The sequence below is a fragment of the Streptomyces xylophagus genome, from assembly GCF_000716435.1.
GTDB lineage: Bacteria > Actinomycetota > Actinomycetes > Streptomycetales > Streptomycetaceae > Streptomyces > Streptomyces xylophagus.
Genome location: NZ_JNWO01000003.1, coordinates 453,669 through 509,583, shown reverse-complemented (window position 1 = coordinate 509,583; position 55,915 = coordinate 453,669). Strand labels below are relative to the sequence as shown.

Genomic DNA, 55,915 nt, shown 5'->3' with positions numbered 1-55,915 from the left:
GGCCAGGTCGCGGTGCCGGGTCTCCTTGGCCGTGCCCACCGCGATCAGGGTTAGGACGACGGCCGCGATCACGTACAGGGCGATCGGGGTCGAGCTGTCGTAGTCGGCCAGCAGGGCGGTGGCGATCAACGGGGCCGGGGCGCCCGCCGCGACCGAGGCGAACTGGGCGCCGATCGAGGCGCCGGAGTAGCGCATCCGGGTCGCGAACATCTCGGAGAAGAAGGCTGCTTGGGGTGCGTACATCGCGCCGTGCAGCACCAGGCCGACGGTCACGGCGAGGACCAGGTTGCCGAAGTCCCCGGTGTCGATCAGGGAGAAGAACGGGAATATCCACAGCCCGACACCTGCCGCGCCCAGCAGATAGACGGGGCGGCGGCCGATCCGGTCCGACAACGCGCCCCAGGCCGGGATGACGGCGAAGTGCACGGCGGAGGCGATCAGTACGGAGTTCAGCGCCGTCTGCCGGGAGACACCGGCCGAGGTGGTGGCGTAGACGAGGATGAACGCGGTGATCACGTAATAGCTGATGTTCTCCGCCATGCGGGCGCCCATCGCGACCAGGATGTCGCGCCAGTGGTGGCGCAGTACGGAGACGAGCGGGAGTTGCTCGGTGTCGGAGCTTGAGGCCGTTGCGCGAGCGGCCGCTTTGCGGGCCTCCGCCTGTGCCAACGCCTCCTGGAATATAGGGGATTCATCGACAGACAGACGAATCCACAAACCGACGGCGACCAGGACACCGGAGAGCAGGAACGGGATACGCCAGCCCCAGCTGCCGAACGCCTCGTCCGACAGGACGGCTGTGAGCAGGGACAGCACGCCCGTCGCGAGCAACTGGCCCGCGGGCGCGCCGGTTTGCGGCCACGACGCCCAGAACCCGCGCCGCCGCGCGTCCCCGTGCTCCGAGACCAGCAGTACGGCCCCGCCCCACTCACCGCCCAGCGCGAAACCCTGCACGAGACGCAGCGCGGTGAGCAGGACCGGTGCCGCCGCTCCCACCGTCGCGTGGGTCGGCAGCAGCCCGATCGCGAAGGTCGCCCCGCCCATCAGTAGCAGGCTCAGCACCAGCAGCTTCTTGCGGCCGATCCGGTCGCCGTAGTGCCCGAAGACCAGGGCGCCGAGCGGGCGGGCCGCGAAGCCCACAGCGTAGGTGAGGAAGGAGAGCAGGGTGCCGACGAGCGGGTCGGAGCCAGGGAAGAACAGCTTGTTGAAGACGAGCGCGGCCGCGGAGCCGTAGAGGAAGAAGTCGTACCACTCGATCGTCGTGCCGATGAGGCTGGCGGCGACTATGCGGGTGAGGTCGGTGCGGGGTGGGGGAGCGGTGGGTGTGGAGGCCATGTGCGCCACTTCCTGGTGTGCGGTGGGGACGGGTACGTGAGCGCACACGCTAGGAAGGGGCACGTCAGCGGCACATGTGGTGGGACACCATAGTTCTGGGGGGCGTAGTGCGTGGAGGCACCATGGGTGGGGCGGACCCGTCAGGAGGGGGAAGCCTTGTGGCTGCGGAGTGTGATCAGGGCCAGCAACGCGGAGAACAGCGCGGCCGAGCCGCAGACGACGAAGCCGATCGAGTAGCCGTGTCCGAGGGCTTCCATGGCGAGTGGGTGCAGGTCGGCCAGTTTCGGCGACGCCTCCGAGGCGCCGTTCACCGCGAGAGGACCGCCCTCTTCCAGTACGGCCGTGCCCGCGCCTTTCAGTGCCTGCGGCAGGGCCGAGTCGTGCAGGGAGGCGGAGAAGCTGCTGGCCGCGCGGCTCAGGGCGACTGCTCCGATGATCGCGGGGCCCAGGGTGAAACCGAAGTCGCGCAGCAGGTTGGTGGTGGCGCTGGCCATGCCGGCCAGGTGTGTCGACACGGTGTTGACCGCCGTCGCCGTGATCGACGAGACGGTGATCGCGAAGCCCAGTCCGACCAGGCCGAGCGGCAGGATGAGTGAGGTGAAGGCCGTGTCGGTGATCGGGAGAGTGGCGGCCCAGTAGTCGCCCGCCGCGATCAACAGCAGCCCCGCGCCCAGCAGTAGCCCCGGTGCGACGGTTCGCAGCAGCCGTTCCGTCAGCGGCAGCATCACCAGCGTGACGCCGTTGAGCAGGACGAAGGCCAGGCCCGTCCGCATCGGGGCCTGGTCCTGCACCGGGCCGAGCCGGATGCTGACGGAGTAGGCGGTGCCCAGGAAGGCGAACATGCCCACCACGGCCACGACCGAGGCGACGGCGAACGCGCGATTACGGAACAGATCCAGGCGCAGGAGCGGGGACTTGGCGTGCTTCTCCGCCAGCACGAAGGCGGCGAGGAACACGGCCGCCAGGACGAAGGCGATGACGATCGAGGGCGAGCCCCAACCGTCCGTAGGCCCCTGGATGATGGCGTAGAGGAGGGAGAACAGGCCGAGGCCGATGGTGAGTTGGCCCGCTATGTCGAGTGAACGACCCTCAGGGGCACTGGAGTTGACGGCGAACAGGGCGCTGACGGCGACGCTGACGACCGCGATGGCGGTGACCACGACGAAGGACCAGCGCCACGAGCCGTAGGTGGCGGTGACGCCACCGAGCAGCGGGGCGATGAATCCGCCGGTGGAGAGCAGGGCCGCCCACATGGCGATGACCCGGGCCCGTTGTGCGGGTGAGGTGGTGCCGGCGGCCAGGATGGCCAGCGAGGTCGGGAAGAGCGCGGCGGCGCCCAGGCCGGCCAGGGCCTGCCCGGTCCAGAGCTGGTGCACGCCGGTGGAGGTGGCGCTGACCAACTCGCCCACCGCCAGCAGCGAAGCGCCGCCGACCAGCAGCCGCTTGCGGCCGAAGAGGTCGCCCAACAGGCCGAAGGTCAGCTCCAGTACGGCGACCGGGAGCAGGAACGCGTCGGATATCCAGGTGAGTTGGGAGCCGACCGGATTCAGGTCGGACTGGAACAGCCCGTTGAGCGTGGCCGGTATGGCCAGGCCGATCTGGGCGAGGCAGACGGCGAGGAGACCGGCGACCAGGGTGCCGGTGCTCAGGCCGGGGCCGGTGGCGGTTCTGGCGGAGGATTCGGTCGTCATTGACACGGAGGGCTCCTGAGGCGCGCAGGATCGGGACGGGGAGAGGGCGGTTCGGGGTCAGCGGGCACCGGTCAGACGGCTCGGCCGGTAGTCGGTGAAGGCGGCGCCGTCGAGGCCCAACTCGTCGGCACCGCGCTGGAGTTCGGCGGCGGTGGTGGAGTCGCCCCAGTGCCCGGTGTCCAGCCGGTGTTCCACGGCGTGCAGACCGGCGACCACTTCGGCGGTGGTGAAGTTGCAGTGGCTCTGGCGCGCCACGTAGGCCTGGCGCAGCAGCGCGGAGTCACCGGCCCGGCGTACCCGCCCGGCGAAGGCCGACTCCTGTTCCACGGGCACCAGTTGGTCGGCGGTGGTGTGGATGTCCAGCAGCGGAACGGCCAGCCCCTGTCCGGCGGTCGAGGTCCGCCGCAGCTGAGCCACGGCCGTGGGGTCGGCTGTGATGTCCGCACCGCGGGTGAGCTGGTTCAGGTCGGTGCGCAGGTCGAGCCCGGCGTCGCGGTACAGCGACTCGACCTGCTTGGCGTGGGCCGATTCGCGCAGCAGGCCGGCGTAGTCGACGCCCTTGTTCCAGGACGTGTTGCCGCCGGCGGACTGCTCCACCGACCAGCGTGCCGGGACGATGAACTGGAGCAGGCCCTGCGCCAGCCATGCGTACTGTTGCTGCTCCTGACCCGCGAAGTCGTCGTCGGCGGGCGGCTGCTGGCCGGGAGCCCAGTCGGCGAGGTTGAGGTAGGCGGCGGCCAGAGCGATCCGGGCGCGTCCCGCCGGGGTCTGCTGTGCCGCTTCCACCGCCGTCGTGAGCCGGGCGGCGAGAGCGGCGCCGTCGGCCTGGTCGTCCAGGTTCACCAGGGCGTCGGCGTCGGCCGGGTCGAAGAACGTGGCCAGGGTGTACTCGGCGTCCAGCTGGTAGTTGTCCAGATCGACACCCCCCGCGACCAGGCCGCACAGGCCGAGCGCACCGTCGACGCGTCCCACGCCGTCCCGGGCGATCCGGGCGTTGACGAGGCCGCCCATCGACTGGCCCACCGAGATGACCCGGGTCGGCGCGCCGACCTGTCCGCGAAAGGCGGTGAGCGCGGCGAACTGGTCCCGCTCGGCCGAATCGAGCGCCCACATCGAGCCGTTCGGGTCGTAGGAGGAGCCGGCGAGGGCATAACCGGCGTCCAGGAGAGCCTGGCGCACCGCGGGCGACGGGGCGTCGGCAGCGGTCGTAGGTCCGAAGCCGTGGCTGAACAGCAACAGGGTGCCGTTCCACTGCGCGGGTGCCTCCGCGATCCAGGTCGCGCCGTCGGCGAGAGTGCCGGAGTACTGGGCGACGGTGGTGGCCGCGTGGGCGCCGGTCGCAGGACCGATCAGAGCGGTCGCGAGGGCGGTTGCGCAGGCTGCGGCGAGGGTCGAGAAACGGGGTCGGGGCATGGCGGCGGCTCCGCGGGTCGTGTGGGGACCGAGTGGGGGGAGCGAGCTGGAAGAGCGGCGAGGGGGAGCAATGAGCTGGAAGAGCGCTGCGAATGTAGGGCTCTTTTTTCACTGCCGTCAATAGATTGACCAATAATGAGGCAGGCGGATCCGCCGGTGGATGCGCGGGGTCCGAGGTGTGAGGGGTTCGAGGTGTGAGCGGTGTCCGGGGGGTCAGTCCAGCGTCACGGTGTCCAACAGGCGGGCAGCCGCGCGCGCCGCCGGACGCTCCCAGCGGCTGGCCAGGCCGCGGAAGACGGTCTCCGCCTGCGCGGCGGGCCAGTCCCCCGGAAGGTGCTCGGCGGGCAGATGCGGGTCGCGTCGCACCAGGTCCAACCAGTCGGTGTGCACCAGGAGTTGACCCGCGAGTTCGTCGCCGGAGGCTGCCGCGGGCAGCGGGTCGGTGCGGTCCCAGCGCTCCAGGAACGCCCGGTAGCGCGCGCCGATGGCCGGCACGTCGAACGCCTGCTCAAGCACCTCGCGGACGTCGGTCGGCGACTCGACCTCCGCCCGGAACACCCGCAGATACGGCTCCAGGCCGAGACCGGCCACCATCTCGCGGACGTCGACGCGCGCCGGGGCCACCCACAGGCCGTTCTGCAGCGGGCCGAAGCCCGCCCAGATCAGGCGGGAGCGCAGATCGTGCCGCTCGCGGCTCCATGCCTCGGGCAGCGAGAAGCCCACCATCGTCCAGCGGCCGTCCCAGTCGCGGTTCACCGCGCCGGTGCGCCAGATGCGGTCCTTGCCGTCCGTCAGTACCTGGACGGCGTGCGGTGTCAGCCCGAAGTACGTCTTCCGGCCCTGGCGCCGCCGCTCGAGCAGATCGCGTTTGACCATGCGGTTCAGGGTGGTCCGCACCGCCTCCTCGGTACTGCCCGACCTACCGAGAGCGGCGATCACACTGCCCGACGACACGGCGATGGGCCGCCCCAGCACATGAGCGCCGAAGAAGGTCAGCATCAGGGACTGGGTGCGCGGCTCGGGACCGCTCTCGGCGGCGGGTCGGGCGGCGACATCGACACTGGTCACCGGCACAGCGTAGGCCCGGGGCGGGCGTACGGTGCCACTGTGCCGTGAACTGTGTCATGTCTGTAACGGCGGTTGGTCACCTGCCGAATGATCGATCCATCGGCCCCGAGGCGCTCAGAAGGCGAATGCTTCGGTGAGGCGCAGTTTGTAGCCGTCCTCTTCCATCAGCACGACCGTGACGCCGAACGGGGAGGGATGGTCCAGTTCGAGGGGAGTGAAGGCATAGTCGACCGCGGCCTGCACAGGCGGCATCAGCTTGCCGTCGGGCTGGGGAGCCGGGACCGGCAGCCAATGAGGTTCGGCCGATACCGAGTCCTCGGTGTACGGGAACTGGTGGAGTGTGTGGCCGTCCTTCGAGGCGTGCACCATGTTGAGGCAGGGCGACGGCCCGTCGGAGGGCAGTTCGCAGGTGGTGGCGACGTCCTGGGTCTCCCAGGCGAGCACGATCTCGTCGGCGTTCGCCGCCGCGGCGATGTTCGACAGCGACGCGATCGCCGTGAGGGCGTCCTCGGCGGACTCGACCGGGCGCAGCCAGATCAGGCCGACCAACTCGCCGCGCACCAGCGGCATGATGACCGGGCGGGGCACGGCACCTTCGCTGAGACCCGCGACGTACGCGCTCTTCATCGACTCCGTCAGCGCGTCGAACGTACGCGTGTCCATGAACTCCCCATCCGCAGCGGCTGTGTGGCGTCCATTCTGCCCCTGTCGCGGAGTGCGGGAGGACGCCCCTGGGAGTGAAAGAGCCCCGGCTGGACGGGGGAGACCAGCCGGGACCGTACGTGGTGGCGTGCGGAGGGCGGTCGCCTCTCGGCGAGGGGCTCCATGGGGCTTCAGCCGGACGATCGTCCCCATGGGCTATAGGTGAGGCCCGGGGACACTGTCCCCTCCGCAGCCACATATGGATGAACGGGCCACCCGCCTCAGTTGTTCCCGCTCATGTCCTGCCGGCCACTGTGAGCTGCGGAACACCCTCCCCTCCGGAACACCTCATACGCGAAGCTTCAGTCGAGGTACTCCGCGATCAGTGTCGCGAACTCGTCCGGGGTGGCGAGACGGATGCCGAGCGTCTCGGCCTTGGCTCGCTTCGATCCCGCGTTCTCGCCGGCCACCACCAGGGTGGTCTTCTTGGAGACGCTGGAGGAGGAACGGCCACCGGCGCGCTCGACGAGTTCGTTCATCTGATTCCGGCTGAGCTTTTCCAGCGGGCCGGTCATCGCGCCGGTGACGACCACGGTCATCCCGGCCAGCGGCCCGTCGGCCGTATCTGCCGCATCCGTAGGGGCAGTTGCGGCATCGTCGGTCGTGGGCGCGGGCGGGGTCGCGCCGGGTTCGGTCATGTTGACCCCGGCTGCGGCGAGCTTGTCGATCAGCGGGGCCAGGTCCACGAGTTCGGCGACGATCGAGGGGGCCTTCTCGGTGCCGATCCCCTCGACCCGCTGCATGGCTTCCGCGTCGGCGGCCCGGATGGTGTCCATGGTGGCGAAGTAGCGGGCGATACGGCGGGACATGGAGCGGCCGGTGCCGCGCACTCCGAGCGCGCACAGCACCCGTGACAGAGGTTGGCCCTTGGCCGCGTCGATCGCCGCGAGGAGGTTGTCGGTGCTGGTCTCGCCCATCCGCTCCAGGCCCAGGAGTTGGTCGCGGGTGAGGGCGAACAGGTCGGCGAGATCGGCGACCAGGCCGGCGTCGACGAGCTGGACGACACGGGTGTGACCCAGGCCCTCGATGTCGAGCTGGTCGCGGCCGGTGGCGTACGACAGGGCGGCGACGAGGTGGCAGTTGCGGCCCTGTTCGCAGCGCCACCGCAGTTCGCTGGTGTCGATGGCGGAGCCGCAGCGCGGGCACACCTCGGGAAACACGATGGGCTGTTCGTCGCCGGTACGCAGATGCGCGACCGGCGCTTCGACGCGGGGGATGACGTCGCCGGCCCGGTGGACCATGACGTGGTCGCCCAGGCGCAGGTCGCGGCGGGTGATGTCGCCCGGGTTGTGGAGGGTGGCGTAGGTGATGGTGGCCCCGTCGATCTCGACCGGTTCCAGGACGGCGCGTGGGGCGATGATCCCGGTGCGGCCCACGTTCCACTCCACCTCCAGCAGCCGGGTGATCTTCTCCACGGCGGGCAGCTTGTACGCGATCGCCCAGCGCGGCGCCCGTGACCCCGACCCGGCGGCCCGCTGGTCGGCGGCCAGGTCGGCCTTGATGACGATCCCGTCGATCCCGAACGGCAATGCGGCTCGCAGCGCGGCGATCTCCTGTACCCGGGCCAGCACCTCCTCGACCGTGTCGGCGGTGATGCCGGGCACGGGAGTGGTGGCGGTGGTGTTGATCCCGTAGGTGGCGGCCTGGGTCATGAGGTCGCTGTGCGCGAGCTCGACCAGCCGTGCCGCGAGCCCGGCCTCCGTGTCGGGGAGGGGCAGCAGGCCGTAGCCGAAGAACGTCATCGGCACCGTATAGGCACGCTCCTTGGCGCGCAGGGTGCCCGCCGCGGCGCCGCGCGGGTTGGCGAACGGCTGCCCGCCGTGCGCGGTACGTACCTCGTTGCCGTGCTCGAACTGGGCGGTGGTCATGAGGACTTCGCCGCGCACCTCGACGGAGACCGGCTCGGCCAACTCCTGCGGCAGGCCCTCGATGGTGCCGATCGCGTGGGTGACGTCCTCGCCTGCCGTGCCGTCGCCGCGGGTGATGAGCCGGGTGAGCCGGCCGCGGTCGTAACGGGCCGCGATCGCCAGACCGTCCAGCTTCGGCTCCACACTGAACCGCGTGACCTCGTGGTCGATTCTTCGGGCCAGCGAGGCGGTCCAGGCGGTGAACTCCTCCGCGGAGAACACGTTGTCCAGGCTCAGCATCGCCACCGTGTGCGGGACATCGCCCTCGACCGCGCCGCCGGCGATCTTCCCGGTCGGGGAGTCGGGCAGTACCTGGTCGGGATTCTCGGCCTCCCATGCGGCGATGCCGCGCACCAGCCGGTCGTAGGAGTCGTCGTCCAGCGCGGAGGTGCCGGCGGCGTAGTAGGCGGCCGACGCCTTCACCGCGTCCTCGACCGCTTGCGCGTAGGCGGCGGCGTCCACGATCACAGCTGCAGGAGTTGTCATGACTCTCATCCTGCCTGCCACCACTGACAATGCCCCGGGCGCGAGGGCGAGGTGCCCGTCAGTCCTCCGGCTCGGACGTGCGCTGCAGGTCCGCCCGTCCCTCCGCCGCCCGGATGAAGCGGGTCATGCCGAACTGGCTTGTTCCAGGGGCGTCCTGAGGGGTACCGGCCGCGGATTCGGAGGAGCGGGGCGCGGTCGGCAGGACGTACGGGCGGCGGAGCACCTCGTCGAGGATGATGACCGTCTCCGTCGCGCGGACCGCGGGAATCGTGGAGAGCCGGTCGGTGACCAGGCGGTGCACGGCGGTGACGTCGGCCACCCGGATCTGGATCATGGCGTCGTGCTCGCCGGTGGTGACGGCGCAGTACTCCACCTCCGGCATCTGGGCGAGCGCGGAGCGGAACTGTTTCCACAGCTCCTGGCGGACCGTGACGAAGATCAGGGCGCAGATCTCGAGGCCGACCCGGTTGTGGTCGACCCGGGCGCTGAAGCCGTTGATCACGCCGTCGGCGCGGAGTGCTTCGAGGCGGGTATAGGCATTGGCGCGAGAGACGCCGACACGTTCCGCGAGAGCCGCGACGGAGATACGGCCCTGGGTGCGGAGGACATCGAGGATCTTGAAATGCACCGAATCCAGGCCAAGACCGATGCCGATCCGTCCAGAGCGGCGTTCGCCCGAGGGCTCCGGAGTCGACAGATCGTCCATGTTCGCGCCTCTCCGTTGATATTCGTCTCGCGGTGATCACCGCGGCCGAGAGTATTGGTTAGTTTCAGGCCACCCTAACGGCGAATCGTCCAGGTCCCCTCCCGGTGTCCGCCCGCTCTCGCCCGGCCTTCTTCCGCTCCGCCCTGCTCACGGAGGCACGCATGCCCAGATTCAGTGCCGGCTCGTACCCGGTGGCACTCCCGCTCGTCGCGGTCGCGGCGCTCGCCCTGAGCGCCTGCTCCGGCGGTACGAGCGCCTCCGGCTCCTCGGCCGGCAAGACCCTGGTCGTCGACACGTCGTTCAACCTGAAGACCGCCGACCCGGGCCGTGAGTTCGAGCCGACCGGGCAGATCGTGGACAAGGCGCTCTACGAGACGCTGCTGTCCTTCAAGGGCTCCGACGTCACCAAGCCGGTACCGGGCCTTGCCTCCTCCTACGAGCAGTCCGCTGACGGCAAGACGCTCACCCTGCATTTGCGTGCGGGCGCGAAGTTCGCCGACGGCAGCGCGGTCACCGCCGACGATGTCGTCTTCTCGCTGAACCGGGTGATCGCGCTCAAGGGCAACCCGTCGTTCCTGCTCGACGGCGTCACGGTCACCAAGACCGACGCCTCCACCGTCACCCTGGTCTCCAAGAAGGCCAACCCGGCGCTCCCGTTCATCCTCCCCAACCCCGCGCTCGGCATCCTCAGCGCGAAGACGGTCCAGGCGCACGGCGGCTCGGCGACCGCGACGGACGGGGCGGAGAAGTACCTCAACACCACGTCGGCCGGCTCCGGGCCGTACACGCTCACCTCGTTCAACACGAACACCCAGGTCGTCCTGACGAAGAACCCCAAGTACACCGGCTCGGACAAGCCCACGTACGACAAGATCGTCCTCCGCAACGTCCAGGCCCCCACCCAGAAGCTGAACGTCCAGCGCGGCGACAGCCAGATCGCCCTCGACCTCACCTCCGACCAGGTCACCGGGCTCAGCGGCGGGCTCAAGGTGGACAGTGGCGCGTCCTCGGACGTGATCTTCCTGCTGCTCAACCGGAACACCAAGGTCAGCAGTACGACGGCCAACGCGAAGTTCGCCGAGGCGGTGCGCAAGGGCATCGACTACAAGAGCCTGCTGTCACTCGCCGGCACCGGCTCCGTCCAGCCCGCCGGCGTCATCCCGTCGACCTTCCTCGGCGCGCTCCCCGCCTCCGAGGCCGCCGGCCGCGACCTCGCGGGAGCGAAGGCGGCCCTGACGGCGAGCGGGATCGCCAAGCCCTCCGTCACCCTCGGCTACGCCAGCGACCTGACCGTCGACGGCCTCTCCCTCCAGACCCTCGCCGAACGGGTCCAAGCACAGCTGAAGGAGGTCGGCATCACCGTCACGCTGGCTCCCGCGCCGACCACCACGGAACTCGACAACTACCGCAACGGAAAAGAGCAGTTGGGCCTCTGGTACTGGGGACCGGACTACCCGGACCCCAGCGACTACCTGACCTTCCTGCCCGGCAACCTCGTCGGCCTGCGCGCGGACTGGAAGGCCGGCGCCGACCCCACCCTCACCGCGCTCGGCGACAAGGCCGCCACCACGATCGGCGACGACACCCGCAAGACGCTGTACGAGCAGATCCAGACCCGCATGAACGCCTCCGGCCCCTTCATCCCCCTGATGCAGCCCAGCCGGAACACCGTCTCCGCCGCGTCCGTCACCGGCGTCGCCTACAACCCCGTATGGACGATCGATGTCGCCGCGCTGGGTGCCAAGTAAGGGAGCGGGCGGGAAGGGTGCGGGTAGCGAAGGCCGCGAGGGTGCGGGCAGCGGTGACGGCGACCGCCTCCTCGCCGCCAGCCCGACCGCCCGCCGTCTCCCCGGCCCCCGCCGCCGTCTCCTCGCCCGCCACCCCCTCGCCCGTTTCCTCCTCCGCCGTACCGCCACCGCCGTCCTGCTCGCTCTCGGCGTGACCCTGGTGACGTTCGTCCTCACCAACCTGGTCCCGGGCGACCCGGCGGCGGCCAACCTCGGCCAGCGCGCGATCGGCGATCCGGCTATCGTCGCCCAGTTCCGCCACCACTACGGCCTCGACAAGCCACTCCCGGTCCAGTACGTCACCTATCTCGGCAACCTCCTCCACGGCGACCTCGGCGAGTCCCAGCAGAGCCACCAGTCGGTCCTCACCGACCTGTCGACGGCCGTCCCCGCCACCCTGGAACTCGCCGGTGCCGCGATCGTGGTCTCGCTGATCGTGGGTGTCGCGTTCGGTGTCATCGCGGCGTTGCGCCGGGACCGCTTCACCGACCAACTCCTGCGCGTGGTCAGCCTGTTGGGGGTCTCCGTCCCGACCTTCTGGCTGGCACTGCTCGCCTTCTACGTCTTCTTCTACCGGCTCGGCTGGGCCCCGGGCAGCGGCCGCCTCGACCCCGGCATGACCGCCCCACCGCACGTCACGGGCCTCTACACGGTCGACGCGGCACTCGCCGGTCAGTGGCCGGTGTTCTGGAGCGCGGTGGGCCATCTCGCCCTCCCCGCACTGGTGTTGACGGCATACACCGTCGGCCTGCTCACCCGCTTCACCCGCTCCGCCGTCCTGGAGGTCCTGAACCAGGACTACGTCCGCGCGGCCCGCGCCAAGGGTCTGCCCGGCCGCACGGTCCTCTTCCAGTACGTCCTCCGGGCGGCCCTCGTCCCCGTCATCACGGTCGCCGGACTTGCCTTCGGCGCGCTGCTCTCCGGCACCGTCCTGGTCGAGTCGATCTTCGCCTGGCCGGGCCTCGGCGCCTACGCCTACCGCAGCGCGACCACCCTCGACCTGCCCGCCGTCATGGGCGTCGGACTGGTCGTAGGCCTGGTGTACCTGATCGTCAACCTCGCCGTGGACGTCCTGTACGGCGTGATCGACCCGAGGGTGAGGGTCCAGTGAAACGCAGTCCTGAGGGCGCGGCGAAACCCACGGTGGAACCCGGCCTCGAAGGCACGGTGAAACGCGGTCTCCTACGACGGCTGCCGCCCGCCTGGCGCCGGCCGCTCGCGGTGACGGGCGGACTGGTCGCCGCGTTCTGGCTGGTCATCGTGATCGCCGCCCCGCTGCTCGCCCCGCATGACCCCCTCGCGCAGGACCTGCCCCGGCTGACCGCCCCCGGCGCCGGGCACTGGTTCGGCACGGACGAGCTGGGCCGGGACGTGCTGAGCCGGGTGCTGTACGGCGCCCGGGTCTCCATCCCGCTGGCCCTGCTGCTGGTCGCCATGTCGCTGCTGGTCGGCGGGGTGCTCGGGGCCTGCGCCGGGTTCTTCGGGCGGTGGGTGGACGAGGTCGTGATGCGGATCGCGGACCTGGTGTTCGCCTTCCCCACCGTCATCCTCGCGATGGTGGTCGCCGCCGCGCTCGGCGCCAGCCTGCAGAACGCGGTACTGGCCGTCCTGGTGGTGTCCTGGCCGTCGTACGCCCGCGTCACCCGTGGCCTGGTGATGGGACTACGGAATCGTGAATTCGTGCTCAGCGGACGGCTGTTGGGCTTCTCAGCCTGGCGGTCCCTGCGCGTCGACATCCTGCCCAACGTGCTCGGGCCGCTGCTGGTCCTGGCCACCCTCGACATCGGCACCGCGACGCTGCTGCTGTCCGGGCTGTCCTTCCTCGGGCTCGGCGCGAAGCCGCCGACCGCCGAGTGGGGCGCGATGGTGGCGGACGGCACCCAGCAGTTCGACAAGTGGTGGATCGGGGTCTTCCCCGGGCTGGCCATCCTCACCGTCGTCCTCGCCTTCAACTTCCTCGGCGACACGCTCCGGGACGCCCTCGACCCCGGCACGGCCCGCACGATCGGCGCGGAGAAGGAGCGGGTCGCATGACCGACGGCAACGTGCTGGAGATCAGTGGTCTGACCCTCGACCTGGGTGGCCGTCGCATCCTCGGCGGAGTCGACCTCGCGGTGCGGCCCGGTCAGGTGCACGGGCTCGCGGGGGAGAGCGGTTCGGGCAAGACCATGACCGGTCTGGCGGCGCTGGGCCTGCTGCCGCCGGGCGCCCGCACGGGCGGTCGTATCGAGCTGGAGGGCACGGACCTGCTGACCCTGCCGACCCGTCAACTGGCCGCGCTGCGTGGGCGATCGGTGAGCATGGTGTTCCAGGACCCGTCCACCAGCCTGCACCCCATGCTCAGCATCGGCCACCAACTCACGGACCACCTGCGCCACCACCTGAAGCTGAACCGAAAGGCCGCGAGGGAGAAGGCAGTTGATCTGCTGACGCAGGTCCGCATCCCCAACCCCCGGGAGGCGCTGGGGCGTTACCCCCACCAGTTCTCCGGCGGAATGCGCCAGCGCATCGCGATCGCCATAGCCCTCGCCTGCGAACCGAAGGTGCTGATCGCCGACGAACCGACCACCGCCCTCGACGTGACCGTACAGGCCGGCGTACTGCGGCTGCTGCGCGGCCTCTGCGACGACCTGGGCCTCGCCGTCCTCCTGGTCACCCACGACCTGGGCGTGATGTCCGCGATCGCCGACGAAGTGAGCGTGATGCGCCACGGACTGGTCGTGGAGACGGGTGCGCGCGGCCAGGTACTCACCGAGCCGCGGCACGAGTACACCCGTACGCTCCTGGACGCGCTCCCCGGAAGGAGCACCGCATGACCCCCGACCCGACGGCCCCCCTCCTCTCGGTCGACGACCTCGTCGTCCAGTACCACCGGCCTGGCGCACTGCCCACCCGTGCCGTCGCCGGGGTCAGCCTCCAGGTGCGGGCCGGTGAAGTCGTCGGCCTGGTGGGCGAGTCGGGCTGCGGCAAGTCGACCCTGGCGCGGGCGGTCTGCGGACTCACCGCACCTGCGGAAGGCCGGATCACCTACGACGGCACACCGGTACGGCCGTTGCGGGTGCGGCGGCGCGATCCGGCCCTCACCGGCGTCCAGATGGTCTTCCAGGACCCGTACGGCTCCCTCAATCCGCGGCGCCGGGTGGGCGCGCAGATCGCCGACGGCATTCGTGCGGCGGCCGGACGCGGTGAGGGGGCCGAAGTCACCACCCCGGAGGAGCTGTTGACCCGGGTGGGGCTGTCGGCGAGCGCCGCCGAGCGCTATCCGCAGGAGTTCTCCGGCGGGCAACGGCAGCGCATCGCCATCGCACGGGCACTCGCCGCCCGGCCCCGACTGCTCGTGGGCGACGAACCGATCTCCGCCCTCGACGCCTCCGCCCAGCTCCAAGTTGCCACGCTGATGCGGTCGTTGGCCGTCGAGTCGGGCGCCGGGCTACTGTTCATCAGCCACGACCTGTCCGTCGTACGGCTCATCGCCGACCGGATCGCCGTGATGTACCTCGGGCGGATCGTGGAGACCGGCCCCACCGCCGAGGTCTGGGACGACCCGCGGCACCCCTACACCCGCGCGCTGCTGGCCGCCGTACCGAAGCCCGACGGGGCGGGAGTGCTGCCCGCCGAACTCCCCGGCGACGTACCCGATCCCGCCGATCCGCCGAGCGGTTGCCGCTTCCACCCCCGCTGCCCGCAGGCCTTCGACGGCTGCGACCGCGAGGAGCCGCAGTTGATCGCGGGGGGCGTGGCGTGCCGGTTGTACGCGGCCTGAGCGGGGCCGGACGGTCCACCTGAGAGGGGCGCCACCTTCCCGGCCGTCGATTCGCCCACGAGGTACGCGACCTACGCGCCTTTCCCGGCCGACGGGTTCGCGCAGGGGGCCACGCAACTCTCCCGATTTCAACGACACTTCACGGAGGACCCATGCCCTACGCGGCCATGCCCGACGACGGCCACTCCGGCCACCCAGCGGACCTGCTGTACCCGCCGGACCGCCTCCGCACCGCCCGCGATGCCACCGCCCGAGCCGGTCTGGACGCCCTGTTGATCTCGCCCGGTGCGGATCTGCGCTATCTCACCGGCTACGACGCCAAGCCCCTGGAGCGGCTGACCTGTCTGGTGCTGCCGGCCGACGGTGACCCCTTCCTGCTCGTGCCGGCCCTGGAGGAACTCGCCGCGAAGGCGTCCCCGGCCGTTGACCTGGGCATCGAGATCATCGGCTGGGGCGAGACCGACGACCCGTACGCCCTCGTCGCGGCCCGGCTGCCCGCGCGCACCGCCCGCATCGGCGTCGACAACCGCATGTGGGCGGAGAAGACCCTCGCCTTCCGGACCGTACTGCCGGACGCCCGCCAGGAGTTGGCCGGTGAGGTGCTGAACGCGCTGCGGATGCGCAAGACCCCGCGGGAGGCTGCCGCCCTGCGCCGGGCCGGTGCGGCCATCGACCGGGTGCACGCGCGCATGGGGGAGTGGCTGCGGGCCGGGCGTACCGAACGCGAGGTCGGCCGGGACATCGCGGACGCGATCGTCGCCGAGGGGCATGTCCGGGTCGACTTCGTCATCGTCGGCTCCGGCCCGAACAGTGCCAGCCCGCACCACGAACTGTCCGACCGCACCATCCGGCCCGGCGACCCCGTGGTGGTCGACATCGGCGGCACGACGCAGGACGGTTACTGCTCCGACTCGACCCGCGTGTACGCCGTGGGCGAGCCGCCCGCCGACTTCCGCCGGCTCCACGACGTGCTGCTGAGCGCCCAACGCGCGCAGACGGATGCCGTACGGCCGGGTATCACGGCCGGCCAACTCGACGCCGTCGGCCGGGACTTCATCGCCGACGCCGGATACGGGCCGCACTTCATCCACCGCACCGGACACGGCATCGGCCTGGAGAGCCACGAGGAGCCCTACATCGTCACCGGCAACCAACTCCCCCTCGCACCGGGCATGGCTTTCTCCGTCGAACCCGGCATCTACCTTCCCGGCCGGTACGGAGCACGGATCGAGGACATCGTGATCTGCACGGAGGAGGGCGGCGAGCGCCTCAACCGCACGCCCCGGGACCTGGTCGTCCTGTCCTGACCCGGGCCGCACCCGTTCCACCCCGCACCCCGCTCACCCACCCCACGCAAGGACTCCGCCATGCCGACTTCACAGTCCCGTTCCGCCCGCCCGGGTGGCGCGCCCGCCGACCTGGCCGAGGTGTGGTCGGTGATCACGGGCATGTACGAGGGCTACACCGCGGGCGACCGTGACCGCATCGACTCCTTCCTCGACCCCGAGGCCACCGTCTGGGACTCGGCGACCCCCGAACTCCTCTGCGGAAAAAGCGAGTTGGACCGCGTCCGGGACGGCCGCCCGACGGGTGACGGTGCCCCCACCGAGACGGGTCTCACGGCGTACGGTCAAGTCGTCGACATCTTCGGTGACTTGGCGGTGGCCCGCTACTGGCTGCGGGTCGACTACCGCGCCGCCCCGCCGGACCTGGCCCGCAACACCGCGGTGCTGCGCCGCGCGCATCCCGACGGCCACTGGCTCGTCGTGCACCTGCACGAGGACATCCAGCGCTGATCCGGATTCAGCGGACCCGCGCCACCGCCGCGTAGATCCCGCTGCCCTCCAGGGCCTCGCCCGGCGTCGGGGGCTGCCACTCCGTCGCCGTCACCAGGCCGGGTTCCACCAGGTCGAGATCGTCGAAGAAGCGTTCCACTTCCTTGCGGGTGCGGAAGCCGAGTGTGATGCCGCCCTTGGCGTACTGGGCGGTGACCTGTTCGGCGAGTTCGGGGTAGAGGTCGGACGCGGCGTGCGACAGCACCAGGTAGCTGCCGGACGGCAGGGTGGCGACGAGGTCGCGGACGATGCCGTGGGCGTCCTGCTCGTCGGGGATGAAGTGCATCAGCGCGATCAGCGAGAGGGCGATCGGGCGGCTGAAGTCCAGGACGTGGCGGGCGTGTTCGACGATGGCCTCGGGCTGTCGTACGTCGGCCTGGATGTAGTCGGTGACCCCGTCGGCGTGGCTGACCAGGAGTGCCTCGGCGTGACGCAGGACGATCGGGTCGTTGTCGGTGTAGACGACCTTCGCCGTCGGCACCGTCTTCTGGACGATCTGGTGCAGGTTGGGCTCGGTGGGGATGCCCGTGCCGATGTCCAGGAACTGGTCGATGCCCTGGCCGGCGAGCCAGGTCGCCGCGCGGTGCATGAACGCACGGTTCTGCCGCGCCGCGTCCCTCGCCTCGGGCGGCAGCGCCTCGCCGACGGCCTCGTCGACCGGGTAGTTGTCCTTGCCGCCGAGCAGCCAGTCGTAGACCCGCGCGGGATGCGCCTTGCCGGTGTCGATCTGCGGTGACGGCTGGGGGTCGGTCGGCATGGCAACTCCATCGCGGCGGGCGGAACGGGGATCGGGCCGAGCTCTCGATCATCGTACTCGGGTGGGTCATGTGGCTTGCGGGGGTGGGGAGTTGGGTCTGTCGTGCCTCTCAGTCCGCGGCGCGTCCGTGCAGGCCGTCGAAGAGGATGGTCGTCAGGGCGTCGGCCAGCGTCGACACGGTCAGGTCGCGGTCCGGGCGGTACCACTCCACGAGGGAGTTGACGGTGCCGAACAGCAGCCGGCTCGCGAGGTGCGGGTCGATGTCCGCCCGTATGCCGCCCTCGGCCGCCGCCCGGCTCATCAACTCGGCGACCCGGTGGTCGAATTCACGGCGCCGGGCGAGCGCCCGCTGCTCGACCTCGCTGTTGCCGTGCAGCCGCAACAGCAGGGTGACGTAGGGCAGTTCGGCGGCGAGCACCTCGACGCTGCGATGGACGATGCGCTTCATCCGGGCGGTCGCCGTGGTCTCCGGGGACCCGCCGCCCGGGCCCCGCGTCTGCTTCTCCTCCTCGTCGAGCACGGCGAAGAGGGCGTCCAGGGCGCGGTTGACCGCGAGTTCGAGGAGTTCCTCCTTGCCGGACACGTGGTGGTAGATGCTCGACTTGCTGAGGCCCAGGCGCCTGGCCAGTTCCTCCATGCCGGTGCCGTCGTAGCCGCGTTCGTTGAAGACCACGACGGCGATCTCCAGCAGCGAGTCGCGGTCGTAGGCGGGACGGCCGTGGCGGCCGGCCGGGTTCTGCACAGGTGTCCTGGTCACCGGGCCATTGTGACAAGGCCGGCGACCGCACCGGACAGAACCGCCTCGGATCTCACTGCCCCCGCAGATCCTTCACCCGGCGGATCTTCCCCACCGAGCGCTCCAGGGTCTCCGGATCGACGATCTCCACCGCCACGGTCACGCCCACGCCGTCCTTGACGCCCTTGCCGATCGCCGCGGCGGCGGCATCCCGCTGCTCGGGAGTGGCGCCGGGGCGGGCCTCGGCGCGGACCGTCATGTGGTCCATGCGGCCGCGTCGGCTCAGCTGGATCGTGAAGTGCGGCGCGACGGCGGGGGTGCGCAGGATGATCTCCTCGATCTGGCTGGGGAAGACGTTCACCCCGCGCAGGATGATCATGTCGTCGCAGCGACCGGTGATCTTCTCGATCCGCCGGAAGGCCGGGCGGGCGGTGCCGGGCAGCAGCCGGGTCAGGTCGCGGGTGCGGTAGCGGATGATCGGCAGGGCCTCCTTGGTGAGGGAGGTGAAGACCAGTTCGCCGTTGTCGCCGTCGGGGAGCACCTCGTCGGTGAGCGGGTCGACGACCTCCGGGTAGAAGTGGTCCTCCCACACATGGAGGCCGTCCTTGGTCTCCACGCACTCCTGCGCCACGCCCGGGCCGATCACCTCCGACAGGCCGTAGATGTCCACCGCGTGGATGTCCATGCGCTCCTCGATCTCGCGACGCATCTCCTCCGTCCACGGCTCGGCGCCGAAGATGCCCACCTTGAGGGAGCTGGTGCGCGGGTCGATGCCCTGGCGCTCGAACTCGTCGAGGAGGGTGAGCATGTAGGACGGGGTGACCATGATGATCTCGGGTTTGAAGTCCTGGATGATCTGCACCTGGCGCGCGGTCATGCCGCCGGAGGCGGGGATCACGGTGCAGCCCGCGCGCTCGGCGCCGTAGTGGGCGCCCAGACCACCGGTGAACAACCCATAGCCGTACGACACATGGATCTTGTGACCGGGGCGGCCGCCGGCCGCGCGGATCGAGCGGGCCACCACGTCGGCCCACATGGAAATATCGTTCTCTGTGTAGCCGACGACCGTGGGGCGGCCGGTGGTGCCGCTGGAGGCGTGGACGCGGCGGACCTGGTCCATGGGGACGGCGAACATGCCGAAGGGGTAGGTGTCCCGCAGGTCGGCCTTGGTGGTGAAGGGGAACCGGGCCAGGTCCTCCAGGGTGTGACAGTCACCGGGCTTGACCCCGGCCTCGTCGAACTTGCGGCGGTACAGCTCCACGTTGTCGTACGCGTGCCTCAAGGTGGCCTGGAGGAGGCCGAGTTGGTGCTCCCGCAGCTCCTCGCGGGTGAGGCGCTCGGCGGCGTCCAGCAACCTGTCGGGGAGTGGTTCCCCCAGACGCGGACTCACGGGCGCCGAAGCCGGTGGGGCCGCCGGGGCTGTCAGGTCGCTGCTCATGGAGACTCCTTCGTCTTCGCGCTTCTGATACTGCGGCTGCGTCCGCGGAACTCCGCGATCACCTGCTCGCCGCGCACCACGCTCACGTCGTAGATGCCGCTGCGGCCGAACCGGGTGCGCTCCGTCGCGGTCGCCACCAGGACGTCGCCCTCGTGCGCCGGGGCGACGAAGTCGATGTCGGCCGCGGCGGCCACGGTCACCGGGCCGTGGCTGTTGCAGGCACAGGCGAAGGCGGAGTCGGCGAACAGGAACAGATAGCCGCCGTGGGCGGTCCCGTGGCCGTTGACCATGGCGGGGGTCACGGTCATACGGAGCACGGCGGTCCCTTCGCCGTGCTCGACGAGCTCGATGCCGAGAGCCCGGGACGCCTCGTCCGCGGCGAACATCTTCTCCGTCGGACCGGAGGCCGTGTTCGTGGCCTGCGTCATTTTTCCACCACCTTGTGGACCGACCGAACATTCGGTTAGCGTGCGGCACGGCCAAGTAATCCAGCAACACCACTGCCTGTCAAGAGGTGGAACGCATGCCCCGGACCAGCCCCGAGGCCCCTGGACGCCCCGTCCGACCCGCCCCCGCCGAGGAGACCACCGATGCCTGAGCCGTCCTCCGACGAGGTCTACCTGATCGACGGGGCCCGCACCCCGCAGGGCCGCTACGGCGGAGCCCTGGCCTCCGTACGACCCGACGACCTCGCGGCACTGGTCGTCGGCGAGGCGGTGCGCCGCGCCGGGATTCCGGCCGAGGAGGTGGACGAGGTGATCCTCGGCGCCGCCAACCAGGCCGGCGAGGACAACCGCGATGTGGCGCGGATGGCCGTACTGCTGGCCGGGTTGCCGCACACCGTGCCCGGCTACACCGTCAACCGGCTGTGCGCCTCGGGGCTGACCGCCGTGGCCTCGGCGGCCCAGGTGATACGGGCCGGAGAGGCCGACCTGGTCGTCGCCGGCGGTGTGGAGTCGATGACCCGCGCCCCGTGGGTGATGGCCAAGCCAGGGACCCCGTGGGCCAAGCCGGGGGAGGTGCACGACACCTCGCTCGGCTGGCGTTTCACCAATCCGCGCTTCGCCGCCCAGGAGACCCTGTCGATGGGGGAGACGGCCGAGGAGGTCGCCGCGCTCGACGGCATCACCCGCGCCGAGTCCGACGCGTTCGCGCTGCGCAGCCATCAACGAGCCGTCACCGCACAGGAGTTGGGCCACTTCGACCGGGAGATCGTGCCGGTCGCGGTGAAGGACGGCGAGGTGACCCGCGACGAGGGACCGCGCCCCGGCACCACGCCGGCGAAGCTCGGCTCCCTGCGCACCATCTTCCGCGAGGGCGGCATCGTCACCGCCGGTTCCTCCTCACCGCTGTCCGACGGCGCCGCCGCGCTGGTGGTCGCGAGCGGGGCGGCCGTCCGGCGCCACGGACTCACCCCGAGGGCGCGGATCGTCACGTCGGCCTCGGCCGGGGTGCAGCCCCACATCATGGGCCTCGGCCCGGTCCCCGCCACGGAGAAGGTTCTTGCCCGCGCGGGCTGGGAGACCGGCGACCTGGACGCCGTAGAACTGAACGAGGCGTTCGCCGCCCAGGCGATCGCGGTCACGCGCCGCCTCAAGCTCGACGAGGAGAAGGTCAACGCCGACGGCGGAGCCATCGCGCTGGGCCATCCCCTCGGCTGCTCCGGCGCCCGCATCCTGCTCACGCTGATCGGCCGGTTGGAGCGCGAGAACGGGCGCCGGGGCCTGGCCACGCTGTGCGTGGGTGTCGGGCAGGGCGTCGCGATGCTCGTGGAGCGGGTGTGAGCGCCACCGCGGCCGGCTCGGGCCCCCGCGACACTGACCCGAACTCCCCTGATTCCGGAACGAGTTCCCCCGTCGCCACCGCATACGAAACCCTTCTCGTCGAGGAGCGCCCGGACCGCGTCGTCGTCACCCTGCACCGCCCCGAGGCCCGCAACGCCATCAGCGGGCTGATGATCCGCGAACTGCACGCCGTCTGCGACCAGTTGGAGCAGAACCCGAAGCTGCTGTTGCTCACCGGCCACGGCGGGGTCTTCGCGGGCGGTGCCGACATCGCGGAGCTGCTGGCACGCGGGCGGGACGAGGCGCTGCAGGGCATCAACAGCCGGCTCTTCGAACGGGTACGCCGGCTGCCGATGCCGACCCTCGCCGCGGTGGACGGCTGGGCGCTGGGCGGCGGCGCGGAACTCTCGTACGCCTGCGACCTCCGTATCGCCGGACCGGACGCCGTGTTCGGCAACCCGGAGCCGGGACTCGGCATCCTCGCCGCAGCGGGTGCCTGCTGGCGGTTGCCCGAGCTGGTCGGTGAGTCCGTCGCCAAGCAGGTGCTGCTCGCCGGGCGGAACCTCGACGCGGCGGCGGCGCTGGCCGCCGGGTTGGTCATCGACGTCGTACCGGCGGAGAAGTTGCTGGACGAGGCGCACGCGCTGCTCGACCGCATGGCACGGTCCTCGGCTACGGCCCTGAGGCTCACCAAGCTCGTCGTCGACTCACCCGGCGCCCACCCGATCGCCGACGACCTCGCGCAGGCCGTGCTCTTCGAGGGGCAGGACAAGAAGGACCGTATGACGCGCTTCTTGGACAAAAGAGGCCTGGAGAAGAGGAGCAGTCGCGCATGAGCCCAACACCCCACTCCGCCCCAGCAGTTGTCGGTGTGATCGGCGGTGGCCGGATGGGCGCCGGCATCGCGCAGTCCTTCGCGGCCGCCGGTTCGTCCGTGACCGTGGTGGAGAGCGGTGAGCAGGCCTCGGCCGCCGCGCTGGACCGGGTCGCCACCGGGCTGAAGCGGGCCGCCGAGCGGGGCCTGCTCAGCGAGTCCGCCGAGCAGGTGCTCGCCCGCGTCACCATGGCGGACTCGGTCGACGGGCTGCCCGCCGACGCAGATCTGGTCGTCGAGGCGGTCCCCGAGGACGCCGGGCTCAAGGCGCGTGTGCTCGCGGCGGCCGAGCGGGCGGTGGGTGCGACGACCGTGCTGGCCACCAACACCAGCTCCCTGTCGGTCACCGAACTCGCCTCCGTGCTCACCCGGCCCGGCCGTTTCCTGGGCATGCACTTCTTCAATCCGGTGCCCGCCTCGGCGCTCGTCGAGATCGTCGTCGCGCCCCACACCGAGGCCGTCGCCGTCAGCGCCGCACTCGACTGGACGCACGCGCTCGGCAAGAAGGACGTGACCGTCAAGGACTCGCCCGGCTTCGCCAGCAGCCGCCTCGGGCTGGCACTCGGCCTGGAGGCGATCCGCATGGTTGAGGAGGGCGTCGCCGAGCCGGAGGCGATCGACAACGCGATGAGCCTCGGCTACAAGCACCCCATGGGACCGCTCCGCCTGACCGACCTGGTCGGCCTCGACGTACGCCTGGCCATCGCCGAGTACCTGCACTCCACCCTCGGCGAGCGCTTCGCCCCGCCGCAACTGCTGCGCGACAAGGTCGCCCGCGGTGAGCTGGGCCGCAAGACGGGACAGGGGTTCTACGCGTGGGAGTGAGCGAATCCCCGGACGGCGTCGCTTATCGCCTGGATGCCGGTGTCGCCACCATCGAGCTGCGCAGGTCCGCGCTCGACGCCCCCTTGCGCGGCGAACTCCTGGGCACCGTAAGCCAGTTGCGCGACGGCGGGGTGGCGGTCCGGGCTGTGCTGCTCACCGCGCGGGGCAAGCACTTCTGCGTGGGACAGGATCTCAAGGAGCACGCCCGGGCGTTGGAGAACGGGGCCGCGGCGGAGGGTGCCCGGTTCGCGACCGCGTTCACCGGGATCGGGCTGGCCGCCGACAGCGGGCTGAGCGGTGCGCTGGCGCAGGCGGTCGGTCCCTCGCGGGCCGCCGCGCTGATGCTGCTCGGTGATCGGTTCGGCGCGGAGGAGGCGCTGCGGTGGGGGCTGGTGCACCGGGTCGTGCCGGACGGCGATGCCGCTGCGGAGGGTCTGGCGCTGGCCAGGAGGCTCGCCGCCGGGCCGACCGTGGCGTACGCGGAGGTCAAGGCGCTGCTGCGGGACGCGCCCGGCGCGAGCCTCGCCACCGTGCTGGAGCGCGAGGCGGCGGCGCAGGAGCGGCTGGGGGCGACGCGGGACCACCGGGCCGCCGTAGAGGCGTTTCTCGCGCGGGCCGAGCCGTCGTTCGAGGGCCGATGAGCAGCCATTCACCCGGCAGGTCTTGCCTCGCCGGGGGAAACCCATCAGACTAGGTACCGAACGAATGGTCGGTAGGGAAGTTGGTGTGTCGATGACCAGCACAGGCACGGAGGCGTCAGCCGCCGGCTGGGACGAAGCGCGGCTCTCGGAGCAGTTCGATGCCACGATCGCGAAGGACCAGCGGATCGAGCCCCGCGACTGGATGCCCGACGGTTATCGCAGGACGTTGATCCGGCAGATCGCGCAGCACGCCCACTCGGAGATCATCGGGATGCAGCCGGAGGGCGACTGGATCACCCGCGCCCCCTCCCTGCGCCGCAAGGCGATCCTCTTCGCCAAGGTGCAGGACGAGGCCGGACACGGACTGTATCTGTACTCGGCCGCCGAGACCTTGGGCGCGGACCGCGCGGAGCTGACCGACGCGCTGATCGAGGGCCGGCAGAAGTACTCGTCGATCTTCAACTACCCGACGCCGACCTTCGCCGACGTCGGCGTGATCGGCTGGTTCGTGGACGGCGCGGCGATCTGCAACCAGGTGCCGCTGTGCCGCTGCTCGTACGGGCCGTACGCGCGGGCCATGGTGCGGGTGTGCAAGGAGGAGTCCTTCCACCAGCGCCAGGGCTATGAGCTGCTGCTGACGATGATGCGCGGCACGGACGGTCAGCGGGCCATGGTCCAGGACGCCGTGGACCGTTGGTGGTGGCCGTCGTTGATGATGTTCGGCCCGCCCGACGACGATTCGCCCAACTCGGCGCGTTCCATGGCCTGGAAGATCAAGCGGCACAGCAACGACGAACTGCGTCAGCGGTTCGTCGACATGACGGTTCCGCAGGCGGAGAAGCTCGGAGTCACCCTGCCCGACCCGGAGTTGAGCTGGAACGAGGAGCGCGGGCACCACGACTTCGGCACCCCCGACTGGTCCGAGTTGCAGCGAGTGATCAGCGGCGACGGACCGCGCAACGCCGAGCGGGTCTCCCGCCGCCGGGCCGCCCACGAGGAGGGTGCCTGGGTCCGGGAGGCGGCCACCGCCCACGCGGCCAAGCAGGCCGCCCGTACGAAGAAGAGCGAAGGAGCGGCGGCATGACGCAGGACTGGCCCCTGTACGAGGTGTTCGTCCGCGGAAAGCGCGGCCTGAACCACGTCCACGTCGGCTCGCTGCACGCCGCCGACGACGCCATGGCGCTCACCCATGCCCGCGACCTCTACACGCGGCGCAACGAGGGCGTGTCCATCTGGGTCGTGCGCTCGGAGCACATCGCCGCCTCGACCCGCGACGAGAAGGACCCGTTCTTCGCGCCGAGCGCCGACAAGGTCTACCGCCACCCGACCTTCTACGACATCCCCGACGACGTCCCCCACATCTAGGAGCAGGGAATGAGTGACGACCACGTCTATCTGTCCCTGGCCGAGGGGCACGACGACAGCGACGCCCGCTGGGCGTTCGGCACCGGCTTCGAGGACCCGCTGCACGGCGTCGACGAGACCGTGCCGGAGGGAACGGACTCCGCTCAACTGGCCTCGTATTGCTTGGCACTTGGTGACGACGCCCTCGTCAGCGCGCAGCGGCTGGCCCAATGGTGCACCGCCGCACCCGAGTTGGAGGAGGAGGTGGCACTGGCCAACATCGGGCTCGACCTCCTCGGCCAGACCCGCCTGCTCTACGCCCGTGCCGGCCAGGTCGACGGCACCGGACGCGGCGAGGACGCGTACGCCTACTTCCGCGACGCCGACGACTTCCGCAACGTACGGCTGGCCGAACTCCCCAACGGAGACTTCGCGTTCTCCCTCACCCGGCTGCTGGTGCTGTCCTCCTGGCGGCTGGCCGTCTTCGAGCGCCTCGCCGTCACCACACCGGACCCGGTACTGGCCGCCATCGCCGCCAAGGGCGTCAAGGAGCTTGCGTACCACCGGCAGTACGCCGCCGAGTGGGTCGTCCGGCTGGGCGACGGCACGGAGGAGTCGCAGCGGCGGATGAAGGACGCGCTGGCCGCCATCGCGCCGTACGTGGACGAACTCTTCGCGGGGGACGAGAATGAACTCTTCGCCGGGGCAGGGGAGTTGAGGTCCGAGGTGCTGGCCGTGCTCCGCCAGGTCACCGACGCGGCCGGGCTCGTGCTCCCCGAGCCGACACCGGTTCCCGGGCACGGCCGGGACGGAGACCACACGGACCACCTCGCCCCGCTGCTGGCCGAACTCCAGAGCGTGGCCCGCGCCCACCCGGAGGCGACATGGTGACCACCCTGATCGACTCGCGGCGCGCCTGGAACATCGCCGCGCAGGTCCCGGACCCCGAGATGCCCATGCTCACCCTCGCCGACCTCGGTGTCCTGCGCGGAGTGGAGATCGGCGCGGACGGCACGGTCGTCGCGAGCCTGACGCCCACCTACTCCGGCTGCCCCGCGATGGCCGAGATGCGCGCCGAGGTGTCCGCGCGGCTGCGGGACGCCGGATTCGCACGCGTGGAGATCCGTACGGTCCTCGACCCGCCGTGGACCACCGACTGGATCACCCCCGAGGGCCGCCGCAGCCTCGCCGAACACGGCATCGCCCCGCCCGGTGCCGCCCCGCGCGGTCCGCTCACGCTCACACTGTCGCCGACCCGCCGTACGGTGTCCTGCCCGCGCTGCGGAGCGACGGACACCGAGGAGACCTCGCACTTCGCCGCGACCTCCTGCAAAGCCCTGTGGCGGTGCCGCGCCTGCCGCGAGCCGTTCGAGTACGTCAAGGAGATCTGATGGCGAGCCCCCAAGGCCTGCTCGCGGCGAGCCCGCCACCTCCACCTGCGGCGAGGCTTCAACTCCCGCCCGTGGCGCGCCCCCGACTCCCGCTCGCGGAGAGCGGTCGGCTCTCGTCTGTGGCGAGTCCTCGGCTTGGCGTCGCGGTGAGCCGCGGGCTTCGGCCTGCGGTGGGTTCTCGGCTTCCGTCTGTGGTGCGTCGCTGGGTTCCGCTCGCGGAAGGCGGGCGGCTCTCGTCCGTGGCGAGTCCTCGGCTTGCCGTCGTGGCGAGCCGTCGGCTTCTGCCTGCGGTCGGTTCTCAGCTTCCGCTCGTGGCGCGCCCCCGACTTCCGCTCGCGGAGAGTGGCCGGCTCTCGTCTGTGGCGAGTCCTCGGCTTGGCGTCGCGGTGAGCCGCGGGCTTCGGCCTGCGGTGGGTTCTCGGCTTCCGTCTGTGGTGCGTCGCCGGGTTCCGCTCGCGGAAGGCGGGCGGCTCTCGTCCGTGGCGAGTCCTCGGCTTGGCGTCGCGGTGAGCCGTCGGCTTCTGCCTGCGGTCGGTTCTCAGCTTCCGCTCGTGGCGCGCCCCCGACTCCCGCGCCCGGAGAGCCGTCAGCTCCCGCCCGTGGCAAGCCCCCAGGCCGCCCCTGCGGCGCGCCCCCAACTCCCGCTCGCGAAAAGGACGGTGGACCAGTGACCGCCCCGGCCCCCACCACCCCCGCCCGCCCGGCGCGTCGCCGGCCGGCCTTCCACGCCCTGCGGGTCGCCGCCGTCGAGTCGTTGTGCGAGGACGCTGCCGCCATCAGCTTCGACATCCCCGACCATCTCGCCGAGGAGTTCGCGTACCGGCCCGGCCAGTCGCTCACGCTCCGCCGCGAGGTCGAGGGCCGCGACGAACGGCGCTCGTACTCCATCTGCTCCCCGGCGGGCGCGCGCCCCCGCATCGGCGTGCGGGTCGTCCCCGGCGGCCTGTTCTCCTCCTGGCTGGTCAACGACGTGCGCCCCGGAGACACCGTCGAGGTGATGGCCCCCACCGGCGCCTTCACCCCCGACCTGACCCTCCCCGGCCACCATGTCCTGATCGCCGCCGGTTCCGGAATCACCCCGATGCTGTCCATCGCGGAGTCCGTCCTCGCCGCCGACACCCGTTCCCGCGTCACGCTCTTCTACGGCAACCGGCGCAGCGACACCGTGATGTTCGCCGACGACCTCGCCGACCTGAAGGACCTGCACCCCGGCCGCTTTCAGCTCGCGCACATCCTGTCCCGCGAACCGCGCGAGGCGGAGATCCTCTCCGGCCGCCTCGACGCCGACCGGCTCACCGCGCTCGTCGACGCCCTCGTGGACGTGGACACCGCCGACCACTGGTGGCTGTGCGGCCCGCACGGCATGGTCCGCGACGCCCAACAGGTCCTCGCCGGACTCGGCGTCCCCGCCGAACGCGTCCACCAGGAACTGTTCTACGCCGACGACGAGCCCGTACGGACCAACGAACACATCGACAAGGCCTACGACGGCCCCGTCAGCCAGGTGAGCATCACACTCGACGGTCGCACCACCAACTCCGCGCTGCACAAGGACACTTCGATCCTCGACGGCGCCCAGAAGACCCGCCCCGACCTCCCCTTCGCCTGCAAGGGCGGCGTCTGCGGCACCTGCCGCGCCCTCGTCACCGACGGGACCGCGGACATGCGGCGCAACTACGCCCTCGAACCCGCCGAGGTCGACGCCGGCTACGTCCTCACCTGCCAGACCTTCCCCGTGTCCGACACACTCGCCGTCGACTACGACAGCTGAGGCGGGCCATGACACTTCGACTCGAAGTCGCCGAGGGCGTCGGCACGATCCGCCTCGACCGCCCGCCGATGAACGCGCTGGACACCGCCACACAGGACGGCCTGCGCGCACTCGCCGAGGAGGCGACCCGTCGCGACGACGTGCGCGCCGTGGTGGTCTACGGCGGGGAGAAGGTGTTCGCCGCGGGTGCGGACATCAAGGAGATGCAGCGCATGGACCACGCGGCGATGGTCGTACGGTCGCGGGCGTTGCAGGAGTCGTTCACCGCGGTGGCCCGTATCCCCAAGCCGGTGGTCGCGGCGATCACGGGCTATGCGCTGGGCGGGGGTTGTGAGTTGGCGCTGTGCGCGGACTTCCGTATCGCGGCGGACAACGCGAAGCTCGGGCAGCCGGAGATTCTGCTCGGGCTGATTCCGGGCGCGGGCGGCACGCAGCGGCTGGCGCGTCTGATCGGTCCTTCGAAGGCGAAGGACCTGATCTTCACGGGCCGGATGGTCAAGGCGGACGAGGCGCTCGCGCTGGGTCTCGTCGACCGACTGGCCCCTGCCGCCGAGGTGTACACGGAAGCCCATGCGTGGGCGGCGAAGCTCGCGCAGGGCCCGGCGATCGCACTTCGTGCCGCGAAGGAAGCGATCGACACCGGTCTGGAGACGGACATCGAGACCGGGTTGGCGGTCGAACGGACGTGGTTCGCGGGGCTGTTCGCGACCGAGGACCGTGAGCGTGGGATGCGGAGCTTCGTCGAAGAGGGCCCCGGCAAGGCCAAGTTCCAGTGACGCGAAGAGCGGGCCGGGGATGATCCCGGCCCGCTCTTTCCTGCTGCTGTAGGTCAGCCGAGCAGCTTCGTCGCCAGGGTCGCCGCGTTGTACGAGCCCCAACCGCTGGTGAAGTCCCAGCCGGTGGTGGCGGAGTAGGCGCCGTTGCTGCCACTGGTGATGTCGTGGAAGCCGGTGCCGCTCGCCGCGTAGAGCGCGGGGTTGGCGAAGCCGAGGTTGGCCTTGCCGGCCGCCGCGGCCTGCTGGTTGTAGAGCGCGCCGAAGGCCGCCCACTCGGGCGCGGCGGCGCTGGTGCCGCCGACCGAGGTCCAGGTGCCCTGCGAGTAGATGGAGACGCCGGGGCTGGGGTTGGCGTGTGCCGAGACGTCCGGGACCTGGCGGTAGCCGCCACCGGCGCTCTTCTGCACCGCGGTCTGCCAGCTGGGGATCTTGAAGACGGAGGACTTGCCGCCGCCACCGCCGGACCAGGCCACTTCCTTGCTGAAGGCGTTGGCGGAGGTGACGGTCAGCTTGGTGCCGCCGACGCCGGTGACGTACGGGTCGGAGGCCGGGTAGTCGACCGTGGTCGTGCCGTCGCCCGCGTCGTCCGAGCCGTCGTCGCCGGAGGCCGCGTAGAAGCCGAGGCCCTCGGCCGCGCCCGCCTTGAACACGGCGTCCACGGCGTTGATGTTGGAGGTGGTGCGCTGGCTCTCGGAGGCACCCCAGCTGATCGAGGTGGTCGGGATGCCGCTGTCGACGATGGCCTGGTAGGTGTCGACCTCACCGGCGTCGGAGTTGGGGCCCTCGAAGACGGTGACGTTCGCCTTGGGGGCGATCGCGTGCAGGACCTCGATGTCCAGCTCGACCTCGACCTGACCGTCACCGAGCGCGCCCGAGCCGCCGTCCACCTTCGAGACGGTCGGGGTGGGGGAGCCCAGGCTGTAGTTGGTGTCGTACTTGGTGATGTTGGACTGCGCGAAGCCGTCGAACTCCAGCAGCGCGATCTTCTGGCCGCTGCCGGTGTACGTACCGGAGACGTTGTAGCCGCCCTTGAGCTGCGCCGGGGTGTAGCCGCCGCCCGGGCCGTTGCGCGGGGCGACGGTGTGGGTCGCCTGGTGGTGCAGCTGGGCGCGGTTGTTGAGGCCGGTGACGTCGCTGACGAGGCCGGCGATGCCGGTCGGCAGGGTCGGCGCGGTCTCGTTGGCGTAGAACGCGCGGCCCGACTTGGCGTCCTTCCACGTCGACAGCTTGGTGCCGAAGGCCTTCTCCAGTTGGGCGGCGGTGCCGCTGGCGTCGACCAGCAGGTTGCCCGAGTGGACCTTGCCGACGGTGAGCCCCTGGGCGCGCAGGAACTCCTTGACCTGCTTGACCTCGGCGTCGGTGCGGCCGAACCGGGCCGCGAACTGAGCCTTCGTCAGATAGTGGCCGTACGAACTCGACCTCGGGTTACTGACGTTGGCGATGAACGTGTCCAGCGCCTTGGCGTTTCTGGGCGTCAGGCTGATGGCCACCGATATCCGCTTCGACGCGGAGACGGCGCCGGTGCGGGCCGCGTCGTGGTTGAGGCCCTTGAGGACATCTCCCGCGATGGCGGCGCGAGTTGTGTGCGGCTGGGCGGCGGCGTAGGCGCTGGGGACGGCGGCGGCGAGGAGGGCCGGTACCGCGATCAGACCGACCAGTTTCAGGCGTGACGTCACTGAGGTCCTCCGAGGAGTGGGGGGTTGCTGTCCCGGAAGCGGAACGGCTTCACCGTAGGAACATCAGCCCCACCCGCATAAGCGGGGGAACCCTTGCGTCGCGTGTTAACTGCGGATGTCACATGAACCGCGGATGACAGGTCAGCGGCGGGTGCGGAGCGCGCGAGGAGCCCGGATGCGACCGGGCTGACTAATCGTCACGGGCTGGGCGGTGGGCTGCTGTTGGTCGTCGTCGCCGACGCTCACGGTCGCCGCGCCGGAGGCGATGACGGCGACCGCCATCGCGTGGGCGAGCGCGGTCCGCGAGCGGACACCCACCTTGCGGTAGACCCGCGACAGGGTGCCCTCCACCGTCTTGACGCTGATGAACAGCTCCGCCGCGACCTCCCGGTTGGTGGCCCCGCCGCCGACCAGTTCGGCGACCCTGGCTTCCGTGGGCGTGAGTTCGGGGCGCCCCTCACCGTCCCGGTCACCGGCCTCCAGACGGGCCAGTTCGTCCCCGGCCCGCGCGGCCAGCGGAACGGCACCGATGTGCGTCGCCGTCTCCAGCGCCTCGCCGAGGGCTGTCCGTGCCGCGTTCCGGTGGCGGGCCCGGCGTTCGACGGCACCGAGTGCGATCAGGGTGCGTACCAGGTCGACGGGCAACGGGAGTTGGCGCAGCCGGTCCACGGCGGTCCGCAGTCGTACCGCCCCCTCCTTCGCCCGGCCGAGACCGGCCTCGCGCAGTCCCTCCGCCCGTTCCAGCGCGGCCAGTACGCTGCCGGGCGCGTCGCCGGACACCCGTGCGCGGGCCTCGTCGATCACCGTCCCGGCCGCGTCCGTCTCGCCCAGCACGACGAGGGCTTCGGCCAGGTCGCTGTACCAGTGCAGCAGGGGCGGATCGGCGGCGGACATGGCGGCGCCGAGTTCCTTGACGCGCTGCAGCGCCTCGACCGCGGCGGCAGCTCCCCGCGGGTCGCCGACGAGCAACTCGGCCTGCCCCAGCACCGCCAGCGCGCGCAGCAGGAACAGCCGGTCGCCGTCCGCCTCCGAGGCCCGCACCGCCTGCTCGGCGAGGTGGCGGGCCTCGTCGGCAGTGCCGCCGGCGGTCGCCGCGAGCGCTGCCGCGTACAGCGCGGGAGCAGCCTGTACGCCGGTCTCGGCCACGGCACGCGTGCAGCGGGCGGCGGTGTGCAGCGCCTCCCGGCAGTACCCGGCGCGCACTTGGATACGGGTGAGTGCCACCAGGGTCGCCATGAATTCCTCGACCCCGGCGAACTCCCCTATTTCCGAGAGGAGTTGAGCGACCCTCTCCTGGGCCTCGGTGACCTTGTCGGAGTCCAGGGCGAGGATCGCCCGCATCCGGATCAGCCCCCAGCTCTCCGGGCCCGCGTCGGCGCCGCCGGTCAGCGCGAGGGCCTCCTCCAACGCGGTGTCGGCCGCGACCGGTTCACCGCCCAGGGAGCGCACCCGGGCGAGAGTGGCGAGCGCCCCGATCCGGGTGTCGGTGTCGCCTGCCAAGGCCGCCTGCCGTGCGGCGCGCCGGGCATGCCGGGCCGCGTCCTCCAACTCCCCGCACAGCAGGCCCCGTACAGCTGCCCAGTGGTGCAACCACGCCTCGGCCTCCGGGTCGCCGTCGGCATCCCGGAGCCCTTCCTCGATCAGGGCGTGCGCGCCCTTCAACGCCTGCCCGGCATTGCGCAGCAGGACCAGCCGCGCCCGCACCCGCTGCCGCGCGGACCCCGACCCGGCGAGCACGGTCTCGGCGGCCTGCCCCGCCTCCTCCAACTGCCCTGCGTCACACGCGTATTCGGCCGCCGCCAACAACCGGTCGGCGCGTTGTACTGGACGTTCGCCGGGAGTGCGCCGGGCCGCGAGCCTGGCCAGTTCGAAGGCGGCGTCGGGCGCGCCGTCGCGCCGGGCGTGCTCGGCCGCGGCCATCAGCGTGCGGGCGGTGGTCTCGTCCTCGTACGGGTGGGCGAGCGCGAGGTGCCGGGCCCGCTCCACGGGCTCGGTGACCGCGTCGGCCAGCAGGGCGTGCGCCTGCCGACGGCCGTGCTCTGTCGCGTCGGCGTACACGGCGGCCCGGATCAGCGGATGCCGGAAACGTACGGTTCCATCGGCGTCGGCCGCCGCGACACCGAGCCGTTCGGCTTCCGCGAGGTCGGCGGCGGGGTCGTGGAGCCCGGCGGTGCGCAGCACGGTGAGAGTGGGATGGGCGGCGGCGCTCGTGACGAGGAGGGTGCGGCGCGCGGATTCCGGCATCGAACGCACCTGGTCCAGGAGCAGGGTGCGCAGCCTTCGGGGTACGGGCAGCGTGCGGCCGAGGCCGACGGCGGCCGCGTCGTTCGGGGCGGTCCGCCCCAACTCCAGTGCGTACCAAGGGTTTCCGGCGGCGGCGTCCTGGACGGCGCGCAGTACCGCCGGTGGTATGTCTGTGTGCAGAAGCTGCGCCACCTCGTCGTCCGTCAAGGGCGGCACGGGCAGTTCGACGCTGCCGGGCGGGCAGCAGTGCGGCCGTTCGGGCTGCTCGCCCTCGGCCACCCGCTCGGCGGCCACGACTCGTACGTCCAGGCCTTGGACACGGCGTACGACGAAGGCGAGCACCTCGACGGTGGGCCGGTCGAGCCACTGGAGGCCGTCGAGGACCAGCAGCACGGGGCCGGTGGCGGCGAGGGCGCGCAGCACTTCGAGCACGGCGACGCGGATCGCGAGCCGGTCGCGGTCACCGCCCGGTTCCCGGCCGCGCAACAGGGCTGCCCGCAACGCCACTTGGGGCTCAGGCGCCAGCGCGTCCAGGCAGCTCTCCGGCACCCGTGCGAACAGGTCGACGAGGCCGGCGAACGGGAGCCGGGCGTCCCCCTCGGCGGGCGAGCAGTGCAACACCGTTCCGGACGGCTGGACATGCGCGGCCGAGGACGCCACGAGGGCGGCGACGAGCACGGACTTGCCGATCCCGGCGGGACCGTACAGCAGTACTCCGTGACGGTTCGTCAACTCGGCCCGGGCGGCGTCGAGCAGCTCGCGGCGCCCGGTCAATGACCGTACTTCCGCGGCACGTTCAGGCATCTCTGCATGTGCTCATGACAACCGTTGCGGAATCGCCTTGTCAATCATGGTCCGGAGTGGCGGACGAGGTCCGTGCGCTTGCCCGTCGTTCGACAGGGACGTGATGCCGATGCTGAAGGATTGGCGCATGATCTCCATTTTTGGCCGCTACTGTGACGTGTTTCCTGCTTCATAAGCCACTGAATATGCGTGAACCAGCTGATCAGCCGTACAACAGCCTGGTCAGCGGATGTCGTGCAGGAAGTAGGAGAGAACGATGACTGATCACGGGGCCGATCTGGTGATCCGGGCCGGTGCGATCCACACACAGGTGCCCGGCCAGGCACCGCAGCGGGCGATCGCCGTGCGCGGCGACCGCATCGCCGCCCTCTCGCCCGACCCGAACGGACTCGACCACTGGGTGAGCGCGCGCACCACGGTGCACGATCTGCCCGGCGCCACGGTACTGCCGGCCTTCGACGACACCCACACCCACCTCATCTACGCCGCGCTCGGCGCGCACGACGTGCCCGTCCACCAGGCCCACGACATCCCCGAGTTCCTGGACCTGATCCGGCAACGGGCCAGGACCACCCCCGAGGGCGAGTGGATCCGCACCACCACCAACTGGCAGGAACTCAACCTGGCCGAGCGCCGCATGCCCACCGCGGCCGAGCTCGACCGGGCGACCGACCGGCACCCGGTCCTGGTCAAGCGCGGCGGCCACAACGACGTCGTCAACACCTACGCGCTGCGCCTGGCAGGCATCACCGAGGACACCCCCGTGCCGCCGGGCGGTGTCATCGGCCGCGGTGCCGACGGCAGGCTCGACGGGCGGCTGATCGACAACGCCATGGGACTGGTGGAGCGTCTGGTCCCGGCCCCGGACCGGACCCGGCGCGTCGACGGACTGCGCCTTGGCTCCGCTCAGTACGCCGCCACTGGCATCGGCACCGTGCGCGACTGCGCGGTCACCCCCGAGGACTACGCCGTGCTCCGTGCCGCCCGCGAGGCAGGGGCGCTCAGCACCCGGATTCGGACCCTGATCTCGGCGCTCGGCATGACCAGTGCGGCCCAGGTGGAGGACCTCCTCGACGTCATGGAGGACTGGCGCGACGACTCCGACCCGTGGCTGCGGGTGTGGGGCGTGAAGTTCGGCCTCGACGGCGGGTTGGAGGCCGGCGCCACCGAGGAGCCGTACGCCTGTGACCACGCCTTCTCCGGCACCCTGATCTGGGAGCCCGACGCACTGGTCGAGGCCGTCGAGTCCGTGGTCCGGCGCGGCTGGCGGGTCGGCACCCACGCCTACGGCGACCGCGCGGTCCGCACCCTCCTGGACGTCTACGAACGCGTCCTCGCCCGCAACCCCGGCCTGCCCGACGGCACGCTGGTGATGGAGCACGGTGGCCTGGCAGGACCCGAACAGCGCGCCCGCGCCGTCGAGTTGGGCATCCCCGTCACCATCCAGCAGCCGCTCCTGCACGACACCGCCGAGGTGGAGGAAGGCTTCTGGGGCCCGGAACGCGTCGCCCGGCTCTTCCCCGCCCGCGGCTGGATCGACCTGGGTGCCCAGGTCAGCGCCGGATCGGACTTCCCCGTAGGCCAGTTCGGCGCGATGCGCTCCGTCTGGGGCATGACCACCCGCCAGACCGTCATCGGCGTCAAGGGCCCCGAACACGCCATCACCTACGACGAGGCCGTCACCCTGCACACCGTCAACGCGGCCCGCCTGTGCGGCGATCAGGACCTGCGCGGCACCCTCACCCCGGGCCGCCTCGCCGACCTCACCGTCTGGGACCAGGACCCCGCGCTCTGCTCCGACGACGCCCTGCGCGACCTGAACCCCGTCCACACGATCGTCGGCGGCCGTCTCGTCACCCGGTAGCGAGGCCGCGCAACGGAAACACACGACTCGCCCGGCACGCAGCAACACGGCGTCCGGGCGAGCAAACGTTCCTTCAGGCGGCCGGCATCGTACGGATCGCAGCGATGTCAAACTGGAGGCGTACCTTCTCGCTCACCATCGCACCGCCCTCGGCCAGTCGGGAGTCGTAGGTCAGACCCCAGTCGGAGCGGTCGATGGTGGTGGTCCCGTCGAAGCCCACGCGCTCGTAGCCGAACGGGTCGGTGACGTGGCCGATGTAGGTGAGTTCCAGGACGACGGGACGGGTCGTGTCCTTGATGGTGAGGTCGCCGAGCATGCGGTAGACATCGTTGCCCGCCATTTGCACCGCGGTGCTGGCGAACCGCATCCGCGGGAAGTTCGCGGAGTCCAGGAAGTCACGGCCGACCAAGTGCGCGTCGCGTTGTTCCACGCCGGTGTCGACGCTTCCGGTGGACACCACGATCTCGGCCTGCGAACGGGCGGGATTGCGGCCGTCGAAGTAGAGCCGGCTTTTGTATTCGGCGAAAGAGCCGCGCACGGTCGTCACCATGGCATGCCGGACGGAGAAGCCGATCCGGCTGTGCGCGGGGTCGATCATCCACTCCCCGGTCAGCGCCGCCAGAGCGGGATCGGGCAGGCCGGACGAGGTGAAAGCCGGTGGGGCGGCCGGACGTCGCGGAGCGGCGGGGGGTGCCGGGCGGCGGAGGGGCGCAGCACGGTTGAACAGGTTCATGTATCACGTAGTTACTGCACGCCTGATATCGCCGCAAGCCTTCATCAGGAACAGACAGCAGCGCGAATCGGCACTGACACGCTTAAATACCGCCACCTCGCGGACCGTTACCACATTTCCCACACATATTCGCCACCTGAAAAGCGGCGACCGCCCATTCGGCGAACCGTTCAACGTGCCGTTCAGCGCACCGGGAACCCGAACGAATACCCCTGCTGCTTCAGCCACGGCAGGATCTCGCGCAGGGCGGCCACGGTCTCGGAGCGGTCGCCGCCGGCGTCGTGGAACAAGATGGTCGGCCCGTTGGGCAGTTCGGACTTGACGGTGGTGATGATGGCGCCGGTGCCCGGGAGTTCGAAGTCCTTGGAGTCGACATTCCAGCCCAGCGGGCGCATCCCCTGCGAGGCGGCGAGGTGTCGGCTGTACGGCGTGAAGGCGCCGCCCGGCGCCCGGTAGTACTCCGGGCGGACACCCCCGGACGCCTTGGTGATCATGCTGGCGGCGTCCAGGATCTCCTTCGACTGATAGGCCTCGGACTTCTTGTCCATCGTGGTGTCGTGCGAGACGGTGTGGTCGCACAGCCGGTGCCCGGCCGCCACCACCGCCTTGACCAGGTCCGGGTGGGCCTCGGCCTGCGTGCCCACCATGCAGAAAGTGGCCTTCACGCCGTACTCCCGCAGGACTTGGAGCACCTCGGGCGTCCAGGTCGGGTCCGGCCCGTCGTCGATGGTGATGTTGACGCCCCGCGCGCCCTTGTCGGAGGCGTGCACGATCTCCTCCGACACGGTCGTCACCCGGGCCGGCGCCGAACTCGACGCGCCGGGGCGGGCGTTGGCTCCATTCCGCTGCGCGTCGACGACTCCGGCCTGCGCGGTCCACACGGAGGTGGCCGCCGCCACCGCCGTCACCCCGACCGCCGCCGCGAGTACCCGGCCGTACCATCCCCGCCCGCCATGCCGCGCCATGTCCGCCCTGTTCCCTGTTCTGTTGCCCGATTCCGTGCATTCGTCAGGACGGTATAAACGAGCGGAAGGATCCCTCTGTTACGGATCACGGACAATTTCGCGGGACTTCCGGGACAGACGACGATCTTGGCCGGCGCAGGGCGAGGTGAAGCGCAGAGCCGTGGTGAGATCCTCGGGCGGTCGAGGGTCAGGTGGTACCGGGTGCACAACAGATGGCAAAGGCCCATCAGTTGGACGGTGCCGATGTTCGCGCCGACGCACATAACAGGTACGGTCCGCCGGCCCGTGCGGCGCGCCCGGCAGGAAACGGTCCGGGTCGAACACGTCCTGCTGCTTCCAGACCTGCTCGTCACGGTGGATCAGATGCGGGCTCAGCAGATACCAATCGCCGGGCTCCAGGCGGGTCTTGCCGAAGTCGAAGAGGAAGTGGTTCCGCCGGACCAGCAGCAACGGCGGAACTCCACCGGGTCCACGGCGCCCAGTTCTTGGCTGAGCCGGCGCTGCCACTGAGGGTTTCAGATGGTGCCAAGTCCCGCCCGGATCGGGCGAGATGAGCCGCAGCAGCTTCACCTCCAAGTCCCGCGTCCGCCGTGTCGGAGGGATACCACCGAACACGTTCTGGGTGATCGGCCGGCCGGTAGGCGCGTGCCGGCTCTAGTCGTTTGCAGGGCATGAAAACGGGGCTCCCCCTGACCCTGTGATGACACCCGCACGAATGCGAGCAGTCCGCACCTCGATCCGCTGGAGGGGGTGTACGGGATGAGGAATCGTGGAGTCAGGCCCTGGACCGCTCCCGGCCGGTGCTGCCGACGATGCCCGGCGATACCGCCCGCCGACAGAAGCCCGCCGCTGGGCTGCGATGGACGCCAAGAGGCTATGCACGTACTGTCATAATGTCCCGATATAAAACATTTGATCCGGTGTGGTGCGCTGCGAAATGTCTTTCTGATCAGGCTGGTTGAGATGTGGCCGACAGGGCAGTCACCGGCAGGGCACACCGTGCCTCGGTTCGCGGGACGGGAGTATCGATGACGACTGCCACACCGACGCACAACGGCCGGAACTGGGCCACGCGAAGAGCTGCCAAGCGGGAACGCCTGGCAGGCGCGAGCGGGCACACCGACGGCAAGTTGATCAGGCCGGACGCACTCGGGGCGCTGCTGGAAGCGGTGATCCGACCGGGCGACAAGGTCGCTCTGGAGGGCGACAACCAGAAGCAGGCCGACTTCCTCTCCCGCACCTTGGCCGGCTGCGACCCGAAGAAGCTGCACGACCTGCACATGCTGATCGGTTCGGTCTCGCGCAGCGAGCACCTGGACCTCTTCGAGCAGGGCATCGCTTCCAAGCTGGACCTGGCCTACGCGGGCCCGCAGAGCGTGCGGGTCGCGCAACTGGTCGCGGACGGCACCGTGTCGATCGGCGCGATCCACACCTACGTCGAGCTGTACGCGCGCATGGTGATCGACCTGCGTCCGGACGTGGCGTTGCTGTGCGCGTCGGCCGCCGACGAGCACGGAAATCTGTACACCGGGCCGAACACGGAGGACACCCCGATCATCGCGGAGGCGGCGGCGTTCCACGACGGCGTCGTCATCGTGCAGGCCGACGAGATCGTCGCCGCGGGGGAGCTGCCGCGCGTGGACATTCCCGGCGACTGGGTGGACCTGGTGGTACAGGCCGACCGGCCGTTCTTCCTGGAGCCGTTGTTCACCCGCGACCCGAAGGGCATCGGGCCGCTGCAGATCCTTCAGGCGATGATCGCGCTGCGCGGGGTCTACGAGCGCCACCAGGTCGTCTCGCTCAACCACGGCGTCGGATTCAGCACGGCCGCCATCGAGCTGATTCTGCCCACCTACGGCGAGCAGCTCGGGCTGAAGGGCAAGATCTGCCGCAACTGGACCCTGAATCCGCACCCGACGCTGATCCCGGCCATCGAGTCGGGCTGGGTCGAGACGATCCACAGCTTCGGCGGCGAGTCCGGGATGAACGACTATGTCGCGGCCCGGCCGGACGTCTTCTTCACGGGCGCGGACGGTTCGCTGCGGTCCAACCGGGTGCTGTGCCAGCTCGCGGGCCAGTACGCGATCGACATGTTCATCGGCTCCACCCTGCAGATGGACTACGAGGGGAACTCCTCCACCGTCACCGAGGGCCGCCTGTCCGGTTTCGGCGGGGCGCCCAACATGGGACACGACCCGCACGGGCGCCGCCACTCCACACCCGCGTGGCTGGACCTGCACCACGGCGAGGGCGCCGGGCTGCGCGGCCGGAAACTCGTCGTACAGATGGCCGAGACCTTCCAGTCCAGCGGCACCCCCACCTTCGTCGAGTCCCTGGACGCGATCAAGGTCGGCAAGGACGCCGGCATGCCGATCACTCCCGTCATGATCTACGGCGACGACGTGAGCCATGTCGTCACCGAAGAGGGAGTGGCCTACCTGTACAAGGCGACCAGCCTGGAGGACCGCAAGGACGCCCTCGCCGCGATCGCCGGCGTCACCGACCTGGGCCGTAGCACCGACGCTTCGACCCTTGAGCGGCTGCGCCGCGACGGCCTGGTGGCGCTCCCCGCCGATCTGAAGGTCGACACCTCGCTGGCCACCCGTTCGCTGCTCGCGGCGCGCAGCATCGGCGACCTGGTCGCCTGGTCCGGGGGCCTGTACAAGCCGCCGGCCCAGTTCCGGAACTGGTGAGGCGAGTGGTGGAAGCCATGACCACCACCGAGACCGTTCGCCCAGGTGTCCTGGCCCCTTCCCGGACGCCCGCGGACACCGTGGCCGAGACACTCGGAGACCTCGCCGGGCAGGCCCTGCGCGAGGAGGCGCTGCTCACCCCCAAGCCCGGCCTCGTCGACCGGCGGGGCGGCGGATCCCATCACGACATGGATCTGCCGGTGCTGCTGGCCTCCGCCGACGCACTCGCCGCGCCGATCGCCGCGTGCGCCCGCGTGGCACAGGTTCTGCCGCTCGGCCCCGCGCTGCGAGCCGAGATCGGTGCCCTGGGACGGGCGGGCGAGCAGCGCATGCTCGACGCCACCGGCGGAGTGAACACCCACCGTGGAGCGCTGTGGGCGCTGGGACTGCTCGCGGCCGGGCTGGCCGCCACCGGCACACTGTCGGCCGCGTCCGGCTTCGCCGCGCGCCTGGCGGACCTCGACGATCCCGCCGTGCCCTCCCGTGACGCCTCGAACGGCGGACGCGTTCGGCTGCGCTACGGCGCACCGGGGGCCATGGGGGAAGCCCGCCGGGGGTTTCCCCACATCACCCGGGTGGCGTTGCCCGCGCTGCTGGCCGCCCGCGCGGCCGGTCACGGCGAGCACACCGCCCGCACGGACGCCCTGCTGGCCTCGATGGCAGCCCTTGAGGACACCTGCCTGCTCCACCGGGCCGGCCCCGAGGGACTGCGGACCGTGCGCGGAGGTGCCCTGGCGGTGCTGCGGGCGGGGGGCTCGGGCACCCCTCACGGCGGGGCGCTGCTCGGGGAACTCGACGCGGTCTGCCGTCTCCGGGGTCTGTCACCCGGTGGCAGCGCCGATGTGCTGGCCGCTGCCCTCTTCCTCGATTCAGCCCTCCCTCTCACCGCGGACAGGAGCAGATGAGATGCGCACCCTGCACTACACCTTCCCCGCCACAACGCCTCCGGCCCGCCGCGCCCACGTCGGCGTGGTCGGATCCGGAGACCTCGAGATCCTGTTGGAACCCGGCGACGATCAGAACGGCTCGACAGACCGGGCACAGGTGACCGTCCGCACCAGCGTCGAGGGGTTCGACGAGGTCTGGCAGACGACCTTGGAGCGCTTCTTCGCCCGTACTCCCGTACGGGGGGCCTGGGAACTCAACGACTCCGCCGCCACTCCGGCGCTCGTCACCCTGCGCCTGCAACAGGCCGCCGAGGCGTCCGGCGCCGCCTCATCCAGCACGGCAGAGGGCGAGGACACGTCATGACCAGTACCACCAGCCACGACAGCGGTGAGCGGAACGAGGTCGCCCGCGCGCTCGGCGCGAGCATCGACGGCCAGTCCATCGACTGGCAGCGCGTACTGCACCGCCACAGCTTCCTCGAACTCGATGCCCTCGGCCGGGCGGAAGCCCTGCTGGACGAGGGCTCGATCCGTGTGCTGTGCGGGCCCTTCGAGCGCCTGGAATCGCCCTGGCTGGAGCCGCAGAACGTGACACCGCAGTCCGACGACGGCGTGATCGTCGCCCGCGGCACGATCGACGGCACCGGCGTCGTGGTCCTCTCCATCGAGCAGGCGTTCCAGGGCGGCGGCACCGGCGAGGTCTCCGGCGCCAAGATCTCCCAGGCGCTGCGACTGGCGGCGGCGGACAGCCGTAGCGGTACGCCGGTCCCGGCCGTACTGCTGTTGGAGACCGGAGGGGTGCGCCTCCAGGAGGCCAACCTCGGGCTCAACGCGGTGGCGGAGATCTGCTCCGCGCTGCTGGAGCTGCGCCCGCTGGCACCGGTCGTCGGCGTCGTGGCGGGGTCGGTCGGTTCCTTCGGCGGTATCAGCATCGCCACCGGACTCTGCACGCACGTCGTCGTCACCCCGGAGGCCAGGATCGGGCTCAACGGCGCGGCCGTCATCGAGCAGGAAGCCGGCGTCGAGGAGTTCGACTCCTCCGACCACGCCCTGATCTGGGCGGTCGACGGCGGCGAACAGCGCCGCCGCACCGGCCTGGCCGACACCCTGGTCGTCGACGACGCCGACGCGTTGCGCGACGCCGTACGCCAGGCCGTCGCGGCCGGAACCACCCGGCCGGGCGCACATCGCAGTGAGCGACTCGACGTCCTGGACGCCCGCCTGGCCACGATCGACCCCGCGAACCCGCCCGAGCCCGCCCGACTGCGCGAGATGTGGGGCGACACCTACGACATGCCGCCCACCGGGCCCGCGACCACGCACCGCGGCAGCGACGTACAGCCCCAGGCCGGGACCACTCACTCCTCCATGACACCCAGTCGGCGGGGACGTACCTGGATCACTGCCCTGTCCGGCACCACCCCGCGCCCGGTGATCGATTCGGTACTGCGCGCGGACACCGACGAAGCCGTCTACCTGGCCGTCGTCCCCGACCCCGACAACCACTTCTACCGGGCCCGGCAGGGGCAGGTCGGCGTCACCGAATCCGCGGCGCTCGCCCGCACGATGCGGGAGATCACCGCCGAGGACGACGGCCGTGCCGAGCGCCGTGCGATCGTCGCCGTCGTGGACCTGCCGAGCCAGGCGTACGGCCGGATCGAGGAGATGGCCGGCCTGCACCAGGCCATGGCCTCGGCCGTCGACGCCACCGAGGCGGCCCGCGTCGCCGGACACCCGCTCATCACCCTCGTCGTCGGACAGGCGCTGTCCGGCGGATTCCTCACCCACGGACTGCAGGCCTCCCAGATCCTCGTCCTCGACGACCCCGGCGTGGAGATCCACGCCATGCACAAGGAGGCCGCCGCGCACATCACCCTGCGCACCGTCGACGAACTCGACCGACTCGCCAAGAAGATCCCACCGCTGTCCTACGACGTCCGCGACTGGGCCACGCTCGGCTTCTGCGACGGCCTGCTCAGTGTCGAGGACGCCGACACTCCGACCGAGGGCGATGTGCGCTCCGTCGCACGGGACATCGCGGACGCCGTCACCCGAGCCCGTTCCGGCCCCACCGACCTCTCCAACCGCCTGGAATCCGTACAGGCGAAGAAGGTCAGAAAAGCCTCCAGGACCGTGCGCGACACACTGGCCCGGCAGTGGAACGAGCAGTGACCGACGAAGACGGCACCCGTGCACATGACCTGATCCGGCTCACGGACCCGGCCGTGCTCCTGACCGGCACCGAGCCGGACTGGGTCGCCCGGTCGCTGCTCACCACCCCCTGGGTGGTCGTCCGCCGCGCCGAAGCACCGCCCGGCCACCTGCCCGTCGGCGTGCGCGGTACGGCCCGGCACGAACGGCACGCCGCCCGGATCCCGCTACGAGCCGCCGCCCGTACCGTCCGACCCGAAGAGCTCAGACCCGGGGACGGCACCGACCGGACACCGGCGCTGGCCGCCCTGCGTCAGATCGGCCCATTGCTGGACGAACTCGGCCTCCCCTGGGGCCCAGTGGGCAGCGTGGGCTTCGAGAGGGCCACCGGTCGGCCGGTCACCACAGCGGCCAGCGACCTCGACCTCATCGTCCGTACCGAGACGCTGCCCACACCCGCCTGGGCAGCCGGCCTCCACAACCGCCTCTCGGACCTGCCGGCCCGCGTGGACTGTCAGATCGAGATGCCCGCCGGAGCCGTCGCCCTTGCCGAACTGGCCGCCGGCCCAGCCCAGTTGCTCCTGCGGACCCGCAACGGACCCCGCCTGACCACGTATCGCCAGGAGCACGCCCCCACCGTGCCCCCGGCCGATCGCCGCCCGCACCGCGATCCGCAGAGCGTCCCGGAGCGGCCATGAGCATCGCGCTCCTGTTCCCCGGACAGGGCTCTCAGTACGCCGGGATGCTCCAGCACCTGCCCCGGACGCCCGCTGCCGCCCGGACCTACGAGCAGGCGCGCGACATCCTGTCCACGCTCGAAGGCGTTCCCTCACCCCTGGACACCGCGGACGCCCTGGAGTCGACCACCAACGCCCAACTGGCCCTGCACGTGGCCGCGGTGGTCACCGCCCGCGCGCTGACCGACGACCACGGACTGGCCGTCGACGCCGTCGCGGGTCACTCCGTGGGCGCCTTCGCGGCCGCGGTCGTGGCGGGCGTCCTCGGCCTCGACGACGCCCTGCACGCGCTCCAGGTCCGGGGCATCGGCATGGAAGCCGCCTGCGCCGAAGGATCATGGACCATGGCCGCCCTGCGCGGCCTGCCCGCTCCCGCCGTGCAACGACTCCTGGACGACGTGACCACCCGCGCCGACCCACTCTGGATCGCGAACATCAACGCCCCCGACCAGATCGTCGTCAGTGGCACCCGCGGCGCACTCGACACGCTCCGCCGCCACGCGCCGGCCGCGGGCGCCAGTGCGCTCACCCTCCTGGACGTCACCATCGCCTCCCACTGCCCCCTGCAAGCCGACACCGCACGCGCCGTCGCCCACGCGCTCGCCCGGGTCACCCCCGGAGAACAGCGACTCGCCTACTTCGCCAACACCACCGGCAGACGGCTCCTGCACGCCACCGACAAGATCCTCGACGACCTCGCGCAAGCGGTCCGACAACCGGTCCGCTGGTACGACGTCGTACGGCTCATGCCCGAAGTCGGTGTCACCGCGACCCTCCAGGTCTCGCCCGGCCACGTCCTCACCGCCCTGGCCGCGCGGGAGAACCCGTCGATGACCAACGTCGCCCTCGACGACATCGGCATCACCGCCGCCGTGCACCGAGCACGCCGGGCGGCAGGGCCCTGACCCACCCGCGACAGCCCACGCCCGGAGGAGACCATGAGCACGCCGTCGAGTGACCCCGCGCACCATCCCCCGTACGATCCCGCCGTCCTTCCGCGGACCCGTGTGACCCTGCGGCCCATCGGCACCAGCCTGCCCCTGGGCTACCTGGCCTTCGCGCTCGGCATGATCGTCCTGGCGGCCGACAGCCTGGGCTGGGTCAAGAACGAACAGCTGCTGGTCGGCGTGCTGTTGGCCAGCTACGTCTTCCCGCTCCAGCTCATCGCCACGATCATGGCCTTCCTCGGCCGCGACACCGTGGGCGCGACCATCCTGGGCCTGTTCACCACGAGCTGGCTGGCATTCGGCCTCCTCGACATCGTCAGCCGCCCCGGATCCACGCCTACCGTGCTCGGCCTGTTCTCCCTCTCCTTCGGCGTTGTCGTCGCGGGCCTGGCCGTCGTCGCCTCCCACGCCAAACCCCTCTTCGCCGCCGTCCTCACCCTGTGCTCGGCGCGCGCCGTCCTCGACGGGCTCCACAACCTGACAGGCTCATCCGCTCTCCAACTCGCGGCGGGCTGCGTCGCACTGGCCGCCACTCTGGCCGCCGCCTACCTCGGCTTCGCCCTGCTGATCGAGAACGCCTGGCCCCATGCCGTCCTCCCCCTGCTGCGACGCGGCGAAGCAGCGGCCGCCCTGGACGGCAAGCTCAGCGCCACTCGGCCCGGACTCACCGGCGAACCTGGCGTCCGGGAGCAACTCTGAGAAGCTGTTGTCCTTCCGGGCTCGAGGACTGCGTTTCCGCTGGTCGGGCAAGGGTCGGCGATCCCGTGGGAGTTGTGGTCCGGCGTGCTGTCGTTGCCCGGGAGGCCGTGGATGCCGTCGGTGGCCGGGCTGTTGGAGCACCGTGAGCTGGGTGCTCGCCGTCGTGGGCGAGACGCCGCCTGGACCGAAGGGACCGCGCCGGGCGCCGAGGAGCAGTCCGGAAAGCCGCCGCAGGTGCCGGAGGGCCGCGAAGACGAAGTCGCAGGTCCCGATGTGGCGTGAGGGGCTGCCGTGGTCGGTGCTGCAGGTGGACCACCAGCGCATCCTGCAGGTGCTCGCGAACCGGGCCCGTCTCCCTCAAGGGCCGCTGACTTGCCAGGAGATGGCCGTGGCGTTCGGCATGGACATGAGGCCGGCACGGGTGGAGGCACTGCGGTCGAAGGCGAAACGCATGGTCGCGTGCGGCTGGCCGGCCGAGCAGCAGCCGGGCCGGTTCACGCCGGCTGTGGGCGTGGCCGGGCCGGGTGGCCGGTGCGCATCAGGTGGGCGAAGAACCGCTCGACGATCCACCGCTTGCGCACCACCACGAACCCCTTCTGATGGTCGCCGCGTTTGACGATCGTCAGCACCGGCGCGAGCGTGGCCAGGCAGTGGACGATGAGGCTGCCGGAGCCGACGACGGCGTCCGCCTTGACCGACTGCGAGTCGATCACCCCGGCCGACGGCTCCGCATCCCGCACCGGCCTCTCGCGGATCCTCGTACGCAACCGGTCGTGGAACTCCCATGTCTTGTGGCGGAATCCAGGCGTGTTGACCCCTACCAACGAGATGGCCTGGCGATGGATGACCGGCCTCCGAGCTCAGTCCTTCCGCGTGATCCCTTCGGTCAGCTGCTCGCCGGACGTGTGGGTCCAGCTGGCGAGGATGTCGAGGGCCTCTGCGGAGGGTGAAGCGGGTTCAGGGGTGAGGATGGTGAGGTTCTGGTCGGGGTCGCCCTCGACGGAGAGGACGACGTAGTCGAGGGTGAGGTCGCCGACCAGCGGGTGGTGGAGGCGTTTGGTGCCGTTGGTGTGGGCGAGGACGTCATGGTCGGCCCACATACGGCGGAAGAAGTCGCTCTGCACGGACAACTCTCCGATCAACTCGGTGAGTTGGGGATCGTCGGGATGGCGTCCGGCGTACAGGTGCAGCGTGGCCACGCAGTCGCTGGCGGCCGTCTCCCAGTAGTCGGCGTACAGGGCGTGGGCGGCCTCGTCGAGGAAGACGTAGCGGGCGAAGTTGCGCTCGCGGTGGGGCCGGGCCTGGAAGTCGGTGAAGAGGGCGTGGCCGAGCCGGTTGGCGGCCAGGACGTCCATACGTCGGCCCAGGACGATCGCGGGCGTGCCGAGTGAGTCCAGGGCCCGGTACAGGACGGGGCGCACCCGTTGCGGACTGAGCGGTCGCCTGCGGCGGACCTGGGTCTCGGTGGGCCGGGCCAGATCGAAAAGGTGGGCGCGTTCGGTGTCGTCCAGTTGCAGGGCGCGGGCCACGGCCTCCAGGACCGCGTGGGAGACGCCCTGGGTACGGCCCCGTTCCAGGCGGACGTAGTAGTCGACGCTGACCCCGGCGAGCTGGGCGACTTCCTCGCGCCGCAGCCCCGGGACCCGGCGGGCGCCCGGCTGTGGGGCGAGGCCTGCCTGTTCGGGGGTGACCCGGGCCCGGCGGGTACGCAGGAACTCCCGGATCTCGACGCTGCGGTCCATGAATCCACCGTACGGCCGCCCCCGACCGTCGGCTGCCCGGAAAGGGGTACTGCCGGACCCCCGGTGGAAGGGTGCCCTTTACGGCGTCCCGGGCGGGGTCGGCGGGTGGTTGCCTGGATTACGGGCCCACCGCACCAAGCACCCCGCCCAGAGAACAGGACACCCCCCCATGGCTCCCTCGACCTCATCGAAGCTGACCGGCACCGTCGCGCTCGTCACCGGCGCGAGCAGCGGTATCGGCGCCGCCACCGCCCGCCTGCTGGCCGAACACGGAGCCTGTGTGTCGCTCGTGGCCCGCCGCAAGGAACGGCTGGACGACCTCGCCGCCGAGATCGAGAAGGCGGGCGGAACGGCCCTGGTGGTGGAAGCGGACATCACCGACCGCACCCAGGCCGAAACCGCCGTACAGCGGTCCGTCGAGCACTTCGGACGGCTGGACACCCTGGTCAACAACGCCGGCCTGATGCTGCTGGGCCCGGTCGTCGGTGCGGACGCCGAGGAGTGGGAGCGGATGATCGCCGTCAACGTCCAGGGCCTGCTCTACACCACCCGCGCCGCTCTCCCGCACCTGCTCAAGGCAGCCGACGAGAGCCCGCGCCGGGTCGCCGACATCGTCAACATCAGCTCGATCGCCGGCCGCGTGGCATGGAACGGATACGGCGTCTACAACCTCACCAAGTTCGGCGTGAACGGGTTCACCGAGTCCCTGCGCCAAGAAGTCACGCAGCGGCACGTGCGCGTCGGTGTTCTGGAACCAGGTGGCGTGGACACCGAGCTGGGCTCGCACAACGACCACAAGGCGGAGGTCCGAGAAGCGATCGGCACCTTCTACGAGCAGACCGAGGTCCTCCGCCCCGAGGACATCGCCGACGGCGTCACCTACATGGTCACCCGCCCCCGCCACGCCTCCGTCGCGGAGCTGTGGATCATGCCCACCGACCAGGCTTGACCGGTCGAGGTCCTGGCCTCATCTGTCGCCCGGCCACCTGCCAGGTCATCACCCATCACCACCACACCGGGTGCCGGGACACCGCACCTGAAAAGGAATCCCTCATGAGCAAGGTCATTTTCGTCACCGGTGCCGGACGCGGTCTGGGCACGGACATCGCCCGCGAGGCCCTCGCCGCCGGCCACCAGGTCGTCGCCACCGGCCGCCGCCCTGGAGAAGTCGAGAAGACTCTGGGCGGGCCGCGGGACGATCTTCTGGTCACCAAGCTGGACGTCACCAGCCTGGAGGACGCCGAGGCCGCCGCGCGGGCCGCTGTCGACCGCTTCGGCCGCATCGACGTCCTCATCAACAACGCCGGGAATTTCTTCGCCGGCTACTTCGAAGAGATCACACCCGACCAGATGCGCCAGCAGATCGAGACCAACCTCTTCGGCCCCATGAACGTCACCCGCGCCGTCCTGCCCGTCCTGCGCAAGCAGCGCGCCGGCCACATCATCACGCTTTCCTCCTCCGCCGGTCTGATCGGCCAGGAGTTCTGTGTCGCGTACGCCGCCTCCAAGTTCGGCGTGGAGGGCTGGATGGAGTCGCTGCGCTACGACGTCGAGCCGTACAACATCCACACCACGGTCGTGGAGCCGGGCTTCTTCCGCACCGAGTTGCTCGTCGACGGCTCCACCATCTGGCCCGAGCCGACCATCGACGACTACGCCGAGCGCACCAGGGCCACCGTCGCGGCCTGGAAGAGCATGAACGGTCAGCAGACCGGCGACCCCGCCAAGCTCGCCCGCGCCCTCCTGACCATCGCAGACCAGGACAAGCCCCCGCTGCGCTTCGTCGCCGGCGCCGATGCCATCGAAGGCGTCGAAGCCAAGGCCGGGGAACTCCTGGCACAGGCCCAGGCATCCCGCGAACTGGGCGGCGACCTGGCGTACGACGAGACCAACGCCTGAGCACCAGTCAGTGACAGAGTCACACATCGGGCGGCCCGGGCCGCCCGATGACGGGTGTCCTCGTTTTCGAAGCCGCAGCCATCCTCACAGGTCAGCCAACGGAAGTGCTCGCAATTGGGCTTGCGATCGCTCTGGCGTTTGAGATTGTGGGTGGGCTAGTCGGCTCTCCCGGTGACGAGGTCGCCCACAGGTTTCGCCGGAGTCATGCCGGGATGAAGCGCGGCCACCAAGGTGGAACGTTGGCCGGGCACAACGGGGTGGGGTAGGAGTCCGGCATGCCGAGCCGTGTGACAAGGAACCAGGCGAACCACAGGGTGAAGACGAGCCCTGCGATAAAGGCCGTCCTGCGATGACGTTTCCCGAGGGTGTTGTCCAGGATCACCCACGGAACCGCAGCGGTGATCCATGTCGCACCGCGCGAAACCCTGGGTGGAAGCGGGAGTTCCCGAACTCTGCGGTGGTTGCCGTCAGTTCACGAGTCGGTGATAGCCGGGCGGAGAGGCCCCCGCACCACGATCTGCTGGTGCCGGCGGACTGAGGTGCGTTGGGAGGTCGGTCGCGGGTGGTCGGACGATGAGGCCGTTGAGGGGTTCGGTGCCGTCGACGAAGGTGCGAGCGAGATCGGACAGGCGGCGGTTGTGGGCGCGGGCGTAGGCGCGCAGTGCGGAGAAGGCCTGTTCCGTGTCGATGTGGAGGCGTTCGGCGAGTTTGCCCTTGGCTCGTTCGATCAGGATGCGGTTGCTCAGTGCGGTCTGGAGTTGTTCGGCGAGGATCGTGTTGCGGTGGGTGGTGCGTTGTTGCAGGAGGCTGATGGTGGCGATGTCGGCGAGGGCCTGAGCGATGAGGGTGCCGGCCGGGTCGAAGGGGCCGGCGTCGGTGTGGAAGAGGTTCAGGGCGCCGACGGTCTCGTTGCGCAGGCGCATCGGTATGGCCTGGACCGCCGCGAACCCACTGTGGCGGGCGTGTGCGGTGAAGTGTGGCCAGCGGTGGATCTCTGTGGTCACGTCGGGGACGGAGATCAGTGTGCCGGTGCGGAAGCTGTCCAGGCAGGGGCCTTCGTCGTTCTGGAGCTGGAAGAGCTCGAGCAGGCGTGCCTGTTCGCTGGAGGTGGCCATCACTCGGAGTTCGCCGTTGCGGTCGGCGATCAGTACCCCTGCCGCGCTCACCCCGAGCATGCCGACGCAGCGGTCGGTCAGCAGGCACAGGAAGTCCATCAGGTCGAAGTCGGCGACCAGATGGTCGGCCAGCTCGACGAACGTCTGGGACAGGAGCTGCTGGTCCCATGTGCGCACTCTTGCCGCCCCGTTACTGGATTCGTGCACGGTGTGCGAGGTCACTTGGGTTCTCCGTCGTCCGCTCGCTGAGGGGAAGGACCAGTGCCCGCAGCACGGTTGGGCCCGGTTGCCGGTAGAGCAGGCCGATGTCGTGCCATCCTCGTGACCGGAATCCGGCGCAGGCCGCGCGGTGGGTGCGGTCCACCAGGGTGGTGGCGAGATGTGCCGGGTGGTCGGCGAGCAGCAGTTCCTGGAGACGGTCGGCCAGGCCGTGATTGCGCTCGGAGGGGCGGATTACGATCTCGCTGATGGCGAAGACCCGTCCGGACGCGGTGAGTTGCTCGACGTCTTCCGGGAGTGGTCCGCGGAATCCGCTCCACCAGGAGCCGTCGCGCGCTATGGGGAATCCGGATGCGTAGCCGATCAGGGCGGGTGCCTGCGCGGTCAGGGTGGTGAACCCCGGTCGCCAGGTGTCGCGGGTGAGGCGGCGCAGGAAGTCCTTGCGGCCGTGGTGCTCCCAGCTGGGCGTGGTGGCGCAGGACTCCGCGTACAGGTCCGCCATGTCCTCGCGCAGGCCCTCGGTCTGCCAGCGGTTGAGCCGGCGCAGGTGCAAAGGCGTCGTGCGCGCGGCGAGCGGCCGGTGGCCTGAACGGCCGCCCGGTCGGGCCGACTTGGGCGGGGCCGTCACAGCACACGGCCCGGGAGAGTGGGCAGGCCCGGAAGGAGCTGATACGAGGCCGCATGCGAGGGGGAGAGCTGCGGGGGTGGCCGGGTGCCGGCGAGGGCATCCGGGAGGGTGCGGAAGAGGAAGCCGGAGCCGGTGAGGGCGACGAGGCGTTCCAACGCCGGGCCGGGGTGGTGCAGTTGCAGGGATCCGCCGGCCGCGACCGTGTGCAGCAGGGCGTAGAGGAAGGCGTTGAGGCCCATGGAGTCGCGGAAGGTCACGGTGGTGACATCGACGTCGATGGCGCGGATGCCGTCGTGCAGGCACCGCTCCAGTGACGCGTGCACCAGGGGCGCCGAGGTGAGGTCGATCTCGCCGGTCAGGGTGATCAGCGTCCGGTTGTCGGTGTCGTGCCGGTGGACGTGCAGGACGGGTGGGATGCCCATGGGCGGGGTGCCTCGGTTCACGAGACCGTGCCGGGCTCCCGGTACGGTCTTAACTGTCGTGCGGGCAGGTGAACGACCGGTCCGGCAGCCGACATTGCGGGAGCGTGGGACCCAGCCGGTTTCCTCGGGGATGCGTGCGGCGAGGGGACGATTGATCCGCTCTCCACAGGCACGTGCGCCAAGCAGCAGTGGCCCGCCGGGGTCTGGGACGTCCGTACCCAGCATATTCCTCGGGCCCGTTGCGTGGTTGGCCCCGGAGAGGGGTACCACGATGTTTACACAGCGCTGATTGGACGGCTCCGATGGCCTTCCGCCCTCGACAGGGGGCACGGTCCTTCCCGGCCGACCTGAGCGGGCTCCTTACCCACGACAGCGATGCGGGTGACCGCTCGGATGCCCCTGATTCCAGAACACAGCCGCCGCAGTCCGGCCGGTGCGGTGTGCGCACCGTTCTCCTGCGGCGGCTGTGTTTTCTGCGGGGAGGGCAGTGTTAGTGGCCGGTTGGTGCCGGCATGTGCAGCAGTCGTTCGGTGATCTCCCGGTACTGCCGGAGCGTGAGCCGTAGTTCCTCGGTCTGCGGGTCCGTGTCCTGGTCCTGCCAGCCTGCGCGCAGGACGCGGCGCCGTTCTGCGAGGCTGTCGGTGAACTGGGTGACGACCTCGTCGAAGACGGCGTCGGCTTCTTCTACCGCCTGGCGAGGGTCGTCGACGAAGGTGTTCAAGGCCTGCTGGAGACGCAGGGGGAGCTTGTCCCGGTCGCCCGGTGGGACAAGCTCCGGGGCGGGTTTACGACCGGGACTGTCGGTGCTGGTGCTGGTGCTGGTGCCGGGCTCGCGCGAGGCATGACCGGATTGGGTGTGGAGTGTCTGCGGAGCGCGCCTCGTCGCGGGATCCGGGGCCCCGGGTTGGGGTTGCCGTGCGTGTTCGGCGCTGTGCGACATCAGGTGCTGCTTCCCTTCGTGGGGCGTCGGTTCAGTGCCAACGGCCAGTGGCCGTTGCCGTCGGGAGACGGCGGGAGGCGCCGGTCGCCGTCTCCTGCCTGTTCGGCGACCAGCGTCTCGAAAAGGCTCCGGGCATCGAGCATGGCCTCCCGCATTTCCTCGGTGTCGCCCTGGCCGTGTGCCGCCGTGTGCACGTTGCGGTAGCCGTGGACGTGGGCGGCGTGGTGGACGGAGAGGGCGGCGAGCTGGTCGTCGAACTGTTGGCCGTCGGGGAAGCCGCGGTCCCTCGCCAGATCTGCGAGGAGTGCGTCGGCCGCGGTGACGGCCTTCTGGGGCGAGTCGACGAACTGTTCCTGGATGTCGGCCCATTGAGCTACGTACTGTGCGCGGGCCTCGGGCGACAGCGGCTGCTCCTGGAGGGAGCCGTGCCGCTTGACGCGTTCGCCGAGTTCCTGCTCGGCGGCCTTGGTGTCGCCGTCGTGGTCGGCGACGGCACGGTCGTACTCGGGTCCGAAGCGGTGCTTGAGCCCGCGCCCGCCGTCGGCCCGGATGCGTCCGCGTCCGACGATGAAGAAGACGGCCGCCGCGATGACGATCACGGCGATGATCACGATGGTGAGCATGGCGGCCTTCTCCGGCTCTCGGCTCGTAGGGTGTTCGGTTTCATGTGCAGGCACCGCCAATTCCCCTGAGCTGATTCCGCGTTGGCCTGCCGGGTGGCGTCCACGTGATCCGGGCGCCGCCCGGGGCGGTGCTGGTCAGTGCTTGAAGGCGTCCTTGGCCTTGTCGCCGGACTGCTTCAGGTTTCCGGAGATCTGGTCGGTCCTGCCGTGCCGCTGCAGTCGCCTGTTGCGGGTGGTCCGGCCGATGCGTTCGGTGACCCGGCCTTTGAACGCCTGGGTCTTGTGCTTGATCGTCTGTTTGACGCTCATGGCTGTCCTCTGCTTGTTCGCTGGATGGGCTCCCGCGCGTGATCGCCATAGGGGCCGCTCGTCCGGCGGGCGGGGGAACGGCCTGGTCTGGGCTACCCGCGACTGCGGCCGTACCGGCGGCCACGGCCCCGGCTTCGCCCGCCACCGCCGCGCCCGCGCCTCGCGAAGCCGAAGATCCAGACGATCAGGAGTACGGCGGCGACCCACCAAAGGGTCTGCATGGTGAAGCCGAATCCGAACACCACCAGGATCAGCAGAAAGAGAAGAATCCACAGGATCATTGCCGGACCTCCAGATCGCGGGAAGTTCCTGATTCCGCGGGGTCCGGGCGAAGCGGGGGAGGTGGAATGCCGCCGGACAATCCGGAGTGGCACAGCCCTACGCCGTGCTGTCAGTCAACGCCTGGCGACCTCCCGTGTCAACGGAGTGTCGACGCTGAGGAGCTCTGTGAGCTGGGAGGGGGCCGCTGGGACAAACGGAGCCTCGGCGGGAATGCCGACAGGCTCGGCCGGCGTCGGCAGGATGTGGTCCTCCCACCAGGACAGGCCCATCACGGTGGCGAGCAGGACGAAGGGGGTCGAGGCCGGAAGGATCAGGGCGTACATGTGTGCCGCCTGCGGTGGTATGCGTGCGAGGCGGCGGGCGCGAAAGGGTGCCCGCCTGGGGCGCATCGATGCCGTGCCGGGATCCGGTGGCGACGGCGGGTGGGGGAGCGGCCCGTGGGGGCGGGACGGTTCCGGCACTGATGCGCGAGGTGCGCCCACGAGGGAGCGCGAGAGGTGATCGACGCTGCCGGGGGCTCGGGCCGTACCAAGCACGGTAGTCCTCGCGGCACTCCCGGGACAGGTGTCAAGTGGCCATCTGTTCCCGGGTGGCCGACCGGCACCCGGGCGCTACCCGCAACTTCCGGGCAGAGCTACGCTGTTCGAACAGGCCCCAGCCCCCGGCAGTGCTGCCTTGCGCCGCTCCGGGGAGGCCCGCCGTGTTCGTCCTGCTTCTCATCGTCGCCCTGATCCTGTTCGGTTTCGGGTTCCTCAACCCCCTCTGGTGGCTGGCCGCGGCCGTGCTGGTCCTTCAGCGCCACCCGCTACGGCCGCGGTCCCGGGGGGAGGCTGGATCCGTGGCGACGGTTCCGATCCCGGGGAGCACCGGCATTGCCGGGACCGTCGGGATCGCCAGGTCCGCTGGGATCGTCGCGACAGCTGTCGGCACCGGGCGCGATCGAGGTGCGAGGACCGTCGGGACCGCGACGACGCGGATGACCGATGAAGTTGCCTGACATCCAAGGGGTCCGGGTCGGCTTCGGCCGAGCCGGACGCGCCGAAATCGTGGAGAGGCAGATGCCATGCGTCGCACAACCGCGGTTCCAAGGGGCTGGTGGGATCCGAAGTCCGAGACCTCGGTAGGGAATCCGGCCGGACAGGATGCCGTGGCGCTGCGTGCCGAGGTCGATCAGCCGGGGCTCGCGCCGGCCGCCGGTGCGGTCGTCGACCAGGCTTGCGGCATGGTGATGGTCCTGGTCCCGTGCCGCCGTGAGCCGGCCAGGAACCTGCTGGTGGATGTCTCGCGGCAGTGCGACACCGAGCTTCCGGAGGTGGCATCGGCTCTGGTCGCCACCTGGGAGGGCGAGCCGCTCCCAGGGCGGGTGCAGCGTGCGCTGCGGCACGCACTGCGGCGGCTCTACGCGGAGGACCGGGGGTGCGACTCGCGACCGACAGACGAGACGTCCGGCTCAAGGCCTGCCATGTGAGAACGCTGGTGAAGCAGGCTCCTTCGACCGCGGCGCAGCTGGTGAGAGGCAACTGGCTCGCCGCTGAACGGCTACGGAAAGGACGGCTACGTAGTGAGGAATGCGCTGCGAGGTACGCACCATGCTTCACATGACCACGCCCCGTGAAGATCAGCCTCTGTCGAGGGCTGTGACTGCGACAGGCGATGCGGCTCCTGCAGGTGGTGTCGCAGCACAGGCCATGAAACAGAGGGCTCGGCGACCCACCCTTCGGATGAGGCATCTGCCGACCCCGCACCTGACCCACCGGGTCCTCTTGACCGGAACTTTGAAGAGCGTGTAGCACGAAAATATGGGCAGTCGAGCCACTGATGCACACTCGCAGAAATATCTGTCGCGCATTTCTGGAACTCACGCAACCCGAAAAATCTCCTTCTGGTTATGCCAGCGAACTAAATCTTCCGCTCGTGTTCGCGGAGGCCCAGCAGCGAATGACGGCGGAAGAAGCGAAGATGATGATTCAGGTCCTGGTCTGCGACTCGGTCCCCGTCGTGCGGGACGGACTCAGGTCGGCTCTTGTCTCGGCGGCAGACATGGCCTGTGTTGCCGCGACCGGATGCGCCGTCGAAGGTCTCGCAGCCGCTCGACAACTCTGTCCCGATGTCGTGATAACCGATCTGAGTCTAAAAGGGATGGACGGTGTCACTTTCGTCCGAGAATTGGCCCTGAATGGAACAGAGGTAAACCCAGGGGTGGTCGTATTCGCAAACGATACGACCGATGTGGCCATAAGGGAATTATTACGGTTAGGAGTGTACGGCCTCCTTGAAAAGGAGGCCGGGCAGGAGCAACTTCTCGC

Annotated in this window: 55 protein-coding genes and 1 pseudogene (2 of these 56 only partly in view); 30 read left to right on the top strand and 26 right to left on the bottom strand. The window is 70.5% G+C overall.

The window, feature by feature from the left end; genetic code table 11:
* The 7 genes from OO70_RS09370 to OO70_RS09340 all read right to left on the bottom strand — a co-directional run.
* Positions 1 to 1,335: the 5' portion of an MFS transporter gene (locus OO70_RS09370; RefSeq protein ID WP_043666687.1), read on the bottom strand. It extends 93 nt beyond the left edge of the window; only the first 1,335 of its 1,428 coding nucleotides appear in the window; its start codon is at positions 1,333 to 1,335; its stop codon lies off the left edge, out of view.
* Between the two features lie 140 nt (positions 1,336 to 1,475).
* Complete coding sequence (locus OO70_RS09365) at positions 1,476 to 3,026, bottom strand: MFS transporter (protein WP_043666683.1); 1,551 nt, start codon at positions 3,024 to 3,026, stop codon at positions 1,476 to 1,478.
* A 57-nt stretch (positions 3,027 to 3,083) separates the two neighbouring features.
* Positions 3,084 to 4,439 carry an alpha/beta fold hydrolase gene (locus OO70_RS09360; RefSeq protein WP_043666680.1) on the bottom strand — a complete coding sequence of 452 codons (1,356 nt, stop codon included), beginning with the start codon at positions 4,437 to 4,439 and terminating at the stop codon, positions 3,084 to 3,086.
* Positions 4,440 to 4,652: 213 nt separating this feature from the next.
* Positions 4,653 to 5,513: a PaaX family transcriptional regulator gene (locus OO70_RS09355; protein WP_043666676.1), complete on the bottom strand. Its 861-nt coding sequence runs from the start codon at positions 5,511 to 5,513 to the stop codon at positions 4,653 to 4,655.
* A 108-nt stretch (positions 5,514 to 5,621) separates the two neighbouring features.
* Entirely contained in the window at positions 5,622 to 6,170 is a 549-nt protein-coding gene (locus tag OO70_RS09350) for a hypothetical protein (protein WP_043666673.1), read from the bottom strand.
* Between the two features lie 341 nt (positions 6,171 to 6,511).
* Positions 6,512 to 8,602 (bottom strand): NAD-dependent DNA ligase LigA, encoded by a 2,091-nt coding sequence (gene ligA / locus OO70_RS09345; protein WP_043666670.1) that lies wholly within the window; start codon positions 8,600 to 8,602, stop codon positions 6,512 to 6,514.
* 58 nt (positions 8,603 to 8,660) lie between these two features.
* Positions 8,661 to 9,308, bottom strand: a complete 648-nt coding sequence (locus OO70_RS09340; protein WP_051740954.1) for an Lrp/AsnC family transcriptional regulator — start codon at positions 9,306 to 9,308, stop codon at positions 8,661 to 8,663.
* Between the two features lie 161 nt (positions 9,309 to 9,469).
* Here OO70_RS09340 and OO70_RS09335 point away from each other — a divergent pair, with 161 nt between their 5' ends.
* The 7 genes from OO70_RS09335 (at position 9,470) to OO70_RS09305 (ending at position 16,654) form a co-directional block, all read left to right on the top strand.
* The gene (locus OO70_RS09335; protein ID WP_051740952.1) at positions 9,470 to 11,056 is read left to right on the top strand and encodes an ABC transporter substrate-binding protein; all 1,587 of its coding nucleotides are present in this window, start codon (positions 9,470 to 9,472) and stop codon (positions 11,054 to 11,056) included.
* Positions 11,031 to 12,206 (top strand): ABC transporter permease, encoded by a 1,176-nt coding sequence (locus tag OO70_RS09330; protein WP_043666667.1) that lies wholly within the window; start codon positions 11,031 to 11,033, stop codon positions 12,204 to 12,206. Before OO70_RS09335 ends, OO70_RS09330 begins: the two co-directional genes overlap by 26 nt.
* Positions 12,203 to 13,129: an ABC transporter permease gene (locus OO70_RS09325; protein WP_234336797.1), complete on the top strand. Its 927-nt coding sequence runs from the start codon at positions 12,203 to 12,205 to the stop codon at positions 13,127 to 13,129. The genes OO70_RS09330 and OO70_RS09325 overlap by 4 nt, the downstream gene beginning before the upstream one ends.
* Positions 13,126 to 13,911: an ABC transporter ATP-binding protein gene (locus tag OO70_RS09320; protein WP_043666664.1), complete on the top strand. Its 786-nt coding sequence runs from the start codon at positions 13,126 to 13,128 to the stop codon at positions 13,909 to 13,911. Before OO70_RS09325 ends, OO70_RS09320 begins: the two co-directional genes overlap by 4 nt.
* Positions 13,908 to 14,858 (top strand): oligopeptide/dipeptide ABC transporter ATP-binding protein, encoded by a 951-nt coding sequence (locus OO70_RS09315; RefSeq protein WP_043666661.1) that lies wholly within the window; start codon positions 13,908 to 13,910, stop codon positions 14,856 to 14,858. The genes OO70_RS09320 and OO70_RS09315 overlap by 4 nt, the downstream gene beginning before the upstream one ends.
* A 152-nt stretch (positions 14,859 to 15,010) precedes the next feature.
* A complete protein-coding gene (locus OO70_RS09310; protein WP_199827278.1) occupies positions 15,011 to 16,165 on the top strand; it encodes a M24 family metallopeptidase in 1,155 nt (384 codons plus the stop codon).
* Between the two features lie 60 nt (positions 16,166 to 16,225).
* Entirely contained in the window at positions 16,226 to 16,654 is a 429-nt protein-coding gene (locus OO70_RS09305; protein WP_043666659.1) for a DUF4440 domain-containing protein, read from the top strand.
* 7 nt (positions 16,655 to 16,661) lie between these two features.
* Here the strand turns inward: OO70_RS09305 and OO70_RS09300 are convergent, their stop codons facing one another.
* The 4 genes from OO70_RS09300 to paaI form a co-directional block, all read right to left on the bottom strand.
* On the bottom strand, positions 16,662 to 17,450 hold the full coding sequence (locus tag OO70_RS09300; RefSeq protein ID WP_043666657.1) for an SAM-dependent methyltransferase: 789 nt from the start codon (positions 17,448 to 17,450) through the stop codon (positions 16,662 to 16,664).
* A gap of 109 nt (positions 17,451 to 17,559) precedes the next feature.
* Positions 17,560 to 18,207: a TetR/AcrR family transcriptional regulator gene (locus tag OO70_RS09295; RefSeq protein WP_234336796.1), complete on the bottom strand. Its 648-nt coding sequence runs from the start codon at positions 18,205 to 18,207 to the stop codon at positions 17,560 to 17,562.
* Positions 18,208 to 18,259: 52 nt separating this feature from the next.
* Positions 18,260 to 19,624 carry a phenylacetate--CoA ligase PaaK gene (gene paaK / locus OO70_RS09290; RefSeq protein ID WP_043666653.1) on the bottom strand — a complete coding sequence of 455 codons (1,365 nt, stop codon included), beginning with the start codon at positions 19,622 to 19,624 and terminating at the stop codon, positions 18,260 to 18,262.
* Entirely contained in the window at positions 19,621 to 20,052 is a 432-nt protein-coding gene (gene paaI, locus OO70_RS09285) for a hydroxyphenylacetyl-CoA thioesterase PaaI (protein WP_043666651.1), read from the bottom strand. The genes paaK and paaI overlap by 4 nt, the downstream gene beginning before the upstream one ends.
* Before the next feature lie 162 nt (positions 20,053 to 20,214).
* Between paaI and OO70_RS09280 the strand changes: the two genes are divergently transcribed.
* From OO70_RS09280 to OO70_RS09235, 10 genes are all read left to right on the top strand, one after another.
* Complete coding sequence (locus OO70_RS09280; RefSeq protein WP_043666649.1) at positions 20,215 to 21,408, top strand: thiolase family protein; 1,194 nt, start codon at positions 20,215 to 20,217, stop codon at positions 21,406 to 21,408.
* Between the two features lie 131 nt (positions 21,409 to 21,539).
* Complete coding sequence (locus OO70_RS09275) at positions 21,540 to 22,244, top strand: enoyl-CoA hydratase/isomerase family protein (RefSeq protein ID WP_234336800.1); 705 nt, start codon at positions 21,540 to 21,542, stop codon at positions 22,242 to 22,244.
* Positions 22,241 to 23,107 carry a 3-hydroxyacyl-CoA dehydrogenase family protein gene (locus OO70_RS09270; protein ID WP_043666645.1) on the top strand — a complete coding sequence of 289 codons (867 nt, stop codon included), beginning with the start codon at positions 22,241 to 22,243 and terminating at the stop codon, positions 23,105 to 23,107. The genes OO70_RS09275 and OO70_RS09270 overlap by 4 nt, the downstream gene beginning before the upstream one ends.
* A complete protein-coding gene (locus OO70_RS09265) occupies positions 23,098 to 23,748 on the top strand; it encodes an enoyl-CoA hydratase/isomerase family protein (RefSeq protein ID WP_051740950.1) in 651 nt (216 codons plus the stop codon). The genes OO70_RS09270 and OO70_RS09265 overlap by 10 nt, the downstream gene beginning before the upstream one ends.
* 91 nt (positions 23,749 to 23,839) lie before the next feature.
* Positions 23,840 to 24,832 carry a 1,2-phenylacetyl-CoA epoxidase subunit PaaA gene (paaA, locus tag OO70_RS09260; protein ID WP_043666642.1) on the top strand — a complete coding sequence of 331 codons (993 nt, stop codon included), beginning with the start codon at positions 23,840 to 23,842 and terminating at the stop codon, positions 24,830 to 24,832.
* A complete protein-coding gene (gene paaB, locus OO70_RS09255; RefSeq protein WP_019075091.1) occupies positions 24,829 to 25,113 on the top strand; it encodes a 1,2-phenylacetyl-CoA epoxidase subunit PaaB in 285 nt (94 codons plus the stop codon). The genes paaA and paaB overlap by 4 nt, the downstream gene beginning before the upstream one ends.
* A 9-nt stretch (positions 25,114 to 25,122) precedes the next feature.
* Entirely contained in the window at positions 25,123 to 25,983 is an 861-nt protein-coding gene (gene paaC, locus OO70_RS09250; RefSeq protein ID WP_043666636.1) for a 1,2-phenylacetyl-CoA epoxidase subunit PaaC, read from the top strand.
* Positions 25,977 to 26,483, top strand: coding sequence for a 1,2-phenylacetyl-CoA epoxidase subunit PaaD (gene paaD / locus OO70_RS09245; RefSeq protein ID WP_043666633.1), 507 nt, complete (start codon positions 25,977 to 25,979; stop codon positions 26,481 to 26,483). Before paaC ends, paaD begins: the two co-directional genes overlap by 7 nt.
* Before the next feature lie 667 nt (positions 26,484 to 27,150).
* Positions 27,151 to 28,254 carry a 1,2-phenylacetyl-CoA epoxidase subunit PaaE gene (gene paaE, locus OO70_RS09240; protein ID WP_043666630.1) on the top strand — a complete coding sequence of 368 codons (1,104 nt, stop codon included), beginning with the start codon at positions 27,151 to 27,153 and terminating at the stop codon, positions 28,252 to 28,254.
* Positions 28,255 to 28,262: 8 nt separating this feature from the next.
* Positions 28,263 to 29,030: an enoyl-CoA hydratase/isomerase family protein gene (locus tag OO70_RS09235; protein WP_043666627.1), complete on the top strand. Its 768-nt coding sequence runs from the start codon at positions 28,263 to 28,265 to the stop codon at positions 29,028 to 29,030.
* Between the two features lie 53 nt (positions 29,031 to 29,083).
* Here the strand turns inward: OO70_RS09235 and OO70_RS09230 are convergent, their stop codons facing one another.
* Both OO70_RS09230 and OO70_RS09225 read right to left on the bottom strand, forming a co-directional pair.
* Positions 29,084 to 30,706: a S53 family peptidase gene (locus OO70_RS09230; RefSeq protein WP_043666624.1), complete on the bottom strand. Its 1,623-nt coding sequence runs from the start codon at positions 30,704 to 30,706 to the stop codon at positions 29,084 to 29,086.
* Between the two features lie 141 nt (positions 30,707 to 30,847).
* A complete protein-coding gene (locus tag OO70_RS09225; protein ID WP_043666621.1) occupies positions 30,848 to 33,754 on the bottom strand; it encodes a helix-turn-helix transcriptional regulator in 2,907 nt (968 codons plus the stop codon).
* Between the two features lie 256 nt (positions 33,755 to 34,010).
* Here OO70_RS09225 and OO70_RS09220 point away from each other — a divergent pair, with 256 nt between their 5' ends.
* Positions 34,011 to 35,618, top strand: coding sequence for an amidohydrolase (locus OO70_RS09220; protein ID WP_043666618.1), 1,608 nt, complete (start codon positions 34,011 to 34,013; stop codon positions 35,616 to 35,618).
* Positions 35,619 to 35,691: 73 nt separating this feature from the next.
* Here OO70_RS09220 and OO70_RS09215 read toward each other — a convergent pair whose 3' ends face one another.
* From OO70_RS09215 to OO70_RS52210, 3 genes are all read right to left on the bottom strand, one after another.
* Positions 35,692 to 36,351: a YceI family protein gene (locus tag OO70_RS09215; protein ID WP_043666613.1), complete on the bottom strand. Its 660-nt coding sequence runs from the start codon at positions 36,349 to 36,351 to the stop codon at positions 35,692 to 35,694.
* Positions 36,352 to 36,533: 182 nt separating this feature from the next.
* Positions 36,534 to 37,316 (bottom strand): polysaccharide deacetylase family protein, encoded by a 783-nt coding sequence (locus OO70_RS09210; RefSeq protein WP_043666610.1) that lies wholly within the window; start codon positions 37,314 to 37,316, stop codon positions 36,534 to 36,536.
* 78 nt (positions 37,317 to 37,394) lie between these two features.
* Positions 37,395 to 37,766 (bottom strand): cytochrome P450, encoded by a 372-nt coding sequence (locus OO70_RS52210; protein WP_234336795.1) that lies wholly within the window; start codon positions 37,764 to 37,766, stop codon positions 37,395 to 37,397.
* A gap of 578 nt (positions 37,767 to 38,344) precedes the next feature.
* Here OO70_RS52210 and mdcA point away from each other — a divergent pair.
* From mdcA to OO70_RS09170, 7 genes are read left to right on the top strand one after another with little or no spacing between them, the layout of a single operon-like run.
* Positions 38,345 to 40,009 carry a malonate decarboxylase subunit alpha gene (gene mdcA / locus OO70_RS09200; RefSeq protein ID WP_043666603.1) on the top strand — a complete coding sequence of 555 codons (1,665 nt, stop codon included), beginning with the start codon at positions 38,345 to 38,347 and terminating at the stop codon, positions 40,007 to 40,009.
* 17 nt (positions 40,010 to 40,026) lie between these two features.
* Positions 40,027 to 40,914 carry a triphosphoribosyl-dephospho-CoA synthase gene (locus tag OO70_RS09195; protein WP_043666598.1) on the top strand — a complete coding sequence of 296 codons (888 nt, stop codon included), beginning with the start codon at positions 40,027 to 40,029 and terminating at the stop codon, positions 40,912 to 40,914.
* Position 40,915: 1 nt separating this feature from the next.
* Positions 40,916 to 41,260, top strand: a complete 345-nt coding sequence (mdcC, locus tag OO70_RS09190) for a malonate decarboxylase acyl carrier protein (RefSeq protein ID WP_043666595.1) — start codon at positions 40,916 to 40,918, stop codon at positions 41,258 to 41,260.
* Entirely contained in the window at positions 41,257 to 43,068 is a 1,812-nt protein-coding gene (mdcD, locus tag OO70_RS09185; RefSeq protein ID WP_078651313.1) for a biotin-independent malonate decarboxylase subunit beta, read from the top strand. Before mdcC ends, mdcD begins: the two co-directional genes overlap by 4 nt.
* Positions 43,065 to 43,745, top strand: a complete 681-nt coding sequence (locus OO70_RS09180; RefSeq protein WP_051740948.1) for a malonate decarboxylase holo-ACP synthase — start codon at positions 43,065 to 43,067, stop codon at positions 43,743 to 43,745. The genes mdcD and OO70_RS09180 overlap by 4 nt, the downstream gene beginning before the upstream one ends.
* Positions 43,742 to 44,689, top strand: coding sequence for an ACP S-malonyltransferase (locus tag OO70_RS09175; RefSeq protein WP_043666592.1), 948 nt, complete (start codon positions 43,742 to 43,744; stop codon positions 44,687 to 44,689). The genes OO70_RS09180 and OO70_RS09175 overlap by 4 nt, the downstream gene beginning before the upstream one ends.
* 33 nt (positions 44,690 to 44,722) lie before the next feature.
* Complete coding sequence (locus OO70_RS09170; RefSeq protein ID WP_051740946.1) at positions 44,723 to 45,430, top strand: GPR1/FUN34/YaaH family transporter; 708 nt, start codon at positions 44,723 to 44,725, stop codon at positions 45,428 to 45,430.
* Between the two features lie 533 nt (positions 45,431 to 45,963).
* Here OO70_RS09170 and OO70_RS53665 read toward each other — a convergent pair.
* Both OO70_RS53665 and OO70_RS09155 read right to left on the bottom strand, forming a co-directional pair.
* Positions 45,964 to 46,056 (bottom strand): annotated as a pseudogene (locus OO70_RS53665) (IS5/IS1182 family transposase); the annotation flags it as partial.
* Positions 46,057 to 46,290: 234 nt separating this feature from the next.
* Positions 46,291 to 47,172 carry a helix-turn-helix transcriptional regulator gene (locus tag OO70_RS09155; protein ID WP_043666586.1) on the bottom strand — a complete coding sequence of 294 codons (882 nt, stop codon included), beginning with the start codon at positions 47,170 to 47,172 and terminating at the stop codon, positions 46,291 to 46,293.
* A 169-nt stretch (positions 47,173 to 47,341) separates the two neighbouring features.
* On the opposite strand from OO70_RS09155, the gene OO70_RS09150 reads away from it, so the two are divergent.
* Together OO70_RS09150 and OO70_RS09145 are read left to right on the top strand one after the other, a co-directional pair.
* Entirely contained in the window at positions 47,342 to 48,121 is a 780-nt protein-coding gene (locus OO70_RS09150; protein WP_043666584.1) for an SDR family NAD(P)-dependent oxidoreductase, read from the top strand.
* 104 nt (positions 48,122 to 48,225) lie between these two features.
* Positions 48,226 to 49,071 carry an SDR family oxidoreductase gene (locus OO70_RS09145; protein WP_043666582.1) on the top strand — a complete coding sequence of 282 codons (846 nt, stop codon included), beginning with the start codon at positions 48,226 to 48,228 and terminating at the stop codon, positions 49,069 to 49,071.
* A 467-nt stretch (positions 49,072 to 49,538) separates the two neighbouring features.
* Here OO70_RS09145 and OO70_RS09140 read toward each other — a convergent pair whose 3' ends face one another.
* The 8 genes from OO70_RS09140 to OO70_RS09110 all read right to left on the bottom strand — a co-directional run bounded on the left by OO70_RS09140 (position 49,539) and on the right by OO70_RS09110 (position 53,932).
* On the bottom strand, positions 49,539 to 50,408 hold the full coding sequence (locus OO70_RS09140; RefSeq protein ID WP_234336794.1) for a GAF and ANTAR domain-containing protein: 870 nt from the start codon (positions 50,406 to 50,408) through the stop codon (positions 49,539 to 49,541).
* Positions 50,377 to 51,033, bottom strand: coding sequence for a hypothetical protein (locus tag OO70_RS55880; RefSeq protein WP_234336793.1), 657 nt, complete (start codon positions 51,031 to 51,033; stop codon positions 50,377 to 50,379). The genes OO70_RS09140 and OO70_RS55880 overlap by 32 nt, the downstream gene beginning before the upstream one ends.
* Positions 51,030 to 51,455, bottom strand: a complete 426-nt coding sequence (locus tag OO70_RS09130) for an STAS domain-containing protein (protein WP_063749693.1) — start codon at positions 51,453 to 51,455, stop codon at positions 51,030 to 51,032. Before OO70_RS09130 ends, OO70_RS55880 begins: the two co-directional genes overlap by 4 nt.
* Before the next feature lie 490 nt (positions 51,456 to 51,945).
* Entirely contained in the window at positions 51,946 to 52,395 is a 450-nt protein-coding gene (locus OO70_RS09125) for a hypothetical protein (RefSeq protein ID WP_199827277.1), read from the bottom strand.
* Positions 52,395 to 53,018 carry a hypothetical protein gene (locus tag OO70_RS09120; RefSeq protein WP_063749692.1) on the bottom strand — a complete coding sequence of 208 codons (624 nt, stop codon included), beginning with the start codon at positions 53,016 to 53,018 and terminating at the stop codon, positions 52,395 to 52,397. Before OO70_RS09120 ends, OO70_RS09125 begins: the two co-directional genes overlap by 1 nt.
* Positions 53,019 to 53,153: 135 nt before the next feature.
* The gene (locus OO70_RS52195) at positions 53,154 to 53,327 is read right to left on the bottom strand and encodes a CsbD family protein (protein ID WP_078651311.1); all 174 of its coding nucleotides are present in this window, start codon (positions 53,325 to 53,327) and stop codon (positions 53,154 to 53,156) included.
* A gap of 92 nt (positions 53,328 to 53,419) precedes the next feature.
* Positions 53,420 to 53,608, bottom strand: coding sequence for a hypothetical protein (locus OO70_RS09115; RefSeq protein WP_043666579.1), 189 nt, complete (start codon positions 53,606 to 53,608; stop codon positions 53,420 to 53,422).
* Between the two features lie 114 nt (positions 53,609 to 53,722).
* Positions 53,723 to 53,932, bottom strand: coding sequence for a hypothetical protein (locus tag OO70_RS09110; protein WP_043666577.1), 210 nt, complete (start codon positions 53,930 to 53,932; stop codon positions 53,723 to 53,725).
* 377 nt (positions 53,933 to 54,309) lie between these two features.
* Here OO70_RS09110 and OO70_RS09105 point away from each other — a divergent pair, with 377 nt between their 5' ends.
* The 3 genes from OO70_RS09105 to OO70_RS51770 form a co-directional block, all read left to right on the top strand.
* Positions 54,310 to 54,606 (top strand): hypothetical protein, encoded by a 297-nt coding sequence (locus OO70_RS09105; protein ID WP_234336792.1) that lies wholly within the window; start codon positions 54,310 to 54,312, stop codon positions 54,604 to 54,606.
* Between the two features lie 66 nt (positions 54,607 to 54,672).
* Positions 54,673 to 55,077 carry a hypothetical protein gene (locus OO70_RS09100; RefSeq protein ID WP_051740942.1) on the top strand — a complete coding sequence of 135 codons (405 nt, stop codon included), beginning with the start codon at positions 54,673 to 54,675 and terminating at the stop codon, positions 55,075 to 55,077.
* Between the two features lie 350 nt (positions 55,078 to 55,427).
* A protein-coding gene (locus OO70_RS51770; RefSeq protein ID WP_078651309.1) for a LuxR C-terminal-related transcriptional regulator crosses the window boundary here: on the top strand, positions 55,428 to 55,915 show its 5' portion. 328 nt of this gene lie beyond the right edge of the window; the window shows 488 of its 816 coding nt (coding positions 1–488); it begins with the start codon at positions 55,428 to 55,430; the stop codon falls past the right edge of the window.

Bases quoted from the DNA above. Each gene is read 5' to 3' on its own strand.
- OO70_RS09365 (WP_043666683.1), bottom strand. From the start codon at position 3,026: ATGACGACCGAATCCTCCGCCAGAACCGCCACCGGCCCCGGCCTGAGC.
- OO70_RS09360 (WP_043666680.1), bottom strand. From the start codon at position 4,439: ATGCCCCGACCCCGTTTCTCGACCCTCGCCGCAGCCTGCGCAACCGCC.
- OO70_RS09350 (WP_043666673.1), bottom strand. From the start codon at position 6,170: ATGGACACGCGTACGTTCGACGCGCTGACGGAGTCGATGAAGAGCGCG.
- ligA (WP_043666670.1), bottom strand. From the start codon at position 8,602: ATGACAACTCCTGCAGCTGTGATCGTGGACGCCGCCGCCTACGCGCAA.
- OO70_RS09340 (WP_051740954.1), bottom strand. From the start codon at position 9,308: ATGGACGATCTGTCGACTCCGGAGCCCTCGGGCGAACGCCGCTCTGGA.
- OO70_RS09335 (WP_051740952.1), top strand. From the start codon at position 9,470: ATGCCCAGATTCAGTGCCGGCTCGTACCCGGTGGCACTCCCGCTCGTC.
- OO70_RS09330 (WP_043666667.1), top strand. From the start codon at position 11,031: ATGTCGCCGCGCTGGGTGCCAAGTAAGGGAGCGGGCGGGAAGGGTGCG.
- OO70_RS09320 (WP_043666664.1), top strand. From the start codon at position 13,126: ATGACCGACGGCAACGTGCTGGAGATCAGTGGTCTGACCCTCGACCTG.
- OO70_RS09315 (WP_043666661.1), top strand. From the start codon at position 13,908: ATGACCCCCGACCCGACGGCCCCCCTCCTCTCGGTCGACGACCTCGTC.
- OO70_RS09310 (WP_199827278.1), top strand. From the start codon at position 15,011: ATGCCCTACGCGGCCATGCCCGACGACGGCCACTCCGGCCACCCAGCG.
- OO70_RS09305 (WP_043666659.1), top strand. From the start codon at position 16,226: ATGCCGACTTCACAGTCCCGTTCCGCCCGCCCGGGTGGCGCGCCCGCC.
- OO70_RS09300 (WP_043666657.1), bottom strand. From the start codon at position 17,450: ATGCCGACCGACCCCCAGCCGTCACCGCAGATCGACACCGGCAAGGCG.
- paaK (WP_043666653.1), bottom strand. From the start codon at position 19,624: ATGAGCAGCGACCTGACAGCCCCGGCGGCCCCACCGGCTTCGGCGCCC.
- paaI (WP_043666651.1), bottom strand. From the start codon at position 20,052: ATGACGCAGGCCACGAACACGGCCTCCGGTCCGACGGAGAAGATGTTC.
- OO70_RS09280 (WP_043666649.1), top strand. From the start codon at position 20,215: ATGCCTGAGCCGTCCTCCGACGAGGTCTACCTGATCGACGGGGCCCGC.
- OO70_RS09270 (WP_043666645.1), top strand. From the start codon at position 22,241: ATGAGCCCAACACCCCACTCCGCCCCAGCAGTTGTCGGTGTGATCGGC.
- paaA (WP_043666642.1), top strand. From the start codon at position 23,840: ATGACCAGCACAGGCACGGAGGCGTCAGCCGCCGGCTGGGACGAAGCG.
- paaB (WP_019075091.1), top strand. From the start codon at position 24,829: ATGACGCAGGACTGGCCCCTGTACGAGGTGTTCGTCCGCGGAAAGCGC.
- paaC (WP_043666636.1), top strand. From the start codon at position 25,123: ATGAGTGACGACCACGTCTATCTGTCCCTGGCCGAGGGGCACGACGAC.
- paaD (WP_043666633.1), top strand. From the start codon at position 25,977: ATGGTGACCACCCTGATCGACTCGCGGCGCGCCTGGAACATCGCCGCG.
- OO70_RS09235 (WP_043666627.1), top strand. From the start codon at position 28,263: ATGACACTTCGACTCGAAGTCGCCGAGGGCGTCGGCACGATCCGCCTC.
- OO70_RS09225 (WP_043666621.1), bottom strand. From the start codon at position 33,754: ATGCCTGAACGTGCCGCGGAAGTACGGTCATTGACCGGGCGCCGCGAG.
- OO70_RS09220 (WP_043666618.1), top strand. From the start codon at position 34,011: ATGACTGATCACGGGGCCGATCTGGTGATCCGGGCCGGTGCGATCCAC.
- OO70_RS09215 (WP_043666613.1), bottom strand. From the start codon at position 36,351: ATGAACCTGTTCAACCGTGCTGCGCCCCTCCGCCGCCCGGCACCCCCC.
- OO70_RS09210 (WP_043666610.1), bottom strand. From the start codon at position 37,316: ATGGCGCGGCATGGCGGGCGGGGATGGTACGGCCGGGTACTCGCGGCG.
- mdcA (WP_043666603.1), top strand. From the start codon at position 38,345: ATGACGACTGCCACACCGACGCACAACGGCCGGAACTGGGCCACGCGA.
- OO70_RS09195 (WP_043666598.1), top strand. From the start codon at position 40,027: ATGACCACCACCGAGACCGTTCGCCCAGGTGTCCTGGCCCCTTCCCGG.
- mdcC (WP_043666595.1), top strand. From the start codon at position 40,916: ATGCGCACCCTGCACTACACCTTCCCCGCCACAACGCCTCCGGCCCGC.
- mdcD (WP_078651313.1), top strand. From the start codon at position 41,257: ATGACCAGTACCACCAGCCACGACAGCGGTGAGCGGAACGAGGTCGCC.
- OO70_RS09175 (WP_043666592.1), top strand. From the start codon at position 43,742: ATGAGCATCGCGCTCCTGTTCCCCGGACAGGGCTCTCAGTACGCCGGG.
- OO70_RS09170 (WP_051740946.1), top strand. From the start codon at position 44,723: ATGAGCACGCCGTCGAGTGACCCCGCGCACCATCCCCCGTACGATCCC.
- OO70_RS09155 (WP_043666586.1), bottom strand. From the start codon at position 47,172: ATGGACCGCAGCGTCGAGATCCGGGAGTTCCTGCGTACCCGCCGGGCC.
- OO70_RS09150 (WP_043666584.1), top strand. From the start codon at position 47,342: ATGGCTCCCTCGACCTCATCGAAGCTGACCGGCACCGTCGCGCTCGTC.
- OO70_RS09145 (WP_043666582.1), top strand. From the start codon at position 48,226: ATGAGCAAGGTCATTTTCGTCACCGGTGCCGGACGCGGTCTGGGCACG.
- OO70_RS09130 (WP_063749693.1), bottom strand. From the start codon at position 51,455: ATGGGCATCCCACCCGTCCTGCACGTCCACCGGCACGACACCGACAAC.
- OO70_RS09125 (WP_199827277.1), bottom strand. From the start codon at position 52,395: ATGTCGCACAGCGCCGAACACGCACGGCAACCCCAACCCGGGGCCCCG.
- OO70_RS09120 (WP_063749692.1), bottom strand. From the start codon at position 53,018: ATGCTCACCATCGTGATCATCGCCGTGATCGTCATCGCGGCGGCCGTC.
- OO70_RS52195 (WP_078651311.1), bottom strand. From the start codon at position 53,327: ATGAGCGTCAAACAGACGATCAAGCACAAGACCCAGGCGTTCAAAGGC.
- OO70_RS09115 (WP_043666579.1), bottom strand. From the start codon at position 53,608: ATGATCCTGTGGATTCTTCTCTTTCTGCTGATCCTGGTGGTGTTCGGA.
- OO70_RS09110 (WP_043666577.1), bottom strand. From the start codon at position 53,932: ATGTACGCCCTGATCCTTCCGGCCTCGACCCCCTTCGTCCTGCTCGCC.
- OO70_RS09100 (WP_051740942.1), top strand. From the start codon at position 54,673: ATGCGTCGCACAACCGCGGTTCCAAGGGGCTGGTGGGATCCGAAGTCC.